General features: G+C 41.3%; 59 protein-coding genes, 2 riboswitches and 1 other annotated feature (1 of these 62 running past the window's edge). Of the genes, 49 read left to right on the forward strand and 10 right to left on the reverse strand.

The window, feature by feature from the left end:
* The first annotated feature begins 371 nt into the window (after positions 1-371).
* Positions 372-1,559: a thiolase family protein gene (locus ACTWQL_RS19700; RefSeq protein WP_443144116.1), complete on the forward strand. Its 1,188-nt coding sequence runs from the start codon at positions 372-374 to the stop codon at positions 1,557-1,559.
* A gap of 262 nt (positions 1,560-1,821) precedes the next feature.
* Here the strand turns inward: ACTWQL_RS19700 and ACTWQL_RS19705 are convergent, their stop codons facing one another.
* Together ACTWQL_RS19705 and mciZ are read right to left on the reverse strand one after the other, a co-directional pair.
* Positions 1,822-2,730 (reverse strand): aldo/keto reductase, encoded by a 909-nt coding sequence (locus tag ACTWQL_RS19705; protein WP_443144117.1) that lies wholly within the window; start codon positions 2,728-2,730, stop codon positions 1,822-1,824.
* Between the two features lie 235 nt (positions 2,731-2,965).
* Positions 2,966-3,097 carry a Z-ring formation inhibitor MciZ gene (gene mciZ / locus ACTWQL_RS19710; RefSeq protein ID WP_221565324.1) on the reverse strand — a complete coding sequence of 44 codons (132 nt, stop codon included), beginning with the start codon at positions 3,095-3,097 and terminating at the stop codon, positions 2,966-2,968.
* Positions 3,098-3,197: 100 nt separating this feature from the next.
* On the opposite strand from mciZ, the gene ACTWQL_RS19715 reads away from it, so the two are divergent.
* From ACTWQL_RS19715 to ACTWQL_RS19825, 23 genes are all read left to right on the forward strand, one after another.
* Entirely contained in the window at positions 3,198-3,740 is a 543-nt protein-coding gene (locus tag ACTWQL_RS19715; RefSeq protein ID WP_443144118.1) for an NUDIX domain-containing protein, read from the forward strand.
* 1 nt (position 3,741) lies between these two features.
* Complete coding sequence (locus ACTWQL_RS19720) at positions 3,742-4,911, forward strand: endonuclease Q family protein (protein WP_443144119.1); 1,170 nt, start codon at positions 3,742-3,744, stop codon at positions 4,909-4,911.
* A gap of 87 nt (positions 4,912-4,998) precedes the next feature.
* On the forward strand, positions 4,999-5,649 hold the full coding sequence (gene spoIIM / locus ACTWQL_RS19725) for a stage II sporulation protein M (protein ID WP_443144120.1): 651 nt from the start codon (positions 4,999-5,001) through the stop codon (positions 5,647-5,649).
* A 113-nt stretch (positions 5,650-5,762) separates the two neighbouring features.
* On the forward strand, positions 5,763-6,239 hold the full coding sequence (fur, locus tag ACTWQL_RS19730) for a ferric iron uptake transcriptional regulator (protein ID WP_443144121.1): 477 nt from the start codon (positions 5,763-5,765) through the stop codon (positions 6,237-6,239).
* 447 nt (positions 6,240-6,686) lie between these two features.
* A complete protein-coding gene (locus ACTWQL_RS19735) occupies positions 6,687-6,920 on the forward strand; it encodes a YqzK family protein (protein ID WP_443144122.1) in 234 nt (77 codons plus the stop codon).
* Positions 6,921-6,933: 13 nt separating this feature from the next.
* Complete coding sequence (gene xerD / locus ACTWQL_RS19740) at positions 6,934-7,824, forward strand: site-specific tyrosine recombinase XerD (protein WP_443144123.1); 891 nt, start codon at positions 6,934-6,936, stop codon at positions 7,822-7,824.
* A gap of 174 nt (positions 7,825-7,998) precedes the next feature.
* Complete coding sequence (gene deoB, locus ACTWQL_RS19745) at positions 7,999-9,183, forward strand: phosphopentomutase (RefSeq protein WP_443144124.1); 1,185 nt, start codon at positions 7,999-8,001, stop codon at positions 9,181-9,183.
* Positions 9,184-9,192: 9 nt separating this feature from the next.
* Positions 9,193-10,011 (forward strand): purine-nucleoside phosphorylase, encoded by an 819-nt coding sequence (locus ACTWQL_RS19750; protein WP_443144125.1) that lies wholly within the window; start codon positions 9,193-9,195, stop codon positions 10,009-10,011.
* Between the two features lie 13 nt (positions 10,012-10,024).
* Complete coding sequence (locus ACTWQL_RS19755) at positions 10,025-10,846, forward strand: purine-nucleoside phosphorylase (RefSeq protein ID WP_443144126.1); 822 nt, start codon at positions 10,025-10,027, stop codon at positions 10,844-10,846.
* A gap of 18 nt (positions 10,847-10,864) precedes the next feature.
* Entirely contained in the window at positions 10,865-12,166 is a 1,302-nt protein-coding gene (locus ACTWQL_RS19760) for a pyrimidine-nucleoside phosphorylase (RefSeq protein WP_443144127.1), read from the forward strand.
* A gap of 309 nt (positions 12,167-12,475) precedes the next feature.
* Positions 12,476-13,648 (forward strand): D-alanyl-D-alanine carboxypeptidase family protein, encoded by a 1,173-nt coding sequence (locus ACTWQL_RS19765; RefSeq protein WP_443144191.1) that lies wholly within the window; start codon positions 12,476-12,478, stop codon positions 13,646-13,648.
* Positions 13,649-13,762: 114 nt separating this feature from the next.
* A complete protein-coding gene (spoIIAA, locus tag ACTWQL_RS19770) occupies positions 13,763-14,113 on the forward strand; it encodes an anti-sigma F factor antagonist (RefSeq protein ID WP_443144128.1) in 351 nt (116 codons plus the stop codon).
* Positions 14,113-14,553, forward strand: coding sequence for an anti-sigma F factor (gene spoIIAB, locus ACTWQL_RS19775; protein ID WP_443144129.1), 441 nt, complete (start codon positions 14,113-14,115; stop codon positions 14,551-14,553). The genes spoIIAA and spoIIAB overlap by 1 nt, the downstream gene beginning before the upstream one ends.
* A 12-nt stretch (positions 14,554-14,565) precedes the next feature.
* Positions 14,566-15,324, forward strand: a complete 759-nt coding sequence (gene sigF, locus ACTWQL_RS19780) for an RNA polymerase sporulation sigma factor SigF (protein ID WP_443144130.1) — start codon at positions 14,566-14,568, stop codon at positions 15,322-15,324.
* A 723-nt stretch (positions 15,325-16,047) separates the two neighbouring features.
* Entirely contained in the window at positions 16,048-16,671 is a 624-nt protein-coding gene (locus tag ACTWQL_RS19785) for a stage V sporulation protein AA (RefSeq protein WP_443144131.1), read from the forward strand.
* Complete coding sequence (locus ACTWQL_RS19790) at positions 16,661-17,083, forward strand: stage V sporulation protein AB (protein WP_443144132.1); 423 nt, start codon at positions 16,661-16,663, stop codon at positions 17,081-17,083. The genes ACTWQL_RS19785 and ACTWQL_RS19790 overlap by 11 nt, the downstream gene beginning before the upstream one ends.
* 32 nt (positions 17,084-17,115) lie before the next feature.
* Positions 17,116-17,580, forward strand: a complete 465-nt coding sequence (gene spoVAC, locus ACTWQL_RS19795) for a stage V sporulation protein AC (protein WP_443144133.1) — start codon at positions 17,116-17,118, stop codon at positions 17,578-17,580.
* A gap of 22 nt (positions 17,581-17,602) precedes the next feature.
* Positions 17,603-18,628, forward strand: a complete 1,026-nt coding sequence (gene spoVAD / locus ACTWQL_RS19800; RefSeq protein ID WP_443144134.1) for a stage V sporulation protein AD — start codon at positions 17,603-17,605, stop codon at positions 18,626-18,628.
* On the forward strand, positions 18,621-18,974 hold the full coding sequence (spoVAE, locus tag ACTWQL_RS19805; protein ID WP_443144135.1) for a stage V sporulation protein AE: 354 nt from the start codon (positions 18,621-18,623) through the stop codon (positions 18,972-18,974). Before spoVAD ends, spoVAE begins: the two co-directional genes overlap by 8 nt.
* A gap of 6 nt (positions 18,975-18,980) precedes the next feature.
* Positions 18,981-19,571 carry a stage V sporulation protein AE gene (locus ACTWQL_RS19810; RefSeq protein WP_443144136.1) on the forward strand — a complete coding sequence of 197 codons (591 nt, stop codon included), beginning with the start codon at positions 18,981-18,983 and terminating at the stop codon, positions 19,569-19,571.
* Entirely contained in the window at positions 19,537-21,012 is a 1,476-nt protein-coding gene (locus ACTWQL_RS19815; RefSeq protein ID WP_443144137.1) for a spore germination protein, read from the forward strand. Before ACTWQL_RS19810 ends, ACTWQL_RS19815 begins: the two co-directional genes overlap by 35 nt.
* A gap of 70 nt (positions 21,013-21,082) precedes the next feature.
* A riboswitch (Lysine riboswitch) is annotated at positions 21,083-21,254 on the forward strand.
* Positions 21,255-21,364: 110 nt separating this feature from the next.
* Complete coding sequence (gene lysA, locus ACTWQL_RS19820) at positions 21,365-22,690, forward strand: diaminopimelate decarboxylase (protein ID WP_443144138.1); 1,326 nt, start codon at positions 21,365-21,367, stop codon at positions 22,688-22,690.
* A 175-nt stretch (positions 22,691-22,865) separates the two neighbouring features.
* Positions 22,866-23,300 (forward strand): peptidylprolyl isomerase, encoded by a 435-nt coding sequence (locus tag ACTWQL_RS19825; protein WP_443144139.1) that lies wholly within the window; start codon positions 22,866-22,868, stop codon positions 23,298-23,300.
* 77 nt (positions 23,301-23,377) lie between these two features.
* Here ACTWQL_RS19825 and ACTWQL_RS19830 read toward each other — a convergent pair whose 3' ends face one another.
* Both ACTWQL_RS19830 and ACTWQL_RS19835 read right to left on the reverse strand, forming a co-directional pair.
* Entirely contained in the window at positions 23,378-23,542 is a 165-nt protein-coding gene (locus ACTWQL_RS19830) for a hypothetical protein (protein ID WP_443144140.1), read from the reverse strand.
* A 361-nt stretch (positions 23,543-23,903) separates the two neighbouring features.
* Positions 23,904-24,047: riboswitch (FMN riboswitch) on the forward strand.
* A gap of 267 nt (positions 24,048-24,314) precedes the next feature.
* Positions 24,315-24,500, reverse strand: coding sequence for a hypothetical protein (locus tag ACTWQL_RS19835; protein WP_443144141.1), 186 nt, complete (start codon positions 24,498-24,500; stop codon positions 24,315-24,317).
* Between the two features lie 307 nt (positions 24,501-24,807).
* Between ACTWQL_RS19835 and ribD the strand changes: the two genes are divergently transcribed.
* The 5 genes from ribD to ACTWQL_RS19860 all read left to right on the forward strand — a co-directional run bounded on the left by ribD (position 24,808) and on the right by ACTWQL_RS19860 (position 29,193).
* Positions 24,808-25,899: a bifunctional diaminohydroxyphosphoribosylaminopyrimidine deaminase/5-amino-6-(5-phosphoribosylamino)uracil reductase RibD gene (gene ribD / locus ACTWQL_RS19840; RefSeq protein ID WP_443144142.1), complete on the forward strand. Its 1,092-nt coding sequence runs from the start codon at positions 24,808-24,810 to the stop codon at positions 25,897-25,899.
* Positions 25,899-26,546: a riboflavin synthase gene (ribE, locus tag ACTWQL_RS19845; protein WP_443144143.1), complete on the forward strand. Its 648-nt coding sequence runs from the start codon at positions 25,899-25,901 to the stop codon at positions 26,544-26,546. The genes ribD and ribE overlap by 1 nt, the downstream gene beginning before the upstream one ends.
* A gap of 23 nt (positions 26,547-26,569) precedes the next feature.
* Positions 26,570-27,763: a bifunctional 3,4-dihydroxy-2-butanone-4-phosphate synthase/GTP cyclohydrolase II gene (locus ACTWQL_RS19850; protein WP_443144144.1), complete on the forward strand. Its 1,194-nt coding sequence runs from the start codon at positions 26,570-26,572 to the stop codon at positions 27,761-27,763.
* 90 nt (positions 27,764-27,853) lie between these two features.
* Entirely contained in the window at positions 27,854-28,321 is a 468-nt protein-coding gene (gene ribH, locus ACTWQL_RS19855) for a 6,7-dimethyl-8-ribityllumazine synthase (protein WP_443144145.1), read from the forward strand.
* A gap of 503 nt (positions 28,322-28,824) precedes the next feature.
* On the forward strand, positions 28,825-29,193 hold the full coding sequence (locus ACTWQL_RS19860; protein ID WP_443144146.1) for a GNAT family N-acetyltransferase: 369 nt from the start codon (positions 28,825-28,827) through the stop codon (positions 29,191-29,193).
* Positions 29,194-29,209: 16 nt separating this feature from the next.
* Here the strand turns inward: ACTWQL_RS19860 and ACTWQL_RS19865 are convergent, their stop codons facing one another.
* On the reverse strand, positions 29,210-29,737 hold the full coding sequence (locus ACTWQL_RS19865) for a DUF309 domain-containing protein (protein WP_443144147.1): 528 nt from the start codon (positions 29,735-29,737) through the stop codon (positions 29,210-29,212).
* 462 nt (positions 29,738-30,199) lie between these two features.
* Between ACTWQL_RS19865 and ACTWQL_RS19870 the strand changes: the two genes are divergently transcribed.
* The 3 genes from ACTWQL_RS19870 to ACTWQL_RS19880 are packed head-to-tail and all read left to right on the forward strand — an operon-like array spanning position 30,200 to position 31,961.
* Entirely contained in the window at positions 30,200-30,958 is a 759-nt protein-coding gene (locus ACTWQL_RS19870; protein ID WP_443144192.1) for a segregation/condensation protein A, read from the forward strand.
* Positions 30,955-31,557: an SMC-Scp complex subunit ScpB gene (scpB, locus tag ACTWQL_RS19875; RefSeq protein WP_443144148.1), complete on the forward strand. Its 603-nt coding sequence runs from the start codon at positions 30,955-30,957 to the stop codon at positions 31,555-31,557. Before ACTWQL_RS19870 ends, scpB begins: the two co-directional genes overlap by 4 nt.
* A 2-nt stretch (positions 31,558-31,559) precedes the next feature.
* Positions 31,560-31,961, forward strand: coding sequence for a hypothetical protein (locus ACTWQL_RS19880; protein ID WP_443144149.1), 402 nt, complete (start codon positions 31,560-31,562; stop codon positions 31,959-31,961).
* Positions 31,962-32,137: 176 nt separating this feature from the next.
* Here ACTWQL_RS19880 and ACTWQL_RS19885 read toward each other — a convergent pair whose 3' ends face one another.
* Positions 32,138-32,236, reverse strand: coding sequence for a YjcZ family sporulation protein (locus ACTWQL_RS19885; RefSeq protein ID WP_221565275.1), 99 nt, complete (start codon positions 32,234-32,236; stop codon positions 32,138-32,140).
* A 147-nt stretch (positions 32,237-32,383) separates the two neighbouring features.
* Here ACTWQL_RS19885 and ACTWQL_RS19890 point away from each other — a divergent pair, with 147 nt between their 5' ends.
* From ACTWQL_RS19890 to ACTWQL_RS19950, 13 genes are all read left to right on the forward strand, one after another.
* Entirely contained in the window at positions 32,384-33,475 is a 1,092-nt protein-coding gene (locus tag ACTWQL_RS19890; RefSeq protein ID WP_443144150.1) for a type III polyketide synthase, read from the forward strand.
* 21 nt (positions 33,476-33,496) lie between these two features.
* Entirely contained in the window at positions 33,497-34,081 is a 585-nt protein-coding gene (locus tag ACTWQL_RS19895; protein ID WP_443144151.1) for an isoprenylcysteine carboxyl methyltransferase family protein, read from the forward strand.
* 90 nt (positions 34,082-34,171) lie between these two features.
* Complete coding sequence (locus ACTWQL_RS19900) at positions 34,172-35,341, forward strand: D-alanyl-D-alanine carboxypeptidase family protein (protein ID WP_443144152.1); 1,170 nt, start codon at positions 34,172-34,174, stop codon at positions 35,339-35,341.
* Complete coding sequence (locus ACTWQL_RS19905; RefSeq protein ID WP_443144153.1) at positions 35,334-35,927, forward strand: nucleoside recognition domain-containing protein; 594 nt, start codon at positions 35,334-35,336, stop codon at positions 35,925-35,927. The genes ACTWQL_RS19900 and ACTWQL_RS19905 overlap by 8 nt, the downstream gene beginning before the upstream one ends.
* A gap of 1 nt (position 35,928) precedes the next feature.
* The gene (locus ACTWQL_RS19910) at positions 35,929-36,462 is read left to right on the forward strand and encodes a spore maturation protein (protein ID WP_443144154.1); all 534 of its coding nucleotides are present in this window, start codon (positions 35,929-35,931) and stop codon (positions 36,460-36,462) included.
* 440 nt (positions 36,463-36,902) lie between these two features.
* Positions 36,903-37,622 carry a pseudouridine synthase gene (locus tag ACTWQL_RS19915; RefSeq protein WP_443144155.1) on the forward strand — a complete coding sequence of 240 codons (720 nt, stop codon included), beginning with the start codon at positions 36,903-36,905 and terminating at the stop codon, positions 37,620-37,622.
* Between the two features lie 82 nt (positions 37,623-37,704).
* Positions 37,705-38,232 (forward strand): thiol-disulfide oxidoreductase ResA, encoded by a 528-nt coding sequence (resA, locus tag ACTWQL_RS19920; protein ID WP_443144156.1) that lies wholly within the window; start codon positions 37,705-37,707, stop codon positions 38,230-38,232.
* 12 nt (positions 38,233-38,244) lie between these two features.
* Complete coding sequence (gene resB, locus ACTWQL_RS19925) at positions 38,245-39,870, forward strand: cytochrome c biogenesis protein ResB (protein WP_443144157.1); 1,626 nt, start codon at positions 38,245-38,247, stop codon at positions 39,868-39,870.
* A 15-nt stretch (positions 39,871-39,885) separates the two neighbouring features.
* Positions 39,886-41,073: a c-type cytochrome biogenesis protein CcsB gene (gene ccsB, locus ACTWQL_RS19930; protein WP_443144158.1), complete on the forward strand. Its 1,188-nt coding sequence runs from the start codon at positions 39,886-39,888 to the stop codon at positions 41,071-41,073.
* Positions 41,074-41,156: 83 nt separating this feature from the next.
* Positions 41,157-41,876 (forward strand): response regulator transcription factor, encoded by a 720-nt coding sequence (locus ACTWQL_RS19935; RefSeq protein WP_443144159.1) that lies wholly within the window; start codon positions 41,157-41,159, stop codon positions 41,874-41,876.
* Entirely contained in the window at positions 41,873-43,672 is a 1,800-nt protein-coding gene (locus ACTWQL_RS19940; protein WP_443144160.1) for an ATP-binding protein, read from the forward strand. Before ACTWQL_RS19935 ends, ACTWQL_RS19940 begins: the two co-directional genes overlap by 4 nt.
* Before the next feature lie 226 nt (positions 43,673-43,898).
* Positions 43,899-44,588 carry a peptidoglycan DD-metalloendopeptidase family protein gene (locus tag ACTWQL_RS19945; RefSeq protein WP_443144161.1) on the forward strand — a complete coding sequence of 230 codons (690 nt, stop codon included), beginning with the start codon at positions 43,899-43,901 and terminating at the stop codon, positions 44,586-44,588.
* Between the two features lie 36 nt (positions 44,589-44,624).
* Positions 44,625-45,437, forward strand: a complete 813-nt coding sequence (locus tag ACTWQL_RS19950) for a histidinol-phosphatase (RefSeq protein WP_443144162.1) — start codon at positions 44,625-44,627, stop codon at positions 45,435-45,437.
* A gap of 199 nt (positions 45,438-45,636) precedes the next feature.
* On the opposite strand, the gene serA is transcribed toward ACTWQL_RS19950, so the two are convergent.
* Positions 45,637-47,211, reverse strand: coding sequence for a phosphoglycerate dehydrogenase (gene serA / locus ACTWQL_RS19955; protein WP_443144163.1), 1,575 nt, complete (start codon positions 47,209-47,211; stop codon positions 45,637-45,639).
* Positions 47,212-47,873: 662 nt separating this feature from the next.
* The gene (locus ACTWQL_RS19960; RefSeq protein ID WP_443144164.1) at positions 47,874-49,127 is read right to left on the reverse strand and encodes an MFS transporter; all 1,254 of its coding nucleotides are present in this window, start codon (positions 49,125-49,127) and stop codon (positions 47,874-47,876) included.
* A gap of 66 nt (positions 49,128-49,193) precedes the next feature.
* Positions 49,194-49,449 (reverse strand) — a binding site (T-box leader).
* 688 nt (positions 49,450-50,137) lie between these two features.
* Here ACTWQL_RS19960 and abc-f point away from each other — a divergent pair.
* Positions 50,138-51,631, forward strand: coding sequence for a ribosomal protection-like ABC-F family protein (gene abc-f / locus ACTWQL_RS19965; RefSeq protein ID WP_443144165.1), 1,494 nt, complete (start codon positions 50,138-50,140; stop codon positions 51,629-51,631).
* Between the two features lie 67 nt (positions 51,632-51,698).
* A complete protein-coding gene (locus tag ACTWQL_RS19970) occupies positions 51,699-52,244 on the forward strand; it encodes a GNAT family N-acetyltransferase (protein ID WP_443144166.1) in 546 nt (181 codons plus the stop codon).
* A 329-nt stretch (positions 52,245-52,573) separates the two neighbouring features.
* On the opposite strand, the gene ACTWQL_RS19975 is transcribed toward ACTWQL_RS19970, so the two are convergent.
* The gene (locus ACTWQL_RS19975) at positions 52,574-53,062 is read right to left on the reverse strand and encodes an inorganic diphosphatase (RefSeq protein ID WP_443144167.1); all 489 of its coding nucleotides are present in this window, start codon (positions 53,060-53,062) and stop codon (positions 52,574-52,576) included.
* Positions 53,063-53,503: 441 nt separating this feature from the next.
* On the opposite strand from ACTWQL_RS19975, the gene ACTWQL_RS19980 reads away from it, so the two are divergent.
* Complete coding sequence (locus tag ACTWQL_RS19980; protein WP_443144168.1) at positions 53,504-55,909, forward strand: immune inhibitor A domain-containing protein; 2,406 nt, start codon at positions 53,504-53,506, stop codon at positions 55,907-55,909.
* A 247-nt stretch (positions 55,910-56,156) separates the two neighbouring features.
* On the opposite strand, the gene ACTWQL_RS19985 is transcribed toward ACTWQL_RS19980, so the two are convergent.
* On the reverse strand, positions 56,157-56,405 hold the full coding sequence (locus ACTWQL_RS19985; protein ID WP_221565253.1) for a ferredoxin: 249 nt from the start codon (positions 56,403-56,405) through the stop codon (positions 56,157-56,159).
* 286 nt (positions 56,406-56,691) lie between these two features.
* Here ACTWQL_RS19985 and ACTWQL_RS19990 point away from each other — a divergent pair, with 286 nt between their 5' ends.
* A protein-coding gene (locus tag ACTWQL_RS19990) for a helix-turn-helix domain-containing protein (protein ID WP_443144169.1) crosses the window boundary here: on the forward strand, positions 56,692-57,671 show its 5' portion. The gene runs 97 nt beyond the window's last position; 980 of the gene's 1,077 nt are visible here — the first part of the coding sequence; it begins with the start codon at positions 56,692-56,694; its stop codon lies off the right edge, out of view.

The raw sequence follows: 57,671 nt of genomic DNA on the forward strand, positions 1-57,671 counted from the left end.
GTAACGCTGCCGAAGCTTTCCTTGTCCTGCGGGATCAGCGTGCCTACTACCTGAATAATCTCCTCGCAAGGCATGCGACGAGGAAGCTCGCTTCGACAGGACTTTCTTGGAGACGCAGGAGCACAAAGGCTTCCTTGAAAAGGAGACTCCTGAGATCGCAAGGCGACGAGTGGGCTCACCGCACGCCCCGCGGAAAGCGAGCATCCTGGAGCGGAAATCAACGACTTTTAAAGAAAACTTGGCGAGACCAAGCATTTTGTAGGTCGAGCCTTAGTTGCCCTTATACTGAAGAAAGTATTTTATACTTTCTTTAAGTGCAAAAGCAACAAAGTTTGCGAAAACAGCCTTTTTATATGAAGGGGGATATCGAGATGGAAGAAGTATATATTCTAGAGGGCGCGCGGACAGCATTCACCTCATTCGGAAAATCATTTGCAAGCATTGGACCTACTGAACTAGGCGTTGCCACTGCAAAGGAAGCGATGGAACGCTCACAGGTATCTCCTGATGAAATCGAACAGGTCATATATGGAAATGTGATTCATAGCAGTACAAACGCACCATATGTAGCTCGTCATATCGCTACAAAATCGGAAATTCCAGTAGAGACGCCGGCTATGCTTGTGAACCGCCTTTGTGGTTCTGGATTGCAATCAGTTATTTCAGGGGTCCATTCTATCCTTTTGAATGAAGGAGAGGTTGCGCTTGTTGGCGGCGTCGATAATATGTCGATGAGTCCGCATGTTTCATTTACAAATCGTTTCGGTCATCCTAAGCTCGGCAATGTCCAATTTGAGGATATGCTCTTATTGACTTTGAGGGATGAAGCGATTGGAAACGGAATGGGCATCACAGCTGAAAACCTTTCTGAACAATACGATATTTCGAGAGAAGAACAGGATGAATTTTCTGTTATTAGTCACCAACGTGCTTCTGAAGCCATTCAATCAGGTCGCTTCCAACGTGAAATTGTTTCAGTTGAGGTGAAAGAATGGAAAGAGGTTAAAACTGTGAAGACCGATGAACATGTCAGATCATCGACGTCTGTAGAAGGATTGTCTAAGCTGAAACCCACTTTCAAAAAGGACGGTACGGTGACGGCCGGAAATTCGAGCGGGATTAACGATGGTGCTGTTTCATTGGTAATCGCAGGAGACTCTTTTGTTAAGAAGAAAAATGTGAAGCCCCTCGCGAAAATCCGTTCATGGGCTGTTTGCGGTGTTGATCCTTCAGTAATGGGGATCGGTCCAGTGCCTGCGATCAATCTTGCCTTGAAACGGGCAGGGCTTTCCAAGGATCAGATCGATTTGTTCGAAATCAATGAAGCTTTTGCCGCCCAATACGTTGCTGTCGAAAAAGAACTGAATCTGGATCGCGATAAAACGAATGTAAATGGCGGAGCAATCGCACTGGGTCATCCAGTCGGTGCGAGCGGATCAAGACTATTGCTATCACTTGCATATGAGCTGCAGCTCCAAAACAAACGATTTGGTGTAGCCAGTCTCTGTATCGGCGGCGGGCAAGGCATAGCGATGGTTATTGAAAACGAGAATACATGATTAAAGGGACTGCCCAAAGAAAAGTGTCAGACACCTCCAACGCAACATTTTGGATCAAATCCACGAACTTTCTCAAAATGTTGTTAAATTCGGAGAGACTCAGACACTTTTGGGACAGTCCCTTAATTTTGCAAAATTGGAGCTTAGTTTTCAAAATTAAGCTCTGGTTTTACAATAATGCCGCTCAAATTCACAAAAATGCGGCCCATATTTACAAATACACCCGTCAGCTTGAATAAATCCACAGTGGAACTTTCATCCTCTAATCACGATGTTTATCATAGAATGTTTGTTTCGTCCATTCCTGGAAAAGTTCAATTTCCTTATGAGTCAATTCGATCTTAGCCGCTTCAGTATTATCATCAACTTGTCCGACTGAACTTGCACCAGGAATTGTTGTCGCCACTGCTGGGTGATGCAGGGGATAGCGAAGCGACAAATGGGAAAGCTTTCTACCATGTGATATATCTTTTATCTTTGTCACGATATCCTTGATTTCAGAAGGTCGATAGTCCATAAATCCTTTATCAGAAGCTTTATCTGTAAAAATCCGCTTACTAAGGTTTCCTTTCGCGAGAGGTCCGCGAGCAATGACAGATACGTTATTAGCCTGGATCCTATTCAACCATTCTTCGGGTCGACGGTCAAGTAAACTATACTGCATCATTATGCTGACGATATTTGAGCGTTCAAGGTATTCTTTAATGACATTCGGACGGATTGAGGAGATTCCATACTCACGGATCAATCCTTCTGTTTTCAAGTCCTCAAAAGCCTCGATGATCTCATCGATTGGATCATCAATCGTTCCGCCGTGAAGCTGATACAAATCGATATAATCTGTGTCTAATCTTTGTAAGGAACGTTTTACCGCAGTTTTTATGTAATCCTTACTCGGTGCCCATTCCCAACCTTCATCTACGTGATCCCAACGGTTACCCACTTTCGTAGCCAGAACGCATTGTTCGCGCTTTCCTTTCAAAGCTTTCCCGACTAATTTTTCGTTTTCACCAAAGTCATAGAGATCTGCCGTATCAATCAACGTTACGCCTTTATCTAGTGCTTTGTGGATGATCTTTGTTGCTTCTTTTTCATCCGATCCTAATGACATACAGCCTAATCCGATTTCTGATACTCGTAATTCTGAAGATCCTAGTTTGTTCAATTGCATGAAAAGCACCTCCTGGTTAGTACATTACCACGAGCGGCAGCCCGAAAACATCTTTCCTGATCTGGAGATTTCTGCTTCAGACTATAATATGGGGGCAAATCTTGGAATTATCGGTGCACGTTGCAAACTTATCGGTGCAGCTCAGAAAAATATCGGTGCGAACTACATAATTATCAATGATTTCATTTTGATCAGACCAAAAAACAACACCCTCAAGAGGTGCTGTTCCTTCAGTTTATTTTTTATGACGGCCTTCGATCCAATCCTGGACGGTGTCGTATTCCTGCATATATTTTTTCAGCAAATACCGTACTTGCCAGGCTTTTCCGACTAATGTAACGCTGTTCGTCTGCAGATAAACCTTCATGGTATAGACTCCCTTCGTCTCTCATCATTAGGAATAGGATAATCGCTTATGATAGACTTTATGTATCAAAAAATAGAATTAGCACAAGGAGTTTTGTGTCATGAAAAAGTTAGAAGAAAAAACGATTGATTCAGAAGTCATATATAGTGGAAAAATCATCGACCTTCATCTTGAACAAGTCGAACTCCCTAATGGAAAGACGAGCCAGAGAGAAGTCGTGAAACATCCTGGTGCAGTAGCGGTGTTAGCTGTAACGCCGGAAAATAAAATCGTTCTCGTACGTCAGTATCGCAAACCTTTGAACCGGGAAATCATCGAGATTCCTGCAGGGAAACTTGAAAAAGGTGAAGATCCAGAAGTTTGTGCACTACGTGAGCTGGAGGAGGAGACAGGTTATCGAAGTACAAAGCTGACATATCTTCAATCCTTCTATACATCTCCTGGTTTTGCGGATGAACTTATTCATATCTATTACACTGATCAGTTGGAACAAGGGAAGGTCCAGTTGGATCAGGACGAGTTTGTCGAGCGGATGGAAGTGACATTGGAAGAAGCAATTGAACTTGTAAAAAGCCAGGACATTTTTGATGCAAAAACGGCGTTTGCCATCCAATACTTGCAATTGAAGGAAGATCGATCTTAAAATGAAACGGATTTTTGCTGATTTCCATATCCATTTAGGAAGCACTTCAGAAGGTAAGCCTGTAAAAATATCAGCCTCGAAAAACTTGACTCTATCAAATGTATTACACACAGCCTTCCAGCATAAAGGAATACAGATGGTCGGGATTATCGATTGTCATGTTCCTGCTGTAATTCGTGAACTAGAAGAGGCCGTTGAAAAGGGTGAGATCTCTGAACATCGTGATGGTGGGCTCATAAAAGACAGAGGCTGCTTGATTCCGGGTTCGGAAATCGAAATCTATGATGAGAACTGTAATGGTCCGATTCACGTATTAGTCTTTTTACCTTATTTAAACTGCATGAAACATTTCAGCAGTTGGTTAGGTGAGAGGATGACGAACCATCATCTATCCTCACAGCGTTTTTATGGAAGCGCGACTGAACTTCAAGAAAAAACTAAGGAATTGGGGGGCTTGTTTATAATCGCCCATGCTTTCACCCCTTTTAAAAGTTTATATGGCAGAGGTGTTGTTAAGAGCATGGAAGAAGTCTTCAAGCCTGAATTGATTGATGCGATAGAACTTGGATTAAGCTGTGATACCCATATGGCAGGACAATTGGGAGAATTGGAGAAGCATACGTTTCTATCGAATTCAGATGCTCATTCGCTAGAAAAGATTGGACGTGAATATCAAGCAATTGACATGGAAGACCTTTCATTTAAAGAACTCTCTTTAGCATTGAAGGGGAAAGAAGGACGAAAGATAGTCGTTAATTACGGCCTCCATCCTCAGCTCGGTAAATACTATCGAACTTGCTGTGCGAAATGCGGAGTCTTGATTAAAGAAGAGGAAACCCTCAAATGCGCTCATTGTGAAAAAGGTCGCATAGTCAAGGGTGTTTCCAATCGGATTAAGGAATTATCGGATACTGCTTCTGCATCTTCTCCTGAAAAAAGACCTCCGTACACCCATCATGTACCTCTTGAATTCATTCCGGGTCTCGGACCAAGAATGCTAGAGAAGTTGAGAAGACAGTTCGGGACAGATATGGAGGTCATCCATTCTGTTTCAGATGAAGAACTCCGTGAAATACTACCAAATCAAGTGGTAGATAAAATCATAGAATCAAGAAATGGCACAATTCCTCTGAAAGAAGGCGGGGGAGGCCATTACGGCAAGCTCAACTAAGGAATTCTATAAATTAATATTACTCGGTCATACTCTATGATTTCCTCTCATAAATTGAAAGTAAGAGAGCATGAGGGAGGAAATATGATGGAGCACAGGGTGACCTATAATATGAGACGTTCATTTTCACAGCATATACAAGAACATTCATCCTTATATACATTTACGGTTGTTTTACTCATGATGGGGATTGTGTTTGGTGCTGTTATTGTCAATAGTTTGAGTTTGATGCAAAAAGAAGATCTATTCCATTATTTGAACCGGTTTTTCGGACAAGTTTCAGAGGGGGAAGTGGCAAGTGCATCTGCTATGTTTACTCAAAGCTTCTTCCATTATATTAAATATATGGGGTTGATTTGGCTGCTGGGGCTTTCAATTATCGGAGTGCCAGTCATCCTTGTTTTATTATTCTTAAAAGGGATGGTTGTCGGGTTTACAGTCGGATTTCTAGTCAATCAGATGGGGTGGCAGGGATTCCTGTTGTCCTTCGTTTCGGTTTTGCCGCAAAACCTGATCCTCATTCCTGCGTTTGTTTTGGTGACGACTGCTGCAGTAGCAATCTCTATGACACTCATCAAAGCCCAATTCTCAAACAGAATGATGACCCCATTGATGCCTTTATTGTTCAGGTATACTGCAACGGTGATCATAATCATGGTTCTAGTTGCAAGCGCGTCCTTTATTGAAGCCTTTTTATCGCCTACATTAATCAAAGCGACAATCGGCATTTTCAATTAATAAAATTATCAGATGATAATCATTATAATATCTAATTTAAAACAATTATAATTTGACACCCCTTTTCCCCATGCTTATAATAAGAATATACATAGAGTGTGGGAGGGGTCGTCTTGGAAAATCGTATCAACCGCATTAAAAAACAGCTCCATTCACAAAGCTATAAACTTACCCCACAACGTGAAGCAACGGTTCGCGTTTTGCTTGAGCGTGAAGAAGATCATTTGAGTGCAGAGGATGTCTATCTGCTCGTTAAAGATAAAGCTCCTGAAATCGGGTTAGCAACGGTTTATCGGACGCTGGAACTACTTACTGAATTGAAAATCGTCGATAAGATCAACTTTGGCGATGGGGTTTCCAGGTATGACCTTCGAAAAGAAGGTGCGGCACACTTCCATCATCATTTAGTATGTATCGAATGTGGAGCAGTGGACGAAATCCAGGAAGATCTACTTGGAGAAGTGGAACAAGTCGTGGAGAAGGATTGGAATTTCAAAGTGAAAGATCACCGATTGACCTTTCACGGAATCTGTCATCGATGCCATGATAAAGCAGACGTTGAAAATGAAAAAGAAGTTACGACCAAATAGAAAATGAACTGAAGGACTGACCCACAATGAAATGAGCGAGGGGGTCAGTTTTCTTTCACACTTAAAGAAAGAATAAAATTACTTTCTTCAGTATTGGCGCAACTAATGCTCAACCTGCGCCAAGGCTTGGCTCTTAGCCAAGTTTTCTTTAGTTAAGGCTGTTTTCTAAATGTTTGTTGCTAATGTAATGTGGTAAAGAAAGATGCTGAAACGTTCTGGCAGTGGAGACACCACCGGGAAAAGCAAGCTAAGCGAGACTTTTCGTTTGCCCGAGGAAAGCGAGTATATTTCCAAAAACAATAATCTATGTGAAAACAGCCTTAGTTGAAGACAAATCCAATAATACAGTCGGAAATCCACGTTTCTTCAGCATGTTTCCAGTTTTGACGTATATTCTACAGGATCGCAGGCATATCCTGTAGGAAGGACAAACTGGGAGGAGAAACGATGATTTCGTTATTTCGTTTAATTTTGAACGCATGTAAAGTATTTCTCGCTTTTGCATGCTGTACGTTACTATTTTATTATGGACTTTTATGGTTGAACGAACAGTACCAGGACTTTCATCGTTACGATGAACCCGAAGGACGAGCAGTAAAGGTCTTCCAATCTTATGATGAAGAGGAAGAAGAGATCTATTGGATTGAACGATTACAATTATTTTATGAAATTGGGGAATAAGGAGCGTTTGCTCATGATTGATGAGGTTCAGGATTATTTGCATTATTTGACTGTAGAACGTGGGCTGTCTGAAAACACTTTACAGTCGTACCAACGGGATTTGAAACAATATACGACCTTCTTAATGAAGGAATTAAAACATAAAGAGTTGAATGAAGTACGCAGGAACGATATCATGGCATATCTCTACCATTTGAAGGATGCTGGACGCGCTTCAACGACGATTGCAAGGACAATCGCTTCCATTCGATCCTTCCATCAGTTTCTCATACGTGAAAGAGTGACGGACCAAGATCCATCTGTACATATTGAAACACCGAAGACTGAACGTAAATTACCAAAAATTTTATCATCACAGGAAGTTGAGAATTTGATGGAAGCACCTGAAAGTAACTCAGCTTTCGGAATTAGAGACCGAGCGATGATTGAATTGCTTTATGCGACCGGAATCCGTGTCTCCGAGCTTATCCAATTGAATCTATCCGATGTCCATTTGACCATGGGTTTTGTAAGGTGTGTTGGAAAAGGTGATAAGGAACGGATCATTCCAGTAGGAAGAATGGCTACAGAAGCACTGACCACATATATTGAGAATGGTCGCGGAAAGCTCTTAAAAAAGAAGACCACTGATGCGTTGTTTTTGAACCATCATGGAAACCGTTTGACGAGGCAAGGCTTTTGGAAGATATTGAAAAAACTGTCACGAGCAGCGAACATACAAAAGGAATTGACACCACATACATTAAGACATTCGTTTGCAACACACTTACTTGAAAATGGGGCAGACCTGCGAGCTGTTCAGGAGTTGCTCGGACATGTGGACATTTCGACGACACAAATTTATACGCACGTTACGAAAACACGCCTGAAAGACATTTATTCTACCTATCATCCAAGAGCATGAGAAATTTCGTGAAAACGATTTAAAAACATGGTACAATCAAAAAAGTACCTTTATAAAAGGGTACTTTAGCTTTTTTAACAGAGGTCAGACTTCTGACCTTTACATGTGGTTGTTTGATAGAACTTACCAATGGAAATGGTATAAAATAGCGAGAAGATTAGGGAGGAGAATAGTATGGCGGACTCAAAATTCAAACGAGTGTTTTTGATCGTCATGGATTCGGTCGGAATCGGTGAAGCGCCGGATGCAGCAAAATTCAATGATTTAGGAGCAGATACATTAGGACATATTGCAGAGAAGATGAATGGTCTCAATATGCCGAACATGGCAAAGCTTGGACTCAGCAACATCAGAGAGATCCCAGGTCTTGAAAAAGCTGAAAAGCCATCTGCTCATTTTGGCAAAATGCAAGAAGCATCCAATGGGAAAGACACAATGACTGGCCATTGGGAAATCATGGGGCTCCACATCGAGCAGCCATTTAAAACCTTCCCGGACGGTTTTCCTAAGGAGTTGCTCGCTGAACTTGAAGAAAAGACCGGCAGAAAGATCATCGGGAACAAACCTGCTTCCGGAACAGAAATTCTGGTTGAGCTTGGGCAGGAACATATGGAAACAGGGGCGTTGATCGTTTATACATCAGCAGATTCAGTTCTTCAGATTGCAGCACATGAAGACATTGTTCCAATTGATGAGTTGTATGATATATGTAAAATTGCACGTGAACTCACGTTAGATGAAAAATATATGGTAGGACGCGTCATTGCACGTCCATTCATTGGTAAACCAGGAGCGTTTGAACGAACTTCAAATCGACATGATTACGCACTTAAACCTTTTGGACGTACAGTCATGAATGAAATGCAGGATGCTGATTATGATGTCATCGCCATCGGCAAAATCTCTGATATATATGATGGTGAAGGGGTTACAGATGCGATCAGAACAACATGCAATATGGATGGAATGGACCAGGTCGTGAAAACAGCAGACCGTGATTTTACGGGAATAAGTTTCTTGAACCTTGTTGATTTTGATGCGAAGTTCGGCCATCGTCGTGATCCGATCGGTTATGGTGAGGCATTGGAAGAATTCGACACCCGACTTCCGGAACTGCTTGAAAAACTAAATGAGGATGATTTGCTTCTGATTACAGCTGACCACGGGAACGATCCTGTCCATCATGGTACGGATCATACAAGAGAATACGTCCCGCTGATTGCTTATCAGGTGGGTATCCAGGTAGGAAAAGAGCTTCCTCTGCGTGAATCATTTGCAGATATCGGAGCTACGATTGCAGATAACTTTAATATTAAAGCGCCTGAATTCGGCAAAAGTTTTTTAAAGGATTTATCATAGGAGGTCGTCATGTCTTTAACGAAATCGATTCAACAATCAGTACAATATATTGAGGAGAGATTGCATGACAAGCCAACCATTGGTTTGATTCTAGGGTCTGGCTTGGGCGTTCTTGCAGATAAAATCGAAAATCCGATTTCGATTCCATATTCTGATATCCCATCTTTTCCTGTCTCGACGGTTGAGGGGCACGCTGGGGAACTCGTCATCGGTACCATTGAAGGGAAAACCGTTGTCGCGATGAAAGGGCGTTTCCACTATTACGAAGGATATCCAATGGAAAAAGTGACTTTTCCGGTAAGGGTCATGAAGGAAATTGGAGTTGAAACATTGCTTGTTACGAATGCTGCAGGAGGAATCAATGAATCTTTTGAAGCCGGAGACTTGATGATCATTACAGATCATATCAATAATATCGGTGATAACCCACTGATCGGTCCGAACGACGCTTCACTAGGAGTCCGTTTTCCTGATATGTCGGATGCTTATTCTGAGCGTTTACAAGATACCGCGAAACAAGTGGCAAATAAATTGAACATCTCTCTTCAAGAAGGTGTCTATATCGCTAATTCAGGGCCATCTTATGAAACTCCTGCAGAAGTGAGGATGCTTCGTATCATGGGAGGAGACGCCGTCGGCATGTCCACGGTTCCAGAAGTGATTACAGCTCGCCATGGCGGAATGGAAGTACTCGGGATTTCTTGCATTTCCAATATGGCTGCAGGTATTCTCGATCAACCTCTTACCCATGATGAGGTCATCGAAACCACTGAAAAAGTGAAAGCAAACTTCATGGATCTCGTACAACAGATCGTCAAAAGTATTTAAGGGGGAATCGCGGATGTCAGAGCTAAACACAAAAATTCAAGATTCTGTAAAGTTTATAACGAGTAAAACAGATGATCAGCCGACAATCGGATTGATTTTAGGATCAGGTCTTGGGGATTTTGCAGATGAAATCGAGAACGCGAAACTGATCGATTACAGTGAAATCCCGCATTTCCCTGTTTCAACAGTAGAAGGGCATGCGGGAAGGTTAGTCATTGGGACGATGAGTGGAAAAAAGGTTGTTGCGATGCAGGGTCGTTTTCATTTTTATGAAGGATACTCGTTACAGGAGGTCACGTTCCCGGTCCGTGTCATGAAAGGACTTGGTGTTGAACAGATCATTGTTACGAATGCATGCGGCGGCATGAATCCGGATTTCCAAGCTGGTGACTTGATGATCATCGAAGATCATTTGAATCTGACTGGATCGAATCCTTTAATTGGACCGAATGATCGTGAACTCGGACCCCGCTTCCCGGATATGAGCACTGCCTATACGCCAGAATTGATCGACCTAGTGGAGAATGTCGCTGAACAAGAAGGTATTTCCTTGCAAAAAGGTATTTATGCATCGATCAGTGGACCGACCTATATGACACGTGCAGAATTGAAGATGCTTCGTACCCTTGGTTCTGATACGGTAGGCATGTCTACAGTACCGGAAGTGATTGTCGCCCGCCAAATGGATATGAAGACGATCGGGATCTCTTGCATCACGGACATGGCGATTGCTGAGGACTTGGAACCACTGACACATGAACAGGTTGTAGAAGTAGCGAACCGTACAAAGCCGAAATTTAAGCAATTGCTGCGTTCAGTGATTGAAAAAGTATAATACAAGGACTGATATAGCATGAGAATGGTAGATTTGATTGAAAAGAAACGGAACGGAAACGAACTGACGCAAGATGAAATCGCCTTCATCATTGAAGGATATACGAACGGAGACATCCCTGATTATCAAATGTCCGCCCTGGCAATGGCTATTTATTTCAATGATATGACTGAAGAAGAACGTGCGAATTTTACAATGGCAATGGTTGACTCAGGCGACAAAATTGATCTTGCAGCCATAGAAGGCATTAAAGTTGATAAACATTCCACTGGAGGCGTCGGGGACACGACGACACTTGTACTTGCACCACTCGTAGCAGCTGTCGGGGTTCCTGTTGCAAAAATGTCAGGACGTGGTCTCGGTCATACAGGCGGTACAATCGATAAGCTTGAAGCTGTACCTGGTTTCCATGTCGAAATCGACAACGACGAATTCATCAAACTTGTAAATAAGAATAAGATCGCAGTCATCGGTCAGAGCGGAAACCTTACACCTGCTGACAAGAAACTTTATGGACTTCGAGATGTAACGGCTACAGTCAATTCGATTCCGTTGATTGCAAGCTCGATCATGAGTAAGAAGATTGCTGCAGGTGCAGATGCGATTGTACTTGATGTGAAAACAGGTGCTGGTGCCTTCATGACAGAAGTTGAAAAGGCAGAAGAACTGGCAAAAGCGATGGTGAAGATCGGAAATAATGTCGGACGTAATACGATGGCGATCATTTCAGATATGAGCCAGCCGCTCGGTTTTGCAATCGGGAATGCGCTTGAAGTTAAAGAGGCAGCAGACACATTACGTGGAGAAGGACCTGAAGATCTTGAAGAACTCTGCTTGACATTAGGTTCGTTCATGGTGATGCTCGCGGAAAAAGCTGAGACGAAGGAAGAAGCTCGTCAAATGCTGATCGACGTCATGAAAAACGGCAAAGCGATTGAGACGTTTAAAACGTTCTTGAAGGCTCAAGGAGGAGACGAATCGGTCATCGACGATCTAAGCAAATTGCCAACAGCAAAGCACGAGATTCCATTTGTTGCTGAAAAAGATGGATATGTTTCAGAAATCATGGCCAATGAGGTCGGAACTGCCGCAATGTTGTTAGGGGCAGGTCGTGCAACCAAAGATTCAGAGATTGATCTTGCAGTTGGAATCGTCCTTCATAAGAAAGTCGGCGATGAAGTGAAGAAAGGCGAGACAATCGCGACATTGCACAGTAATCAAGAAAATGTGGATGAAGTATTGAAGAAATTGAACGGTGCATATACAATTTCCACTGAAAAAGTAACCGCACCACCACTAGTTTATAAAGAGATCATGTAATAACGTTTTGGATAGCTGCTTGTAAGCTGATTATGGCTTATGGGCAGCTTTTTTTTATGGTGGGGAAATAAGGATGGATTTAAGATTTACGTTGAACGAATTTCATGTCGAAAATTTGAGTTGTAGAGATAAATTTAAAGTTCTAGAGATAATTTCAGTTTTCCAGCGATTTACCCCTTACTTGTAGAGATAACTTACATCCTGTCGTAGATTGCTCCGAAAACCCAAAAACGTTTTTCACCCTTCCTAAAGTATAAACTGTTCAAAATTGGAAAAAATAAGAATACTAAGAATGGAGGGATTATGTCTATGAAACGCTTTTTTACATGTATGATTGCGGCAGTGGTAGGGCTATCAGTCCTTTCACCAGCTGCATTTGCTAATGAGGATCATGTTCCAGTCAATACTCTTGCTGAAAAAGCATCCTCTGCAATTTTGATTGAAAGAGATACAGGTACAGTACTATTCGATAAAAATGCTGATGAAAAGCTTCCTCCTGCAAGTATGACGAAGATCATGACAATGATTCTCGTGATGGATGCTTTACATAAAGGCAAAATCAACCTGAAAGACAAAGTTCGAACAAGTGAATATGCAGCATCTATGGGTGGATCGCAAATTTTCCTTGAAGAAGGAGAAATCATGACCGTCGAAGAGATGCTTAAAGGTGTTGCGTTAGCATCAGGAAACGATGCCTCAGTCGCTCTTGGAGAGTTTATCGCTGGGACGAACGACGCTTTCGTAAAAATGATGAATGAAAAAGCAAAGGAACTGGGGTTAAAGAACTCCAACTTTAAAAATGCAACAGGACTTCCGGAAACAGACCATTACAGTACAGCAAGAGACATGGCTTTGATGGCGAAAGAACTTTTGAAATATGAACAGATTACAAATTACACAGGTAAATATGAAGATTACCTGCGTCAAAATACCGATAAAAAATTCTGGCTTGTCAATACGAATAAGCTCGTCAAATTTTACCCTGGCGTGGATGGATTGAAAACCGGCTATACGAACGAGGCTAAATATTGTTTGACTGCTACAGCCAAAAAAGACGATATGCGTGTCATTGCAGTTGTCATGGGGGCTCCGACGACAAAGGAAAGGAACGCCCAGGTGACACAAATGCTCGATTATGCCTTTGCGAATTATGAGACGGAAAGGATTTACGAAAGACACCAGATGATCGATGAAATCCCAATCCAAAAAGGTGTATCGAAGACGATCCAAATGGCGACTTCAGAACCGATCTCCCTTTTGATGAAAAAAGGTGAGAAGAAGATGAAACTCACAACGGAAATCAAAATCAATAAGCAGGTGAAAATGCCGATTGAAAAAGGAGACCGGCTCGGAACGCTCGTTGTCAAAAACAATGGGAAAACCGTTACTGAATCACCTTTGGTCGCATCCGAAAACGTTGCAGCAGCGAATTGGTGGGGACTATTCAAACGTACAGTAGGCAAGTTTTCGCAAACACCGTAAATTTTCTCACATTATCAGATTATGAATCGATTCAACACTAGTTTTGTCAGCGAGAAGGATTCCATTATAAAAATAGCGAAATGACTCACTACCTAGAAGAAGGAGGAGAGGTAAGTGAGTCTTAGTGTAAAACTCGAAGTTAAAGACCGTGTCCTGTGTATCCGATTAGAAGGCGACTTAGACCACCATACAGCAGAACAGTTACGGACAGAAGTTGATCAAACGATCCAAGAAAATCAGATTCATGATATCGTATTGAATTTAGAAGCCTTGTCTTTTATGGATAGTTCAGGATTAGGGGTAATCCTAGGACGATATAAATTGATTAAAAGTCAAGGAGGAGAAATGGTTGTTTGTTCGATCTCCCCTTCTGTAAAAAGACTGTTTGAGATGTCAGGCATGTTCAAGATCATCCGACTTGAAGATAGTGAACAAAAAGCTTTGCACACGCTGGGGGTGGCATAATGAAAAATGTCATGAAAATGGAATTCTCTGCACGTAGTGAAAATGAATCATTTGCAAGGGTCACAGTTGCATCCTTCATCGCACAACTCGATCCTACTGTAGATGAATTGACTGAAATCAAAACGGTTGTTTCAGAAGCCGTTACGAATGCAATCATTCATGGATACGATAACAACGCTGATGGAATGGTTTATATCGAATGCATTTTAGATGATGGTTGTGTTGAATTGATGATCCGTGATGAAGGAGTCGGAATCGATGATCTGGATGAAGCTAGACAGCCATTATTCACAACTAAGCCAGAACTTGAAAGATCCGGGATGGGTTTTACAATCATGGAAAATTTCATGGACCAAATCGAAATTGACACAGAAAAATCTTTCGGCACCACGATCCGTTTGAAGAAGTATCTGACAAATCATAAAGCGCTTTGTAATTAAGGAGCATAGCCTATGGATTTGGATGTCAAACAAGATAAAAAAAACACGTACCTCAATGACAAGGAAATGAAAGAATTGATCCAACGAAGTCAGGAAGGCGATCAGACAGCGAGAGATACCATCGTAGAGAAGAACATGCGGTTGGTCTGGTCTGTTGTACAACGCTTTTTGAACAGAGGGTACGAACCGGATGACCTTTTCCAAATTGGAAGTATCGGTCTGCTTAAATCTGTAGATAAATTCGATCTTAGTTATGACGTAAAATTTTCGACTTATGCAGTCCCGATGATCATCGGAGAGATCCAGCGGTTCATAAGGGATGATGGAACAGTCAAAGTAAGCCGATCCTTAAAAGAACTCGGTAATAAAGTCAGGAAAGTACGGGATGAACTATCGAAAGAGTTTAGCCGCAATCCTACCGTGAATGAAATTGCGACGAAACTTGAGATCAGTCCTGAAGATGTCGTGATGGCACAGGAAGCTGTCCGTGCCCCATCATCGATTCATGAAACCGTTTATGAGAATGATGGAGATCCGATTACATTGCTTGATCAAATTTCAGATCAGGGTGATACGAAGTGGTTTGATCAGATTGCTTTGAAAGAAGCAATCCAGACGCTGAATGAACGTGAGAGATTGATCGTCTATCTCAGATATTATAAGGATCAGACGCAGTCTGAGGTAGCTACAAGGCTTGGAATATCACAAGTTCAAGTTTCCAGGCTAGAAAAGAAAATACTCCGTGAGATGAAAACCCAGATGGACGAATAAGTCGTCTATCCGGGTTTTTGTTTTGTGTGTAACAAACGAAATTAACGCCATATCTGGGGAAAGCCGCCAAGCCGCCATGTTAACGGACATCAGAGCCGTTATTTGTGACAAAACCGCTGTTTCTGAAACTTTAACGGACACCACAGCCGTTATTTGTGAACAAAGCAGCTGATTTCCTATGATATTTTCGAAATAAGGTCCCTGGTGTCCGCTAAGTTTGTAAAATTCCATTATTTTGGGTAAATAAGGTCTCCTGTATCCGTTAACAGGATAGTGCAACTTGCGAGGTCGACACTTTGATTAACATTTTTGTATGCGTCCACCCAGAATCATTTGGTTCGATCCTCCTCGCCAGTTTACAGTGACCTTCGTGCCTAACCCGGTTACTTCCGCTTTTGGTTTGCCTGTGGAAATGGAGTGAATTTCGCAAACATCAACAATATAGAAAAATAAAAAATCGTGTAGATTATCATAGATTGTTGACTATAGTCCGCAACAAAAACTGTAAATTCCTCTTTTATCTACCGCTTTTTTCTCCACATTACCACAATTTCCTTCAAATATACCGTCATTTTTCTTCATTACATCCTTACCTTATTCCTGAATTTATTTAACTGCTCCTATCCAAAAGGTAATTACTGGATAGGTTGGGCATCCAGAATGAGAGTGGTTTGGAAGAAACATACTACATATAAACGAATTGGCATAAAAGGGGGACTTTCTTTGGAAGTTGAAGCGGTTTATTTACGTATGCGGCATAGGCTTCTTGCTTCTCCTGGACAGACAATACGAATTAAAGATCTTGCTCAACTCGTCGGCCCTGAAAATGTCATTCAAGAAATTGGTCATATGACAGTTCATAAAATCACGGTGGAAGATAAAACCATCGTTATCATCGATCTTATGAAAGTTCTAAAGGCCATTAAAGAGCGATTTCCGAGTTTGGATATTCAAACTGTCGGTACACCTCAAACGATTATAGAAGTCCAGTATAAGCAATCGAAAATTACTGGGGTTTATTTTGTGGTCGTTTGGCTCTTGTTATTCATTGGCGCTGCACTTGCGATTATGAATTTCCATGAGGATGTCAGCATGCAGCAGGTTCACCAGAAGATTTACTACCTGGTCACAGGACGGAAGAACGAATATCCGCTTCTTTTACAGGTTCCGTATTCTTTTGGGCTTGGATTAGGGATGGTGCTCTTTTTCAACCATATTTTCAAGAAACGTTTCAATGAAGAACCAAGTCCACTTGAAGTGGAAATGTTCAACTACCAACAGGATTTGGATCAGTACGTCATCATGAATGAGAACAAAGAAAACGAGAAGAAAGCTCATGACAATTAAAATTATTATCGTCATGTTGATAGGTTTAGGAGGAGGCCTCGCAGTAGGAGCAGGTTTCGTTGCAATTTTGACGGTTTTCGGTATCATTCCACGGTTGATGCAAATCACAAAAACATATTCAAAATTAAGAGGCTATGAAATCGGCATCATTGCAGGCGTCTTATTATCAAGTTGGTATGGATTGAGAGATCTCACCATCTCTTCTAGCCATTGGTTTCTGATTCCGATCGGTATTGCAAGCGGAACTTTTATCGGAATGCTGGCTGCTGCATTGACAGAAGTGTTGAATGTACTTCCAATCTTGATGAAACGTGTCGGGTTCAAAGAACAAGTTCTCATACTCCTGATGGCAATTTTGTTCGGAAAAGTAGTAGGTTCACTGTTCCATTGGATCTTCTTCGTACATCTGTGATTTTTTAAAAGGTATAAAAGGAGCTGTAAGACATGGGTAAAAACAAACTTTCACCAGAGCAACAAGCTTATAAAGAAAAAATCAAACCTTTACAACCACAACCTCCGTATATATGGAATTGTATAAAAGCCTTTCTGATCGGGGGGCTAATATGTGCGATTGGACAGGGGATTACGAACTTTTATATCACCTTCTTCAATTTTACGGAGAAGACTGCAGGGAATCCGACAGTTGCAACCCTGATACTTGCTGCAGCATTGCTAACTGGATTCGGGATCTATGATAAGATCGGCCAATTTGCTGGGGCGGGGTCCATTGTTCCAGTCACAGGATTCGCAAACGCAGTAACAAGCGCAGCTCTGGAACATAAAAGTGAGGGAATCGTGCTTGGTGTGGCAACGAACCTTTTCAAGTTGGCAGGAGCTGTAATTGTTTTCGGTGCTGTTGCGGCATATGTGATCGGGATGATCCGTTATTTATTCCAGATGGTATTTTAAGCCCTAGGAGGATAAACAACAAATGAAACTTACAGGTAAACAAACTTGGACATATTCGAAATCGCTATATATCAATGCAACTGGTACTGCTGTTGGTCCAGATGAGGCTGCAGGTCCGTTGAGTGAAACTTATGATATCACGTTTGATGAACTCCATTGTGGCCAAGCAAATTGGGAACTAGCAGAACGTCATTTGATGGAACAAGCGATTGATATCTGCTTGCAAAAATCCGGTAAAACACCACAAGATATGGATTTGTTTCTGTCAGGAGATCTTATCAACCAAACTGTCATTGCCAACTATACAGCACGTAAAAACCAGATCCCTTTCTTAGGAATGTTCGGAGCTTGCTCTACATCGATGGAGACTCTTGCGTTAGCCTCTGCATTGATCGATGGAGATTTTGCCAATACAGTGCTGACAGCGGTTAGCAGTCACAATGCCACTGCGGAAAGACAATTCCGATATCCGACTGAATATGGCGGGCAAAAACCAGATACCGCAACCTATACGGTAACGGGGGCAGGTGCATCGATTGTCAGTACACAACCATCACCGATCAAAGTTACCATGGCTACCATAGGCAGGGTTTTGGATTTAGGTATTACAGATCCCTTCGATATGGGTTCAGCCATGGCCCCTGCTGCTGCGGATACGATTGCTGCACATCTGGAGGATACAGGCCGTAAGCCAAGTGATTATGATTTGATCGTGACCGGTGACCTATCAGCAGTCGGTTCACCGATTTTACTTCAATTGCTACAAGAGAAAAATCATGATTTATCCTCCAACCATCAGGATTGCGGCTTATTGGTGTATCGCCCTGATCAACCCGTATTTGCAGGAGGGAGCGGGTGTGCATGTTCAGCAGTTGTAACGTATGGACACCTACTCAAAGAATTGAAAGAAGGGAAGCTGAAGCGGATTTTTGTTGTAGCCACAGGAGCCTTGATGAATCCGACGATGGTCCAGCAGAAAGAAACGATCCCTACAATTGCCCATGGCGTCGTTCTGGAAGCTGCTGATGGAGGTGGTATGAATGGTTGAGTATTTTATTGCATTCGTAGTAGGTGGGCTCATTTGTGTAGTGGGTCAGCTGTTGATGGATATTTTCAAACTTACACCGGCTCATGTCACCTCCGGCTTTGTTGTAGCAGGTGCTACCCTTGATGGATTCGGACTTTACGACAAATTGATCCAGTTTGCAGGTGCAGGAGCGACAGTTCCTATTACCAGCTTCGGACATTCCCTCCTTCATGGAGCGATGGCAGAAGCGGATGAACATGGGTTTATCGGGATTGCAATGGGTATTTTCCAGTTGACTTCTGCTGGAATTTCATCAGCTATACTGTTCGGTTTCATCGTGGCTGTTCTTTTTAAACCAAAAGGATGATTGGACATGAAAAAACGAGTCATCATGATTACCGATGGAGATTTATACGCTTTAAAAGCGGTGGAGCAAGTTGCCAAAGATATTGGAGGGCGTTGTATTTCCCAGTCCTGGGGAAATCCGACCAGAATAACAGGAGAGGAGCTCGTCACAATGATCCTTTCAACTCCATATGATCCTGTGCTGGTCATGTTTGATGATTGTGGATATCGTGGGGAAGGTCCTGGAGAAACGGCGATGCGTGAAGTAGCGAATCATCCTGACATCGAAGTGCTCGGAGCAATAGCGGTAGCCTCCAAGACCCATCTGGCTGAATGGACACACGTGGATGTAAGCATCGATCGTTTTGGCGAGTTGTCGGCTTACGGTGTAGATAAGAGCGGTTTGCCAGATATGGAATTTGGCCGTTTGGATGGTGACACAGTTTATGTACTTGATGAACTGGATCTCCCGTTCATCGTTGGTATTGGAGATATCGGTAAAATGTATGGCGTCGATACCGCTGAAAGAGGAGCCCCGATAACCAGGCAAGCGGTCCAGCTCATCTTAGAAAGGAGTGCACAGAATGCATCCCAAAAAAGAAGAAACACCGATTCATAAGAAAATTGCAGAGAACGAAGAGTTTCTGAAAAATAGGATGGGGATTGGACAAAGCTTTGACGTCGGTGTTCGCAAAATGAACATCTTGAATAAAGAAGTCCAAATATATTACTGCACAGGTTTGTGTGACAGTGAATTCATCATTATGCTTTTAAAAGAATTATTGGATGCCGATCATGAATACCGTACAAGTTCTAAAGCGAAAGATGTTATCAAAAATCATCTTGCGCATCAACAGGTTTCTACTGCTAAAAACCTTGATGAGGTTATTGACCGTGTCCTATCAGGATTAGTAGCTGTATTAATCGATGGCCACAATGAAGGATTTATCGTCGATGTAAGGAGTTATCCTGGCAGATCACCTGAAGAACCTGATGTAGAAAAAGTCGTCAGGGGTGCCCGTGACGGATATACAGAAAATATTATAGAAAATACAGCATTGACTAGACGCCGTTTAAGGGATGAACGCCTACGGAATGAAATCATGCAAGTGGGAGATCGTTCAAAAACAGATGTTTGTATTTCTTATTTAGAAGATGTGGCTGATCCTGGATTGATCGAGACGATCCGCAAAGAATTAAAAGGCATTCGAATCGACGGTATCCCCATGGCTGATAAGACAGTGGAAGAATTTTTGGTAAAGCAAGGCTGGAATCCCTATCCGCTGGTTCGATATACAGAGCGGCCGGATGTAGCTGCAACTCACCTGTTGGAAGGGCATGTTCTTATATTCGTAGATACGTCTCCTAGTGTGATCATTACCCCTACGACATTCTTCCATCACGTCCAACACGCAGAAGAATATCGCCAAACACCAATGATTGGTGCGTTTCTAAGATGGATACGTTTTGGAGGCATGCTGGCTTCGCTTTTCTTATTGCCGGTTTGGTTATTGTTCGTCCTAAATGAAAATCTACTTCCAGCAAACCTTGATTTCATAGGACCCACCAAAGACTCGAATGTCCCGATCTACCTTCAAATCATTTTTGCAGAACTGGGTATTGATGTCTTAAGGATGGCCGCAATTCATACCCCATCCGCACTTTCGACGGCAATGGGATTGATTGCTGCTGTATTGATCGGGCAAATTGCAATCGATGTCGGACTATTCGTCTCGGAAGTTATCCTGTATGTCGCACTGGCTGCGATCGGTTCGTTCTCAACACCGAGTTATGAATTAAGTGTCGCCAATAAGATTGTGAGGCTGATTTTGATCACACTCGTCTTCCTTTTTGATGTCCCTGGATTCATGATCGGTTGTACTTTGGTATTGCTGTATATGAGCAGTATCAAAAATTTGAACACACCATATTTATGGCCTTTCATTCCTTTCAATCCGCAAGCTCTGATGCAGGTTTTGATCAGAGTGTCTGTCCCATTATCGAAGGTCCGGCCAAGTATTGTGCGTCCACAGCAGAATAAAAAACAATCAGATGCTTGAAATCAGGTGTTGATTCAAACGATCAGTTATGCTAAAGTAGTTTTTAATTTAATAATTGCCTCATTCAACGTAATGGGGTAGAGGCGCAGAGAGAATGAGTAGTTGTTCATAGCCAGGGGGGCGATGACGGACAATAAAAGGTCGATTTGCCGAAGCAAGCTTAATCCCAATTAAGGTTGCTGGGCCGTTGCTGAACAAGTAACGGACTGTCACTACTAAAGTAGTGGAGAGCTATTCCGACTGATGAGGGTACGGGTGAAAACCAGTTTTTATGTACCACTGCATAGGCTGGTTTTTAGTATTTTTATCAGTTAATACGCTCTCTCCAAATAGAGAGAGGAGAATACGATCAATGGCATTTTTAGGAACTGGGAAAATGAATGGACTCGGACATTTGGAAATCGGCGGGGTAGATACGATTGATTTGGCGAAAGAATTCGGAACACCCCTTTATGTATATGATGTTGCGAAAATCAGAGAACAAGCACGGGCTTTTCAATCTGTTTTTAAAAAAAGGAAAGTTGATGCCAAGGTTGCTTATGCAAGTAAAGCCTTCTCGAGTGTTGCAATTGTCCAGGTGATGGATGAGGAAGGTCTATACCTTGATGTCGTATCAGCCGGGGAACTCTACACTGCACTTCAAGCAGGCTTTCCGACTGAAAAGATTCATTTTCACGGGAACAACAAGACTCTTGAAGAACTTCAGATGGCTGTAAAAGAGGGAGTAGGCTGTATTGTTGTCGATAACTTTTATGAATTGGATTTGTTGAAACAGGTAGGGGAAGAGATGAACAAGGTGATTCCTGTCCTTTTGAGGATAACACCTGGAATTGAAGCACACACGCATGATTATATTCTGACTGGGCAGGAAGACTCTAAGTTCGGTTTTGATATTGTAAGTAAACAAGCAGATCAAGCATTGCTTGAATGCCTTGATTCAGATCATTTCGAAGTCCTCGGTGTACATTGTCATATCGGATCACAGATTTTCGAAGCGGATGGTTTCGTGATGGCTGTTCAAAAAGTGTTCGATCAGCTTTCAGAATGGAAAAGATCGAATAATTTTGTAGCGGAAGTCGTCAATCTAGGTGGAGGATTCGGGATCGCCCATACATCAGATGAAACCTCGATTTCGATTGAAAATGTACTTAACATTTTAGTGGATGAAGTTAAGAAACAAGTTCAGGAACATGATCTCCATATGCCGGAAATTTGGATCGAGCCTGGACGTTCGTTGGTTGGTGAGGCAGGCACGACTTTATATACAATCGGCTCGGAAAAAAGAATTCCTGGTATCCGAAATTATGTCGCTGTTGATGGAGGAATGACGGATAACCTCCGACCAGCACTTTATCAAGCAAAATACGAAGCGGTCGTTGCAAACCGCCTGGAGCAAAAGAACATGCAGACAGTCTCGATTGCAGGTAAATGCTGTGAGTCGGGAGACATGTTGATCCATAACATCGAACTTCCGAAAACCTCTCAGGGAGATATTTTAGCGATGTTCTGTACAGGAGCATATGGTTATGCAATGGCGAACAACTACAATCGATTACCAAGACCTGCAGTCGTATTCGTGGAAAATGAAGAAGCGCAGCTGGTCGTTGAAAGAGAGTCTTATCAGGATCTGATCCAACACGACAGACCACTTAAAAAAACACTCGTATCAAGCACATAAGGACTGTCCTAAAAGAAAAGTGTCAGACACCTCCAACACACCATTTTATGTGATTTTCCTCAAAATGGTGTTGAATTCGGAGAGACTCAGGCACTTTTAGGATACCGCTCTTTATCTTTACTTCTCTAAATAAAAAACATACAATGGAACTACTTGTTGCAGAGGAGGAATTTAAATGAAAAAAGGAAGTATTGAATTTGAAAATGGCGAAAAAGTCTTGATTGATTTTTTTCCTGAGGAAGCACCTAATACAGTAGCGAATTTCGAAAAACTTGCGAATGAAGGATACTATAATGGATTGACTTTCCACCGTGTCATTCCTGGTTTCGTCTCTCAAGGAGGCTGCCCGCACGGAACAGGCACTGGCGGTCCAGGATACACGATCGATTGTGAGACGGAAGGAAACCCACATAAACATAAGCCTGGTGCTTTATCGATGGCACATGCAGGGAAAAACACAGGAGGAAGCCAATTCTTCATCGTTCACGAAAACCAGCCGCATTTAGACGGTGTACATACTGTTTTCGGTCAGGTGACAGAAGGGCTGGATTCAGTGTTACGCACACAAAATGGTGATGTAATGAAAGAAGTTAAAGTTTGGGAAGAGTAAAAATAGAGTGAAAAGATCGACTCCTTGTGGGTCGATCTTTTTTATAGGCTGTTTTCTTAAAGATTGTTGCTTTGGGGTCATTTTGGTAATGAACCACCTTGTGCAAGTTGATTGGAGAGCAAGGTGCGAGACTCCTCGAAAATGAAAATCGCATTTTCTTCGTGCGATGTAACGCTGCCGAAGCTTTCCTTGTCCTGCGGGATTAGCGTGCCTACTACCTGAATAATCTCCTCGCAAGGCATGCGACGAGGAAGCTCGCTTCGACAGGACTTTCTTGTAGACGCAGGAGCACAAATGCTTCCTTGAAAAGTAGACTCCTGAGGCCGCTAGGCGACGAGTGGGCTCACCGCCCCCCTCGGAAAGCGAGCATCGTGGAGCGGAAATCAACGACTTTTAAAGAAAACTTGGCGAGACCAAGCCTTTTGTAGGTCGAGCCTTAGTTGCACTTAAAGAAAGTATTTTATACTTTCTTTAAGTGCAAGAGCAACAAAGTTTGCGAAAATAGCCTTTTAATGCATTGTATAATTTCTTCGTCTTGTTCAAATATCACCTTTTTCTTGCTTAACCGAAAAATTAAGAGTAACATGTAAGTACAATCAAAAACATTTCCTTCGGGGTAGGGTGAAATTCCCAACCGGCGGTGATAAAGCAATTTCGCTTTTCAGTCCGTGACCCGTTGCTTACAGTAACGGTGGATTCGGTGCAAGTCCGAAGCCGACAGTATAGTCTGGATGGGAGAAGGAATTTATAGTGGAAAGTAGATGAGATACTCAAAGCAACCTGAATTCGTCGGGAAGCCTGGGTTTAATTTGTCATTCGATATTTCCTGATATCGCTGACAATATGCGGATTCTTTGAACCGAACGATCCATCTGCTTCTATTCCTACTCGTTTTATCTGAACAATCGTTCAGTGTAAAGAAAAGCGAGGTTTATTTCTCATGCGCACAAACCCCGAACATGCTTAATTGCATCTTTGGGGTTTTTCTTTTTTCTAATTAATGAAGGCTCTTTTCTAAAAGGTTGTTGCTTTTGAGTCATTTTTAAAAGACTCACCTTGTGCAAGTTGATTGGAGAGCCAGGTGCGAGACTCCTCGAAAATGAAAACTGCATTTTCTTCGTGCGATATAACGCTGCCGAAGCTTTCCTTGTCCTGCGGGATCAGCGTGCCTACTACCTGAATAATCTCCTCGCAAGGCATGCGACGAGGAAGCTCGCTTCGACAGGACTTTCTTGTAGACGCAGGAGCACAAATGCTTCCTTGATAAGGAGACTCCTGAGGTCGCAAGGCAACGAGTGGGCCATGCGGAGAGCGAGCATCCTGGAGCGGAAATCAACGACTTTTAAAGAAAACTTGGCGAGACCAAGCCTTTTGTAGGTCGAGCCTTAGTTGCCCTTATACTGAAGAAAGTATTTTATACTTTCTTTAAGTGCAAGAGCAACAAAATTTGCGAAAACAGCCTTAATAAAAAAATCATCCCATCGGCAATGTAGAAAGAGGAGATTCTATGGAACACGCCAGTTATATGAATTTGGCTATTGATATGGCCAAAAAAACAGCCGGCCAGACTGCTCCCAATCCCAAAGTGGGTGCTGTGGTCGTCAACAACGGAGAGATGGTCGGATTAGGTGCACATTTGAAAGCAGGAGAAGGGCATGCAGAAGTTCACGCGTTACAAATGGCTGGTGATAAAGCGAAAGGTGCCATAATGTATGTAACACTGGAGCCTTGCAGCCATCACGGGAAGACTCCGCCCTGCGCTGATCTTCTTATAGAACGAGGAATAAAAACCATTTATGTAGCGACGACAGACCCGAATCCTTTAGTAGCCGGAAGAGGCATACAACGCCTGAGGGATGCTGGGCTTGAGGTCCATGTAGGCTTGAATGAACAGCGTGCAATTGAATTGAATCCGTTCTTCAACCATTATATGACGACTAATCTGCCATTCGTTACATTGAAATCGGCATCTAGTATCGATGGGAAAATTGCGACCAAAACGGGCCATAGTAAATGGATCACTGGAGCAGAGGCGAGGCTGGATGTGCATCGATATCGGCATGAACACGATGCGATCCTTGTTGGCGTCAATACAATCATAAAGGATGACCCATCTCTGACAACGAGACTTCCTTCAGGGGGAAAGAATCCGATCCGTATTATTCTGGATACTCATCTTCGTATCCCTGCCCAATCCAAGGTTTTGAACGATTGGGAAGCACCAACTTGGATTGTGACTGGCGGTCAAGTTTCTGAAACAGAAATTCAATCGATGCAAACTGATAACATCCGAATTTTAAAGATGAATGAAGAGAAAATAACAATACAAGCGGTACTGGAACGTCTCGCAGAGGAAAAAATCACTTCTCTTTTTGTAGAAGGTGGTGGAACGGTCCATGCAAGTTTCATTAAAGAAAAGGCGTTTCAAAAAGTCGTAACCTATCTCGCACCAATGCTGATCGGAGGATCATCAAGTCCATCGATCATAGGCGGGGAAGGTATTGAACGGATATCAGATGCTATGGAACTTGAAATGGTATCATATGAAAAAATCGGGAAAGACCTCAAAATCGTGTCGATTCCGAAGGAGAGATCTTAATGTTTACAGGAATTATCGAAGAGATTGGAAAAATACAATCAGTCAAAGAATCTGCGGATGGTTATGTCCTTCGTATCGAAGCTGAAAAAGTCCTTCAAGATGTTCATCTGGGTGACAGTATTTCAGTAAACGGAATATGCTTGACGGTCGCTACTTATGAACCAACTTCTTTTACTGTCGATGTGATGCCGGAAACGTTACGGCATACCAACTTGAATTCATTAGGTTCAGGTGATGGAGTGAACCTGGAGCGGGCTATGGCCGCAGGCGGGAGATTCGGGGGGCATTTTGTATCTGGACATATCGATGGAGTCGGAGAAATCGTCAAAAAGACACGGAAACAAAATGCGATCTATTATGAAATTAAAGCGCAAGAAGAACTTCAACCTTATTTTATGAACAAGGGTTCCGTGGCAGTCGACGGTACAAGCCTCACGATCTTCGGTGTGACAGATACCACGTTTACCCTTTCCCTTATTCCCCATACGGTGGAAGAATCGGTATTGGGAAAGAAAAATACAGGTGATCTCGTAAATATCGAATGTGATATGCTCGTAAAATATATGGATAACTTGTTGCAAAGAAGGACAAACGAAAGAAAATCAGGTAGTCTGACTGAAGAATTTTTGACAGAACATGGATTCTGATCAATATAGGATGGTGATGGCGAATGTTCGATCCAATAGAAGAAGCGATTTACGAATTGATGCAAGGGAAAGTTGTCATCGTTTGTGATGACGAAGACCGAGAGAATGAGGGCGACTTCATTGCACTTGCAGATCGGGTGACACCAGAAATTGTGAATTTCATGGTGACACATGGGCGAGGACTGGTTTGTACACCGATTACAGAAGAACTGGCTCACAAATTGGACCTCAATCCAATGGTGAATCAAAATACGGATCCCCACGGGACAGCTTTCACAGTTAGTATTGACCATAAATCGGCTACGACGGGGATTTCAGCACAAGAACGTGCAGCAACAATGAAAGCATTGTTAGATCCGAATGCAGTACCTGCTGATTTCAAGCGCCCAGGGCATGTCTTTCCTTTAATTGCAAAACAGGGCGGAGTGTTAAGAAGAGCAGGGCATACAGAAGCTGCGATCGATCTTGCTCGCCTTTCAGGTGCCGAACCTGCTGGTGTCATTTGCGAAATCATGAATGAAGACGGGACGATGGCACGCGTGCCCCAGCTTCGAAAAATTGCAGATGACTATGATTTGAAAATGATTACGATCAAAGATCTGATCCAGTATCGTAACCGTAAAGATAAGCTTGTGAAGAAAGAAATCGAGATCAAAATGCCTACAGAATTTGGCGAATTCCGAGCAATCGGTTATTCGAACATTCTTGATCAAAAAGAACACGTTGCACTCGTAAAAGGTGAAATCCTTCCAGATGAACCGACACTGGTCCGGGTCCATTCGGAGTGTCTGACGGGTGATGTATTCGGATCTTTTCGCTGTGACTGTGGACCGCAGCTACACGCAGCACTCGCTCAGATTGAAGAGGAGGGGAGCGGTGTTCTGCTCTACATGCGACAAGAAGGCAGAGGGATCGGACTGCTGAATAAAATGAAAGCTTATAAGCTTCAAGAAGAAGGATTGGACACAGTCGAAGCCAATGAAAAACTAGGTTTCGCTCCTGATCTTCGGGATTACGGAATTGGTGCTCAAATTCTAAGGGATCTTGGAATAACGAAAATGAAACTTTTAACCAACAATCCTCGTAAAATCAAGGGATTAAGTGGATATGGATTAGAGGTCGTCGATCGAGTTCCGATCCAGATGCCGCACCGAGATGAAAACGAGAGGTATTTAAGAACAAAGCATAGTAAATTAGGTCATATGCTTCACTTTTAAGAGATAGGGATGGTTAACCTAACTTACCTAACTAAAGGCTAGTACAATAGGTCGCCATCTCATTCAATAACTAACCAGGAGGCTCTAATAATGGGAACAACATTCGAAGGAAATTTAATTGGAACAGGATTGAAAGTAGGAATTGTAGTAGGTCGATTCAATGAATTCATTACAGGTAAGCTGCTGTCCGGTGCCGAGGACGCTTTGAAGCGCCATGGTATCAGTGAACAAGACATCGATGTGGCTTGGGTCCCTGGTGCATTCGAAATTCCATTGATCGCAAAAAAGATGGTAGAGTCCGGCAAATATGATGCGGTTATCACCCTTGGAACTGTAATCCGAGGTTCTACACCACACTTTGATTATGTATGTAATGAAGTAGCAAAAGGTGTTTCAAGCCTTTCGTTGAACACAGGGACACCTGTGATCTTCGGTGTTCTGACGACTGATTCAATTGAGCAAGCAGTAGAACGTGCAGGTACGAAAGCAGGCAATAAAGGCTGGGAAGCAGCTGTATCAGCTATTGAAATGGGGAATCTGTGCCGTTCTTTCAATTAGGCCGTTTTATAAAAGATTGTTGCTATTGGAATTGTTAAGGAATGTGCTGAATGCTAATGACAGTGGAAATATGCGAGACTCCTGCGGGTCAGTAAGCCAAGCGAGTCTATGCAAAAACAGCCTTCAATAAATTAAAAAAACTTTTAACTGTGTATTGATTAAATCATTCCAGGTATGGAAAAAGCTTAATATACTCGCTTATTTGATCATAATGAAGAGCAAAATTAGCAAAGTCATCAAATTTCGTCTATAATATAGATGACTTTGGACATCATGAACTTTTCTAATAGGCTTTGTTGAAACCTGATGTGATTTCAAAAGCTTTTGGAAACAGGGTCGGGATCGACACTCAGGCAAGGTCTGCTATGAAAAGAGGCTGAGAAAGATGACGAACCAGAAGAATAAAAAGCAAGAACGTATTCTGATCATTGTATGTATCATCGTTGCTTTCCTCTTGATGTTGTCACTTGTTGGGAAGTTAATTCGATAATGAGGGAGAATTTATGCTAATTCGTTATAAACGAAACTATGAAAAAATTGCAATGGGTCTTCTGTCATTCATGCCGAATCAGAAAGACGTCAAAAAGCTGCAACAAACAGTCAAGCAATATGAAATTGAATCTGATCATCAACTGTTTCTGTGGAAAGAAGGAGAAGACATCATCGGAATCATCGGGTTGAAAACGGAGGATGGTACAGCTGAACTGCAACATGTCAGTGTCAATCCTTCACATCGCCATCAAGGCATCGGAAAAAAGATGGTTGATGCACTGAAAAGAATATTGAAAGATAACTATCAGTTGACTGCAAATGAAGAAACAAGTTCCTTCTTTGAGAAGTGTGAAGAAGAAGTCAAACTTGAGAACGACTAGAAAGAAACGGAAAGGATTACCCTTCCCGTTTCTTTTTTCTGAGATTTTTCTGTGCTAATCGTTCATCGATGACTTCCTGGCGATCACGGAGTGTATGTTTATGGAGAAGGAATTCATTCTTCAAATCACTTGGCAGGCCATATGTGCAACCGATATTCTTACATTCAGCCTCACATAAAGTGATCAATCTCTTGTCTTTAATAGGTAAGTTGAAGCTTTCATAAGGTTGTTTATTTTCAATATCTTTGACCCTTTTGGAGAGTTGTTCCTGTAATTGGTTAGCATCTAAGCCAAGTGCTTCGATTTCGTTCTGTTCTGTCTCAATGATCAGTAAAGCACTTCTCATCATTCGTAAAGCACCTGAATAATTTTGTCTGCGTTGGTGGTAGAGGGATACGGCTATTTGAATAAGTCCGACCCAGTGTTTTTTCGGATCGTGATTTGGAATTGATTTCCAATGTTCTTCTAAAATTTCATGACATTCAAAATAATCACGGAGTCCATGAAAATGGACTAAAAAATCTACATATGGCTTTGGATACATGGAAAGATACCTCCAAATTAAAGTAGTTCAAGTCTATCATACATGACAATCTGACGAAAAAGCACTGCAGAAAGCCGATTGTTAATTGTAAAGATTTGTTGAACGTAGACATTGCCTGTAAAACCAAATTGTGGCTGCCCCTGCTGTATGCTATAATATCGTCATATTTCATACTTATAAAGCAAATGTTTTGGCTCTTTTCTAAAAGATTGTTGCTTTTGAGTCATTTTTAAAAACTCACCTTGTGCAAGTTGATTGGTGAGCAAGGTGCGAGACTCCCTTCGGCGGGACAGGTGAGACCATTCAATGTCGCAAGGCGACTCCCCGCGGAAAGCGAGCATCCTGGAGCGGAAATCAACGACTTTCAAGAGCAACAAAGTTTACGAAAACAGCCTATGTTTATAACAGTGCTTTATATAAAGTATGAACCCTATATACTAGAATGTGAGAATGGTGAATTTCATGACCCAATACAACGTACGATTGGATGCATTTGAAGGACCGCTTGATTTATTACTTCATTTGATCAACCGTTACGAGATCGATATTTATGATATTCCGGTCGCTAAGATTACGGAACAATACTTAGAATACATACATACGATGCAAGAGCTCCAACTGGATATCGCTAGTGAATATCTTGTTATGGCTGCTACTCTAATTGCAATCAAGAGTAAAACATTACTCCCAAAATATGAAGAAGATGAGTTCGATCAACAGCTCGAAATGGAGATGGACGAGGATCCGAGGGATGAGCTGGTCCGCCGACTCATTGAATATCGTAAATTTAAAGAAGCGTCATCCTATCTACGAGAACACGAGAGTAAGAGGAGCCTGACATTTTCAAAGCCGCCAAGCAATCTTGATCATTTTGAAGCAAAACAAGAACCGGTCAATCCTGTTTCCAATATGACGATCTATGATTTAGTTGGTGCGTTCCAATCTTTATTTGATAAAAAGAAGACGAAGAATGCTCCCAAAACGAAAATTGATCGTCAGGAAATCCCGATTGACAAACGGATGTCAGAAATCGTAACTGAACTTCGTTTTCGAAAAGGGGTTCAGACGTTCCAAAATCTCTTTCCATATCCGAGTAAAGACCATATGGTAGTAACTTTCCTGGCGGTTCTTGAATTAATGAAAACACGGCAGATCCGTTGTGAACAAGATGAGAATTTTAATGAAATTTCAATTCACTTGATGGAGGAGGATATTAGTTGACGACAAGAAATGAGCAAAAAGCTGTGATTGAAGGTCTGCTTTTTGTCGTCGGTGATGAGGGGTTAGATGGGAAACAAGCTACTGATATTCTTCAAATCGAGCTTTCTGAAGCAGAAGAACTCATTAAGGAAATGATTGAAGATTACCAGGCTGACGACCGAGGAATTGAAATTGTCGAAATTGCAGGTGCCTATCAATTTACGACAAAAGCGAAACATATTTCTTATTATGAAAGGTTTGTTGAATCGCCTACCACCAGTTCGTTATCCCAGGCGGCTCTTGAAACTCTTGCCATCGTCGCATACAAACAACCGATCACACGTGCTGAAATCGAGGATATTCGTGGTGTGAAAACTGAAAAGCCGCTTCAGACACTTTCAGCCAAACATCTGGTTAAGGAAGTCGGAAGGGCAGAAGGAACAGGTCGTGCGATTCTATACGGAACGACAAAAGAGTTTCTTGAATACTTTGGATTGAAGTCGAAAGAGGACTTGCCGGAATTACCAGAACAATTTGAGGATGGTTCCATCGAAGACGAAGCAGATTTGTTCTTTGAAAATTTTGAATCTGTGATGGAATCTAATGATAAGGAGGATTAACCGTGATTATTACTTCCATAAGTGGAGAAGAACTTGAAAAGTCGAAATCGAATTCTCCAGAGGAGTTTTTCAACCGCTCTGAAGTGACCTTCCGGGATGGCAAAACTGAAAAAACATTAGCTGTTTTGTATGTAAGATACTTCGATGAGAAAATTTCGGATTTATCGAGTTTTGAAACGGAAGAGCTCTTTGAAATTGACGGTCGGATTATCCATTTACGGGAAATCGTTGCATTGTTGGCACTTCAAACAAATCAAGCTTATGCAAAACGCCACCGGGTCTACATAAATGATGAACAGCAATTTGCAACACTATTCAATGGCGTCGATGAAGGATCTTTACAAGAAATGGTGAATAAGATTCTGAACGAAGGTGGTTACGAATTAACTGAACAAAATGTGTAATGCGAGTTTAATTTGGAGTTAGAAAAAGGCTGACCTTGGCATCAAAATGATTGCGCTGGTCAGCCTTCTTTATACTTGAGAAAGTATAAAATACTTTCTTCAGTATAAGAGTAACTAAAGCTCAGCCTGCGCCAAAGGCCTGGCTTTGCTAAGTTTTCTTTATCCGATGTATAGTTTTAGCCGTGATATCCTGAATAGACGGTTATACCGATAATCACTAATAGCACGAACAAAACAACGAGCAAGATGAACCCCTTACCAAATCCATCTGACATTCCGATGTCCCCCTATCCCTAATAAGCCATTCACCCATACTATATGCATTCGTCTAGTAGGCGTACTAGACGATTGTACCGGTTTCACATATTTTGTTATGATAAGTACAAACTGATAAAAATGCACTTTAAGGAAGTGTCAGGCAAATGCCATATATCCTATCAGTCGGTACCTGTGATCCGGAGCATACCTTGGGACAAGACCATACAGTCGAATTTGCGAGAGAGCTGTTCAGTGATCATTTTTCCCATATTGATCGCTTATTACGTGTGTTCGAAAATGGACAGATTGAAACAAGGAACTTTGTCAATGATGTTCAATGGTATAAGGAAAACCATACGTTACAATCGAAAAATGACATCTATATTGAAAAATCAGTTGAGTATGGTGTCAAAGCGATAAAAGATTGCCTTGCCAATAATACATACATGGATAAGCAGATCCCTTACAACGAAATAGACGCCATATTCTTTGTTTCGACCACTGGATTTTCAACGCCGAGCATTGAAGCGAGGATTATGAATGAACTTCCATTTTCCCCTCACACGAAACGGATCCCGATCTGGGGTTTAGGGTGTGCAGGTGGCGCTTCAGGACTTGCTCGGGCGCATGATTATTGCCTTGCCTATCCACAAGCGAAAGTCCTGCTTGTTTGTGTAGAATTGTGCAGTTTGACGTTCCAAAAAAAAGATTATTCAAAAAGCAATTTGATCGGGACATCGCTTTTTGCAGATGGTGTAGGAGCAGTATTGATGGTAGGAGATGAAGTGAAAGAGCATGAATTAACTGTTGGAAAAACCATCCCCAAAACGTTAGCAAGCCAATCCACTTTGATGCCGGATTCAGAAGATGTAATGGGATGGGATATTAAAGATGAAGGGCTCTATGTCATCTTTTCTAAGGACATCCCCCATATCGTAGATAGTTGGTTTTATCCTACCATCCATCAATTTCTCATCGATCAGGATCTTGAGATGGATGAGATCAAGCATTTCATCGCTCACCCTGGTGGTATAAAAGTGTTGAACGCCTATATGAGTTCGTTGGACATTCCTGCTTCCATGTTTCATGATTCATTGGAAATATTGAAGCGGTACGGAAACATGTCCTCTGTGACCGTGATCTATGTATTGAATCGGTTCATGCAAAAAGATATTCCATCCGGAGAAAAAGGTCTTGTTATGGCTCTAGGGCCTGGTTTCAGTTCTGAAGTTGTCCTAATAGAATGGGTAGAATGAGTTTTATAAGGGGGATGGACCATGATCTTCTTTTTATTATTTTCTTTCATCATTGCACAGCGTCTAGTTGAATTGAAGGTGGCTCGACGAAACGAAAAAAAGATGAAGGCGAGAGGTGCAAAGGAATTTGCCCCAGAGCATTATAAATGGATTGTCATTCTTCATACGGCTTTCTTATTATCATTAGTCCTAGAATCGTATGTTAAAGGATTTGTGACCTCACCTTTTTTTCCTGTATTGTTCTTATTGTTTATCGTGTTGCAAGGATTGAGAGTCTGGACGATCCGTTCACTCGGTATGTTCTGGAATACGAAGATTATTATCCTTCCAAATGCAAATGTCGTAAAAAAAGGTCCATTCCGTTTCTTGCGACATCCAAATTATGTTGTTGTTTCATTTGAGTTGCTGGTCATTCCGCTAATGTTCAATGCATTTTGGACTACAGTTCTATTCACGATATTGAATGCTTTACTTTTACTGTTGGTCCGGATTCCAGCAGAAGAAGCTGCCTTATCCCAGCAATCAGACTACGATCATCAATTCAGTGCTACCCCGCGTTTTATACCTCAAGAAGAACGAAAGCACTCGAAGTCCCCACCTAAGTAGACAATAACTTTATTATGTGGAGTTAATTTTTTTCATATCCCGTCTTTTGGAGCATAAACTTGTACAAAACTGGCTAAGGGACGGGATGTTATGATTGTTGCAATAATTAGAGCTGGAATCCTCATTGGATTAGCCTTTATGATATTTTTTTCAACTATACCGATACATCAGCTCGTATATGCGGAAGGACCAGGTGTATATGCTCAAGGTGCCATACTGATGGAGCAGGAATCTGGTCGTGTTTTATATGGAAAAAATGAACACCAGAAAATGAGGATTGCAAGCATTACGAAAATCATGACCGCCATATTAGCGGTTGAGTCAGGGAAAATGGATGAGATGGCTACGGTAAGTGAGCGGCCGCTCCAGGCAGAAGGCTCTTCCATCTATTTAAAAAAAGGTGAGAAGATCCTCTTGGAAGATCTCGTGTATGGGTTGATGCTGCGTTCAGGTAATGATTCTGCAGTAGCAATAGCAGAACATGTTGGTGGCAGCTTGGAAGGGTTCGTCTATATGATGAACGAAAAAGCTGCGGAAATCGGTATGAAAAATACGTATTTCTCCAATCCTCATGGACTCGATGATCATGAGAATCATTACTCTACCGCCTATGACATGGCATTATTGACTCGGTATGCGATGGAAAATGAAACATATCGGAAAATCTCTTCAACAAAGACGCACAGAGCCCCTCAAGAGGGGGAGGAATGGGATCGTATTTTCAAGAATAAAAACAAACTGTTACGGATGTATGAATATTCTACTGGCGGGAAAACAGGCTATACAAAACGTGCGAAAAGAACACTTGTATCAACAGCAAAAAAGGATGACCTTGAACTGATCGCGGTCACTTTGAATGATGGCAACGATTGGAACGACCACATGAACCTTTTTGATTGGGCTTTCAATACATATGATCTTGTCTCCATTGTAGAAAAAGGTCCAATTAGTGGTCTGGAAAACGATGCTTATAAGAATAAAGTGGAAGCAGCGAGAACATTTTATTATCCTTTGACCGAAGATGAGCGTGATCTTCTTAAAAATGATATCACCCTTATCAAACCACCTGAAAATGGCAAATGGGGAAAGAATCCTCCGAGCCCAGTTGGAAAGCTTACGATTTATCTTGATGGTTCTGACATTGGAGAACTCCCTTTATTCCTCAAAGGTACGTATAGGGAACTGGAGGAGGAAACCTTTTGGGGAACGATCAAGAAGGTCGTAACGAAGTTTTTTATCATAACGGTGCCGTATGGTTAACCTGATCTGGGTGTTCATGTTTGTCTTCGGAATCATTTATGCAGCAATCAATGGGACGATGGAGGAAGTCAATAAGGTATTGTTCAAAAGTGCTCAGGAAGCTGTCACCATCAGTTTAGGGTTGATCAGCATCCTTGTCTTTTGGTTGGGGCTTATGAACATCGCAAAAAAAGCGGGATTGCTTGAAAAGCTTTCTGGGTTGTTCAAACCGGTTGCCAAAAGGCTCTTTCCGGATATACCGCCGGATCATCCTGCGATGGGCTACATTTTATCAAATATGGTCGCCAACCTTTTTGGGCTCGGTAACGCGGCTACACCTATGGGAATAAAAGCGATGGAACAGATGAAGAAATTGAATGCCGATCGTAATGATGCAAGTCGTTCGATGATTACGTTCCTCGCGATTAACACCTCAAGCCTTACCATCATTCCAACAACAGTTATAGCGATCCGGATGAATTATAATTCCTTGTCGCCGACCGATATCGTAGGGACTACGCTTATTGCGACTGCTTGTTCGACAATCGCAGCCATCATGATCGACCGTTATTTTTACCATAGGCGGCAAAGAAGGAGGAGGTCTTGAAATGGGGCTTGTGTCGACAATATCCATTTGGATCCTTCCCTGTCTGATCGGATTTGTCCTTATATACGCAACTTTCAAAAGAGTTTCGACATACGAAGAATTCGTTGAAGGCGGGAAGGAAGGGTTTTCAATTGCAGTTTCAATCATCCCCTATCTGGTCGGGATGCTCGTAGCCATCACCGTATTCCGAGCCTCAGGTGCATTAGCGTTTATGATTGATTCTATCAAGCCGTTTCTCACAGCAATCGGAGTCCCATCGGAAATCGTTCCCCTGGCGTTGATCAGGCCGATTTCTGGGACAGGGGCACTAGCCATGACGACGGATTTGATTTCAACGTACGGACCTGATTCGTTCATTGGGCGATTGGCTTCTACAATGCAAGGCAGTACAGACACCACTCTTTATATCCTTACTGTCTATTTTGGAGCTGTTGGCATCAAAAGGATGGGAGATGCGTTGAAAGTCGGGCTGCTTGCGGACCTTGTCGGTATCATCTGTGCAATCATCGTCGTGACACTCGTTTTTGGCAGTTGATTTTTTACTCCACCAGCAAATTGGTGGAGTTTTTTGATTGCATGGCTAATGGATGTTGAGTAGGCAGGAAAATACTTTGAGCGAATTTCGTGACACTCCTTCGTGAAAAGCGATCTAGGCGGAACCAGGCAGCCATGTTTTCAGTTAAAGGACACCACAGTTATTTGCGAACAAAGCAGCTGATTTTCTATGATATTTGCAAAATAAGGTCTCTGGTGTCCCCTAAGTTTGTAAATTCCGATTATATTGGTCGAATAAGCATTCCGTTATTGGGTATGTGCAACCTGTTTTCAGCTTGGGGAGAGTGAGGAGGATTCGCAGATATCAACAATATAAGATGTGGATCTATCATCCCGTACAATTTGTAAATAAAGTGAACTGCTCTTTCAAAACTTGAGAATTCAAATGTCGAAGAGTATGATTGAGATTGAGGTGAAAGTATGGAACGATTACAAAAGGTCATAGCACAAGCTGGTGTTACTTCTCGACGGAAAGCCGAGAAATTAATCCTGGATGGACAAGTGAAAGTGAATGGTAGCGTTGTAACAGAATTAGGGACGAAAGTGTCACCTTCTGACGAAATTGAAGTGAATGGGGTACCAATCGATAAAGAAGAACCTGTCTACTTTTTGTTTTATAAACCGAGTGGTGTCATTTCAAGCGTGAAAGATGAAAAAGGCCGGAAAGTCGTAACGGACTATTTTCCTGATATTGAACAAAGGATCTTTCCTGTAGGTCGTCTTGATTATGACACTTCCGGTTTGCTTATACTGACTAACGACGGAGATTTCGCAAATACACTTATGCATCCGAAGTATCATGTGGAAAAAAGATATGTCGCCAAGGTGAAGGGGATCCCTTCCAAGCTGGAGATCCGTCAGCTTTCAAAAGGAATCATGCTTGATGATGGCAAGACAGCACCGGCGAAAGTCAAAATGAAAAGCCTTGATAAAAAGAAACAGACAGCAATAATCGAACTGACAATCCATGAAGGGCGCAACCGCCAAGTAAGAAGGATGTTCGAAGCACTCGGTTATCCTGTCCAAAAACTGAAACGTGAAGGCTACGGGAATCTGGATCTCAGAGGACTAAACCCTGGGGACTCCAGAACGATGACACCGCATGAAGTCAAGCAATTACGGAATCTAGCTGTCACATAAACGTCAAATAAAACCCATGAATACTGGACAAATAAACGTTATAGTAGGAAGGGTAGAAGATTAGATTGGAGCGATCGCCATTATGAAAAAACGACAACGGTTAATCATGCGTTCAGTCATATTGGTTGTTATTGCCCTTGCCCTGGGATATACACTCTATAACACCGTTTTCAATGACAAAAAGGAACCTGTCCAAGCTGGAGATACAGCACCGAATTTTGTCCTGAAAGATTTAAAAGGTAATGAAGTAGAGTTGGAAGATTATAAAGGGAAGGGCGTTTTCTTGAATTTCTGGGGTACATATTGTCCACCATGCGAGAAAGAAATGCCTGCCATCCAACGGCAGTATGACAAATATAAAGATCAGGGTGTAGTTGTCCTGGCAGTTGATATCGCAGAGCCGAAGTTTACGGTGGAAAAGTTCGCGAACAGATTGAATCTGACGTTTCCGATTCTTTTGGATCAGCAACGTGAAGTTGTAGATGAATATGGGGTTGGAAACTTACCTGCCACCTATTTGATCAGTCCGGAAGGTAAAGTGATCGATAAAATCACGGGTGAGCTGAACGATACTCTGGTACGCAACTACATGGAAAAAATCAAGCCATAATGGGGTGTTCAAATGGAAAAGATTAAGTGCGATTGCGGCCATCTGAATCCCTACGGAACGATCATTTGTGAAGCTTGTGGTAAGCCGATTCAAGAAGAATCACCAGATAAGCTCTTGAACATGAGATACGAAGGGACAGCACGACGTTCGCAAACCTACAATACGAATGCTGTCGATAAAATATGGAATTTCTTCTCGAGTGTAAAAGTTGGGGTATGGCTGATCGTCATCACCCTGATTGCTTCTGCTGTCGGGACGATTTTCCCGCAACAGATGTATATCCCGCCTGCTGAGGCAGTAAATCCTGCAGCATATTATGAAAAGGAATATGGATTTCTAGGAGAACTCTATTATGTATTAGGGTTCCATAACCTATACAGTTCTTGGTGGTTCGTCCTTTTGCTAGGTTTGATCGGTGTATCCATTACGGTCGCAAGTATTGACCGTGGGATTCCGCTTTTTCGTTCACTTCGAAACCAGCGGGTCACAAAACACGATAACTTCCTTAAAAAACAAAGGATGTTCGCTGTAACAAAGCGACCAGAAGACGAAGAACAATTCATGGAAGAAGTCCTATTCAGATTGAAAGAAAAACGCTATCGTGTCCGGAGAGAGGGTAATAGTATCCTGGCCGAAAAAGGGCGTTTTTCCAGATGGGGTCCATATGTGAATCATATCGGATTGATTATCTTCTTATTAGGAGCTATGCTCAGAATCGTACCTGGTATGTATTTGGATGAAGATATGTGGATTCGCGAAGGTGAGACGAAAGCGATCAAAGGTACGGATCAAGAATATTATTTGAAACACGATAAATTCACATATGAAGTCTATGATAACAAAGAAGAAAGATTCTCTGATGCTTTGAATCGAGTACAGCAGCCAGTACCGAAAAACTATCAGAGTGATGTTGTCCTTTATAAAGCCAGTGAAAAACTACCGGGTGCAAAGCCTGATCTTTCTAAGGTCAAAGACTATGCGATTCAAGTCAATAAACCGCTTGATTTTGATGGGTATTCACTCTACCAAGTGGACTATCGACAAGAAATGAGTGCAATGCATTTCCAATTACAAGAATCTGAAACAGATGAGAAGATCGGTTCATTTTCAGTCGATTTACAGGAACCAAAAGACGAGTATGATCTCGGCAATGGGAATCGTGTAGAGTTACAAGGCTATTATCCTGATTTTTATTTTGATTCAGAGACGAAAAAACCATCAACGAAAACGAATACACCGAACAATCCAGCGTTCATTTTCAAAATGTTCACACCTGAAAAACCAGACGGCGAAGTTGCCTTCATCGCGATCCGTCAGAACCTTGATCCTTCTGGTGAGAATCAATATAAGATTGCTTTTGACGGTGTCGACACAGAGTTCATCACAGGGTTGACCGTGAAGAAGGATTATACACTTCCTATCATTTTGATCGGTGGAATCATCTTCATGCTCGGGGTAGTCCAAGGTTTATATTGGAATCATCGCCGTGTATGGCTGAAAGTGAAGGATGAAGAGATTTGGATGGCAGCTCATACGAATAAAAACTGGCACGGGATAAAACGTGAACTTGATGATATCACTTCGAAACTTGAGATGGATAAGCTAAACGATCAACAAGAACAGCAGGAAAAAGCATAGAAAGGAGGAACTCAAATGGCACAATTAAGCAGTACCTTATTATATATTGCATTTTTCATTTATTTTGTCGCTACCATTTTCTTTGTCGTTTCAATGACCGTCAAGCAAAGTGAAGGGACGAAAGCAAATAAATGGGGAAAATGGGGCTACACCTTGTCTATTATCGGATTTGCAAGTCAGCTCGGTTATTTCATCACCCGGTGGATTGCTGCCGGTCATGCACCTGTAAGTAACTTATTCGAATTCACTACATTTTTCGGAATGATGATGGTCTTTGGTTTCATAATCATTTATGCGATTTATCATTTGAATGTGCTTGGCGTATTCGCTATGCCGATTGCATTACTTGTAATCGCCTATGCTAGTATGTTCCCAAGAGAAATTGAACCATTGATTCCTGCTCTTCAAAGTAACTGGTTGAAAATCCATGTGACGACAGCCGCTCTAGGGGAAGGAATTTTAGCGATCAGTTTTGTAGCAGGATTGATCTACCTGGTCGCTACGATCGACCAAAGCAAGGGATCGAAAAAAACAGGGTGGTTGGAATTTGTACTGTACACCCTGCTTAGTACGCTGGGTTACATTCTGGTCTCTATCGGTTTTGGCGCTGCCGAGTATCATGTAACTTTCGAATGGGTAAATGAGAGCGAACAGCAGGCTGAACTTGTTTATAATATGCCAGCAATCGCTGGTCCGCATGATGGTGAGAAACTGACAGAGGGAGCATTTGGACCGCTTTTCGAAGCACCTGCATGGATGGAAGGCGTCGATGCACCGAAGAAATTGAATACATTCATCTGGGCATTGTTCTCCGGATTTATTCTTTACGTATTACTTAGATTGGCATTGAGGAAACGATTGGGAGCATCCTTGAAACCCTTACTGAAAAACATCAATACAGATCTGGTTGATGAAATAAGTTATCGTGCAATTGCAATCGGATTCCCTGTGTTTACATTGGGTGCCTTGATTTTTGCTATGATATGGGCTCAGGCAGCTTGGACAAGGTTCTGGGGCTGGGATCCGAAGGAAGTATGGGCTTTGATTACTTTTCTTTTTTACGCTGCTTATCTCCATTTAAGACTTACAAGGGACTGGCATGGTGAAAAATCAGCATGGTTATGTGTGCTCGGTTTTGTGATCATCATGTTCAACTTGATAGCAGTAAATATCGTAATCGTAGGCTTGCATTCCTATGCTTAACAGAAAACCTTCACGTTTCGTGGAGGTTTTCTTAGCAGTTGGAAAGAATATGTGGTATGTAAGAAGTAGGAGGTATGTGAATTATGGAAAAAGAACAAAGAGTGCTTGTAGTTGATGATGAAGAACGGATCCGTAAACTGCTCCGTATGTATCTTGAACGGGAAAACTTCGCGGTTGTCGAAGCGGAAGATGGAGAAACAGCTTTGCAAGAAGCTAGTGAAGCAGAATTTGATATCATCTTGCTTGATCTGATGCTTCCAGAGATGGATGGAATTGAAGTTTGTGAAAAGCTGCGAAAGGAAAAAGCGACACCAATCATTATGCTGACTGCTAAAGGTGAGGAATCAAACCGTGTTCAAGGATTCGAAGCAGGTGCAGATGATTATGTAGTCAAACCATTTAGTCCAAGGGAAGTTGTGCTACGTGTGAAAGCGCTGTTAAGACGCTCAACTGCCACGAAATATTTACATACAGATACAGTGAGCAAAGATGTCATCGTATTCCCGCATCTGACGATTGATAACGATGCGCATCGTGTGACGGCTGATGGAAAAGAAATCAGCCTTACGCCGAAAGAGTATGAGCTGCTCTTGTATCTCGCGAAGACACCAGACAAGGTATATGCCAGAGAACAGTTGTTGAAAGATGTCTGGAATTATGAATTCTTCGGTGACTTGCGTACAGTTGATACACATGTGAAGCGTCTACGTGAAAAGTTGAACCGGGTTTCACCTGATGCAGCTTCAATGATTTCTACTGTCTGGGGTGTTGGTTATAAATTCGAGGTAGAAGAAGAAGAATGATCTGGCGGAGTGTCGTAGGAAAGCTTTGGGGGACGATCCTACTACTCGTGTCTGTCGTCCTTTTCATTTTAACAGTTCTGTTAATGCAGTTTTTTGAGAATTTCATCGTCGACAATGCAAAAATGCAGTTGTCTCAGCTCGAAGACTCACTCGTGGAAATCATTCAAAGCGATCAGTCGTTTGATGAATCGAAAGATACGATTTCAAAACTAGTTGATGCGCATTCGAGTAATATCGTGATTCTAAGTGATCGTACACAGTTTTCCCATTCTTCCGATCAGACGCAATTATCTACGCTCCCTTATTCACTCTTCCGGGAGGACTCTAAATTATCTAAAGTTCTGAAGGATGGCGAAACAGTGATCGTTCAAGGCGACTTTCCAGTACGGAACGGGGCTCAGACGGAACAAAACGAGTTATTGATTGTCGGTAAGCCTGTCGAGCTTTCTGAAAATGAACATGGTGCAGTTTTCATTTACCAATCCCTTGAACTGATTCAGGAAACCAATCAGCAAGCAAAGCAAATCATATTCTTATCTGCGGGAATCGCAATCATACTTACAACGATCTTTGCCTTTTTCTTATCCACACGGATCACTTCCCCCCTCAGACGTATGAGGGAAGCAGCATTAGAAGTAGCACAAGGGAAGTTCGATACGAAAGTGCCAATTCTGACACATGATGAGATTGGTGAACTCGCCCTGTCATTCAATAGAATGGGCAGGAATTTGAAGAACAACATCAATGCATTAAGCCAAGAAAAAGAACAATTATCAAGTATTTTGAGCAGCATGGCTGATGGTGTCATCACCTTCGATCGGAAAGGGAAGATCCTTGTTACCAATCCGCCTGCTGAACGGTTCATCCAGGCCTGGTATTATGAACAAGGAATGAAGGAGCGGAAAGGTGAGGAAGTACCTGAACAGATCAATGATTTATTCCGCAGTGTCGTAAATCTTGAACGCGAACAGATAACGGAAATCGAGCTACAAGGCAGAAGTTGGGTCGTATTGATGACGCCGTTATACAATCAATCCAATGTTCGTGGTGCTGTAGCGGTTTTCCGGGACATGACAGAAGAACGTCAGCATGATAAATTGCGGAAAGACTTCATCGCTAATGTCTCCCACGAGCTTAGAACGCCGATTTCGATGCTTCAAGGTTATAGTGAAGCAATCATTGATGATATTGCTGGTACTGAGCAAGAAAAGAAGGATATCGCACAAATCATCTATGATGAGTCGTTGCGTATGGGGCGTTTGGTTAATGAGCTTCTGGATCTTGCAAGAATGGAAGCAGGTCATGTATCTCTTGAAGTGATGGAAATCGATACTGGAGAATTCTTCAATAGGGTCGTAAATAAATTCCAGGGACTCGCAAGGGAAAGGGAGATTACCGCTAAGTTGAACCTGCCTGATGAGAAAAGCATCATTGAGGCCGATGCAGATCGTTTGGAACAGGTGATGACGAATTTGATAGACAACGCCTTAAGGCATACGAAAGAAGGCGGGGAAGTATCTGTTGTTGTTACGCACCTTTCGGATGGAATTAACGTCGAGGTTAAAGATACTGGATCAGGTATTCCGAAAGAGGATCTGCCATTTGTGTTCGAACGATTTTATAAGGCAGATAAAGCTCGTACAAGGGGCCGTTCTGGGACAGGTCTAGGACTTGCAATCGTAAAGAATATCGTTGATGCCCATGGTGGAAAAATATCCGTTCACAGTAAGATGGGCGAAGGGACGACATTTTCATTTTTCATTCCTCGAAAATTCGAGAATGAGAGTGTAACCTGACGATAAATCTTGTTCCATGAGTAACAGAGAACAGGAAAGAGCCACTCCGGTGGTAATAGCGAGCGGAGGTACCAAAGAAAAGAAGCAGATTTCACAAAAGTTCAAACAATTACAATCGCATTAAATGCTACGGATTAAGTTATAAAAAACCACTTTCCTCCATACGATATTATCGTGTCTTGGCTTGTCCAAGACTCAGTATAATAGACTGTGGAGGTTTTTTTTTATGAAAAAAGTACTATTATTGTCCGCGGGGGCATTTTTTGTTTTGTTTCTTATCATGAATTCTGATAATGTATCAGCTAAGAGTTCCACAATTGAGGTGAAAATTGATGAAATCTGGGAATGGCCTGTCGATGGTGTTTTGACAGACCATTTTGGTACCCGACAAGGGACTCATTTCGGCATAGATATAGCTGCTGACGAAGGAACAGACATACGAGTAGTGGAAGATGGGACAGTAGGAAGATCCTATTATTCAGATTCCTATGGAAATGTCATTTTCGTCAAACACTCGAATGGTTTGGAAACCGTTTATGCCCATATGAGTGAACGTTTTGTAGAAGAAGGTGAAAAGGTACAGAAGGGTTCTGTCATCGGTTTGATTGGCAATACTGGCAAATCGAGAGGGGATCATTTGCATTTTGAAGTGCATAAAGATGAATGGAATGTACATAAAACAAATGCAGTTGATCCACTTGCATTTCTTGGAGATCGCCAATTGGCTATCAATGTTGATGCACCGCATCTCGATGATACAGAGAAACTCACGATTACCATCGCTGAGGGCGACACACTCTGGGCACTTTCACAAAAGTATGACATTTCGGTAATGGATTTGATGAAATGGAATAACCTTGATTCTGATTTGCTCGTCGTTGGACAAACATTAGTAATTAAGAAACAGATGACATAATAATTGCAATATACTAGCGAGAGGGGAACGAAGAAAATGAGGACAGATTATCATAACCATTTAGAAAAAGGGACATTGACTCTTGATTATCTCTCTAAATTCACTGAAAAAGCGAAAAAGGAAGGGATTGATCACTTCGGTATCTCGGAACATGCCTATCACTTTTATCAGACTGCTGATATTTTATCTAATCCCTGGGTTGATGAGAGACGTTATTATGACATGGAGGATTATGTAGATCTGTTCCATCAGGCATGGAACAAGGATATAGACGTGAAAATGTCGATAGAAATGGATTACACCCCTGGTAAACACGAAGAAATGAAGCGATTTATCGATCAATACGATTTTGATTATGTCATCGGCTCGATTCACTGGATAGATGATTTCGGAATTGACCTCTCTGAGTATAAGGAAGAATGGGATCGAAGGGACGTATTCGATGTTTACCGGCGATACTTTGATCAGGTTGTCACTTTGGCTGAATCCAACATGTTTGATATCCTGGGACATATCGATCTCGTGAAGATCTTCAATTATGTACCTGAGGACAATAATTTCCTCCTAGAACAATATGAACGTGCGACAGATGCATTGAAAGAGTCAAAGACTTGCATCGAGATCAGTACAGCCGGTCTGCGTAAACCAGTAAAACAAATGTATCCACATGAGGATCTATTGAAGATGTGTCAGCGAAAAGGAATCCCAATCGTGTTGTCTTCCGATGCCCATTACCCTGAACATGTCGGATTTGCCTACGATCGTGCCATCCAATTTGCAAAAGAAACAGGCTATACACATTTGATGACATTTGAAAAAGGAGAGCGAAAAGAAGTTCCGTTGAAGTAGGAGCTCTTACGTGATTGTAGTTGTTTCGGTGTTGAGTTGGCGAGATATTGTTTCGTCGGCGTTGTTCTGTAGCGGTAGGAAAAATTTTCCTGATTGTAGATGCAATTCGGCTGTAAGCAGCACGATTTCCTCCGTTACAAGCCTAATTTGATCATAGATAAAGGGGTTGGCTCTATGTAAGAGTCGACCCCATTTATTTTTACTCCAACGACATCGCCAGGAGAGTGGTGATGCCAGTATTTTCTTCCAGATCTTTTATCGTTTCGTTGTTGAGTGGTTCATCAAAAGTCAGTACCATGGCTGCGCCGCCACTGACTTCTTTACGCCCAACCTGCATCGTAGCGATATTCATCTGATGTCTTCCAAGTACTTCTCCAACTTTACCGATCACCCCAGGCTGGTCATTATGTGTGATGAACAAGAGATGTCCTTTCGGAGTGAAATCGATATCGAATCCATTCAAATTGACAACTCTTCCACCAAGGCCAGGCAGCAAGGTCCCTTGAATGGATACCATCTGATTTTCACCTACAACTTTCACATCGATCAGGCTGGAATAGCCGAAGGTTTCTGAAGCTTTCGTTTCTCCGTAAGTGATTCCCCTTTGTTTAGCAATCAGATTGGCATTGATAATATTGACAGGTTGATCGACTCTTGAATTGAGGAAACCTGACAGCACGCTTCTTGTGATTGACAAGGTTTCATGATCTGTAAGTTCACCTGAATAGGTTAATTGGACTTCTTTAATCGGGGTTTTAATGCATTGTGACAAAAATGTTCCTAGACGATTTCCCAATTCGATGAATGGGTGGATGAAATCATGGACATCACGGGAAACGGCAGGATAATTCAATGCATTCCGGGCTGGATTTCCCTGTAATACGTTACATACATCCTCGCTGACTTGTTGGGCAACGTTGAATTGTGCTTCTGTGGTTGAAGCAGCAATATGAGGGGTTGCCACTACATTTGGATGTAAAAGCAAGGATTCATTGGCACATGGCTCTTCTGAAAAAACATCGAGTGCCGCTCCAGCAATGTGCCCTTCTTCTAATCCTTTAACGAGAGCTTCCTCATCAATGATTCCGCCACGTGCACAATTAAGGATATACACCCCTTTTTTCATTGTTTTAATCGATTCTTCATTGATAAGGTTTTTCGTATCTTTATTTAAAGGAGTATGGACAGTGATAATGTCAGCATTCTCAAGCAGCTGATCCAATGTAACGAGCTCGACTTGGAGCTTCTTAGCCCGCTCTTTTGTTAAGAAAGGATCGAATACATTTATATCCATACCGAAGGAAAGTGCTCTTTTAGCGAGTTCCGAACCGATTTTTCCCATACCGATGATACCGAGGGTTTTTCCATGGACTTCATGACCTGTAAAAGCAGAACGCTTCCATTCAAGATTTCGTAATGATCGGTTCGCCTGGGGGATGTTACGCATTAAAGATAGCATCATCGCAAAGGTATGTTCAGCAGTCGAGATCGTGTTGCCATTTGGTGCGTTTACGACGACGATCCCTTGTTCTGTCGCTGCGTCTAAGTCGATGTTGTCAATACCGACTCCAGCTCGTGCGATGATTTTGAGGTTTGACATTTCGTTGATGAGTTCCCGTGTGATTTTTGTAGCACTTCGCACAAGTATCGCGTCAATTTCCTTTCTCGAGGTTACTTCATCGATGTTCTTTTCAATAAGATTCATACCTGGCGTATTTACAAGCGGTTCCAACCCCGCTTTGCTAATTGGATCACTTATTACGATTTGAAACAAATTCTTCACCCCATCTTCTATTATTAATTTCTGATTGTCCTATGGTTCACAATGTATGTCAACTGAAAATTTGTACAATTATAAAGTCTAGTAAATGGGTTAATGCGAGGGATAGGAGTTGGTTGCGCTTACATTGACATTTAAAAGTCATCTGTGAATTCGAGTTTCCTCATGGTGAAGGGTATTCTCAGAAGACATAAAAAAGACCCGTGGTATAACTAACGGGTTGTGTTTTGGAGTACACATAGTACAATTCACACATGAAATCACATGCGTTTTTCTTGGAGTTATAAGGATTTAATTGAAAAAAGACCTCTAACTTCACACACCAATTCAAATTGGATAAGAAATAATTTATGTAGGGTGTGTGATTCCTCTGCGATTTGCTCTGTGATTTTAGGTAAGAATAACAAGGGAAGCTAGAAAAATATGTTAAAATATTGATATGGAACAATGATGACTGTTATTCAAGAAAAGGGGCAGTTATAAGGAATAAGAGGTCCCTATATTTAATCCACATAAGGTCCATTTAACGGAATAACTGCTTGTGAAAATAACAGAGGGTTGATTTTAAGTTACAGTTTCCCATTTTGACACTGAGAAATTGGGATTTTATTGTGAGCATCCTTACATTAAATCTACATTTCCTAATGCTGCTATTTTTAATCAGTGTCAGAAGTTTGTAACTGATGGTTCTCAGAATAATACTCTGCTTTCGAGGGTTGTGTATTAAAGATAAATAATATAATCGTTACTGTAATCATAATTATGCTTCCTAATACAACGACGAAGCGAATAGATATCAATTCGGCCATAATTCCAAAAATTATAGTACCAATAATGATGAAAAAAGCTTCGATGAAACCATAAACACTACCAACCCGTCCCATTACGCTGACAGGAACATTATTTTGATAAAATGTGTAAAATCCTGTGTTCATAAAAGCCATCGAAAATGATAAGATAAAAAAACCAATTGCTGCGGATAAAAAATTACCTGAAAAGGCATAGATCATATAACCGATTGAAATCATTAAGGATCCAAGACCAATCAGCCAGGAAGTAGCTATCTTTTTAACAATTATTATATTTACTAAGGAGCCGACAATTATTCCAACACCCGCAATACTCACCAGGAATCCATAATTTCTCTCTGATAATGAAAGCACTTCTGTAGAAAATGCTGCTTCCAGTGAATCTATAGCAGTTGCTAAAACCATCACCGCACTGAATAGTAAGTAAATGACCATAATGTACACGTGTTTACGACTAAAATCAACAACTAATTGCCAATCAACTTTCAATACCTTCAAGCTTATTTTTTCATCTTTCGTTTCAATAAAATCATCTTTTTCAATATTGGGCATGAATAATGTGATTAGTGATGATACAAATACAGCTATTGCATTAATGTATATCGCAAAATTGGGGGTGCCAATCATAAACATCATTCCTGCAATAGCAGGCCCGATAACAAATGCTCCAGAATCAATTAAGCTTCGGAGAGAATTAAATCGTTTTCTTTGATGATGGGGAACTAACTTCGTGATATAAGTCATTGACGTAGGCTCATACATGGAACTAGCTATACTTATTAAGAACACAATACCGTATATTGCCCAAAGTGACGATAGTGAAGGCAGTAAGGCAATAAACACTGCTTGGAATATAGCAAGCCACACCATAAGATGCTTTTTATTTAATCGGTCAATTAGACTACCTGACCAAAAGTTAGTAAACAATGTGGATGAAGCTCGAAGTATATATAGACCCGAGACAGCAATTACGCCCATCATATCAAGAACGATTAAATTTAATGCTATAAAATACACCCATTCCCCTATACTCGAAAAACCAATAATGGACAATAAAATGGAAGGGTATTTCCACGACCTTATAAACTTTTTTATACGCATTTTTATTTCCACTCCTTTGTGAATCTAAACTTGGACAATAAAAAAACTCACCCCCAAGACCTTTGTCTTGAGGACGAGTTATTGCGCGCCGTGGTGCCACCCCAGTTTGGTAATATGTCACCATATTACCCTCATTAGGTACGGTATGAAGCTCATACATATACCCTAGCTCTATAACAGGAGCTCCTGTCACACTATCACCTACATGGATCCAATGTGCTGCTCTGAGGCTTGCTTCCAACCATTAATTCTTACTCCTTTTCACCAACTGGAGCTCTCTTTGAAGAATAGCCGATTATACTCTTCTCTTCATAGCATTTATTTGAATATAGCCTTTTAATGTTAGGTAATCATACCAAATCCTTAAGTGGAAAGTAAAGAACTTTTTAATAACTATTGGAAATGGACTTAACCCGAACGGATCTGCCCATTCAGAAACATCGATTGGACTATGCCGCAAACGGGCGCAATTCTAGAATTGTGGAGTGCGTCCATTATTCCGTTATAGGCGGCGAGAGTTGAAGATCTATAGGCGATCTCCAGTTTTCTCTCTTTCAAGAACTGGACAGTTTTCTGGAATAAGCGCTTCCTAAAATTCAATCCACTAAATAGGCTGGATTGACAAAGAACACTAAAAGGAAATTTAGATATTTATATTAAATTTTCATAATGAAGATTGTGAAGAAATGTACTTAATATAAGAGGTCAGGTTAGTTAAATGAAGATATGGTTAATTTTAGGTTGATATTTATACGAATCCATCATATAATTAATTTTAACTTTGGATGAAAGGTAAGGTGCCGTATAAAATGAAGCAGTAATCCTAATTTTTAGATAATAATTTGAAAAACCAAATTTTATCTAGATAGGATTAGTCTGTTCATTTTTAGGTGCTTTTTTATAATAGATGATTCACACCCTTATGTAATAGATTTCAAATTGAAGGGATGTGTTTATTTCTGTTTCCTAAAAATAACTAATCCTCTCTAGAATACTAGGGAGGTTTTTTTATGCTATTGTTAGCAGCGAATAAAATTGAAAAAAGTTATGGTGACCGACTAATTATTAAGAGTGATCATCTAAAAATATATTACGGAGAGCGTATTGGAATCGTTGGAAAGAATGGTGAAGGAAAATCAACTTTATTAAAAATGATAGTTAATGAACTGGAACCTGATCAAGGAACTGTCCAATTGTTTTGTCAAATTGCATATATTCCACAGCTTGAAACTCCAGAAAAAAATGGGATTTCTAGTGAAATGGAAAGTAATTGGAAAGTCCCTAAGGTAGGATGTTATTCGTTAAGTGGTGGAGAAGAGACGAGAAAGAAAATAGCAGCTGCAATTTCTTCTAATGCTCAATTACTCATTGCTGATGAACCAACCAGTCATTTGGATGGTCAAGGTGTAGAAAAATTCGAAAAAGATATGAAAGATTTTAATGGAGCTGTTGTAATCATTTCTCATAATCGGGAGCTATTAAATCAGATTTGTACGTCGATTTGGGAAATAGACAGTGGGAATATTCACTGTTTTAACGGAAACTATCATGATTATGTTGAGCAAAAGAAACATTTGAAAAATAGGCAATGGTTTGAGTACGAAAACTATACTAAAGAAAAACAACGTTTAGAACAGGCTGCTACTGAAAAAGGCAAAAAATCCAAATCATTAAAAAAAGCACCAAGTAGAATGGGAAATTCAGAAGCGAGACTTCATAAAAGAAAAGTAGGTCAAAAGAAAGCAAAATTAGATAAAGGGGTTAAGGCTATTCAATCTAGAATTGACCAACTTGAGATAAAGAAAAAACCGAAAAGTGAAGAGACTATCGCGTTTGATATGAATCACTTTAAGAAAATTCACAGTAAAACAGCCATTTCATTTCAACAGGTAAGTGCTAAATTGGGAGACAAAATGTTATTTCGTGAATTAAACGGTTCAATTATACCTGGTTCAAAAGTTGGTGTAATAGGAAACAATGGAGTAGGAAAATCAACATTATTAAACTTGATTGTAAGTGGGCATGAGGGGGTTTCTATCGCCAAAACAGCTGAATTAGGTTTTTTTCACCAACAGTTAGAGAATCTAGATGAAAACAAGTCGATATTAGAAAATGTCAAAGAATCGAGTCTTCACACTGAACAATTTATTCGAACAGTTTTATCAAGATTACAATTCAAACGAGAATTTGTTCATAAAAAAGTTAAAATGTTAAGTGGAGGAGAAAGATTTAAAACAGCATTAGCAAAAGTATTCCTAGGAAATTACAATGTTTTATTACTCGATGAACCAACAAATTATTTAGACCTCTCCACAAAAGAAGCTCTGCAAATGGTGATAAAAGATTTTCCTGGGACAATTATTTTTGTTAGTCACGACCGATATTTTGTTAGAGAAATGGCATCTCATATCATTTCTATTGAAAACAGCAAAGCTATTTTAAGAGATATTAATCACTCGGTTGAAACTAACGGTCTGTCCACAATCTGGCGCGTAATCGAATAAGTGAGTCCTTCTGAATAGGGCATTTTGTTGAAAGATTTCGAAAAAGATGGAAGGTGGGATTACACTCATGATAACAGGAACGAAAGTCGAACTACGACCTGTGTCGCTAGAAGATTTTAAAAGAACTTACGAATGGATCAACGATGAGGAAACTTCAAAATGGGGTGTGGGATCTGGCTTATTTCGTCATAGTCACATTCCACTAGAAAAGCTCGAAGATGATTATGAAAATATAAAAAAGATCGATAAACGTGAAGCAGGGGTATTTTCCATTTATACTCGCGGGGAAAATCCCGAGCATATTGGTTCTATTAATTACAGTGAACTAGACATTGTCTCTCGGCGTTGTACGGTAGGTATAGGAATTGGGAAAGACTACTGGGGCAGTGGCTATGGATCGGATGCTATGAAAGCGCTTATCCACTATTTGTTTCAAACGATGAATTTGAACCGTATACAACTCTATACTTGGAGCGGAAATGTACGTGCTATTCGCTCCTATGAAAAAAACGGTTTTGTTGTTGAAGGGCGAATGCGTAACGATGAATATATAGACGGAAAGTATTATGATACCGTTGTGATGGGATTATTAAAAGAAGAATATCAATCTTAATATGGTCAACGGTTCCTGTATCCAAAGGGCCGTGAGGAAATTCCCAATAAATTGATTTCGAACTGTGGACCAGAAAAACAAGAATCGTTGTCATACCCCTTATTCCGTTGAAGGGCGCAATTCTAAAGTATTGGATTACGCTCGTTATTCTATTATAGAGGGTTTTAATGGAACATGCCCTTTGGTTATATAACGTAAGAAAGAGCTCAAATCTGAGCTCTTTTTTGTGAATTCATATGTGTATTTGTCTGTGAAATACGCGTGATCCGCCTTACACCTCAAAACGGAACCCGTTAAGGTATAACAACAAGTCTTTTATAATACATTTATTATTTTTGTTCTTGATAACGCTTCAGGCATTCTTCAACTAATTCAGCAGCCATTTCTGGTCCTTCCCATGATCCGATTTCTGTTTTCTTTCCTTGAAGATCCTTATAACGTTCAAAGAAATGCGAGATTTCCTTTAATGTGTGTTCAGAAACATCTTCAAGTGATTGAACATGGTCAAAGCGCGGATCCTCCACTGGCACAGCAAGAAGCTTTGAATCTTCTTCACCGCTGTCAATCATGTTCAGGTATCCGATTACGCGGGATTCGATTACACAGCCTGGGAAAGTAGGGTTCGTTACTAATACGAGGATATCTAACGGATCTCCATCCAGAGCAAGCGTGTTTTCAAGATATCCGTACTCAGCCGGGTAAAACATTGGGGAGAAAAGGACACGATCCAGCTTGAATACACCATTTTCTTTATCGTATTCATATTTGTTTTGACTTCCAGTCGGAATTTCAATAAATGCGTCGACAACTTTTGCCATCCTATAGAACCTCCTTAGAATATGTACAACTCTACAATAACCTATTATAGCAATTAAGATTCCATTTGAAAACTGACGAAATTTGAAAAATGAGTACAAAGGTTTATGTAATACAAAAGTAGTAGATGTAAATAGGCTATTGGAATGGCTAATAGGTACAATCATAGGTTTCTTGTCTTCATAAAATGGTATTACCTGGTATTAATTATTTTCCTTTTTATTCAAATCCATATTGACAATTTGCTAAATAGGAAATATAGACTAATCCGGTCGAATCCGTGAGAAATACGCTGAAAGGGTTGTAAATAACTTTGTAGAAATGTAAAAAAGAAGGATTTTATAGAATATTTTGTTATAAAAAACTGCTTAATCATGAGCGGAACTTAGGGCGAAGGAGGTAGACATTGGATCGCTCAAAAACCATCTTAGGAGGTTAGGGAATTGAAAAATTGGAAAAGAACTTTAGGTGTTTCAGCTTTGACCGCTGGGTTAGTATTGGGATCGATTACGCCATTCGCGTCTGCTGCGAATGATGCTAACCCACTTCAACCTGACTTGGGGCAACCAGGTCCTATTGATATGGGAATTATAAACGATGAAAGATTAATAGAGTCATTGATTGAAAGAGGAGAAATCTCTAGAGGTCTAAGTGCTGCTGGGAAAGAAAGAGCGCTAAAAAACTACTTAGAAAAGAGAACAAGTGGACAAGCCAATGAACATATGCACAAAGGATCGCTTGGTGAACATAAAGGTGAAAAACTGAAAGATACTCGGGATAAACTTAGTAAAGGTAAAGCGTTCAGGAAACATCGAAATGATGGAAGAAGAAATGGGTTTAAATTGCCATCAATCAAAAAAGAGAATTGGAATGGCGATGTGAGAACGGATAATGTCCTCGTTATTGCGATTGATTTCTCTGATTATAAAACTGGAGATATAACTTCTGAAGAAACAGATATGTATTATGATGAATATCCGATGAGCCATTACCAGGACATGATTTTTGGTGATGATGGATACGAAGGTCCGAACGGTGAAAACTTAATCTCCATGAAGCAGTATTATGAGCAGCAATCAGGTGGAAGCTACTCTGTTAATGGTAACGTCGCTGGCTGGTATACCGCAGACCACCCAGCTGAGTATTATGGTGGCAATGTCCCTACTCCAGATGGGAATGATGCTAGACCCCGTTCTTTAGTCGCTGAAGCATTGACAAAAGCTGCTGCGGATCCAAGTGTCGATCTTTCCCAATATGACCAAGAGGATCGTTATGACTTGGATGGAGACGGCAACTACCGTGAAGCAGACGGCATCATTGATCACCTCATGGTCATTCACGCTGGTGTTGGTGAAGAAGCTGGAGGTGGTTCATTAGGTGGTGACGCTATCTGGTCCCATCGTTGGAACTTAGGTGGTGTATTCTCGATTCCTGGATCTCCTGAACCAGAAACGGATTATTGGGGAGAAGGCACCATGTATGCCTATGATTATACGATCGAACCTGAAGATGGAGCTACTGGGGTGTTTGCTCATGAATATGGACATGACCTCGAGCTTCCGGATGAATATGATACCCAGTACTCAGGGGAAGGTGAGCCTGTTGCATACTGGTCAATCATGAGTAGCGGTAGCTGGGCTGGAGAAATTCCTGGTACAGAACCGACTGGATTCAGTGCCTGGTCGAAAGAGTTTTTACAAGGATATGTCGGTGGGAACTGGCTGACAGGTGAATCTATCGATGCTAGCGACTCCTCTTACCTGGGCGATTTCGTACTGTTGGACCAGGCGAATGATAAAGGTACATGGAACGATGCAGTCCGTGTAGACCTTCCAGATAAGGTGACGGTCGTTAATGAACCGTCCAGTGGGCAATTTGAGTACTGGAGCGGAAAAGGAAATGACCTTGATAACTCAATGGTCACCTCACTAGATTTGACGAATGCGACAAATGCAGAACTCACCTTCAAGACTTGGTATGAGATTGAACAAGACTGGGATTATGCATCCATCCAGGTAAAGGAAGAAGGATCCGAGGTGTGGGTTGCGATTCCAGGAAATCTGACCACAACTGAAGATCCACATGAACAAAACCCTGGCCACGGGATTACAGGCCATTCTGATGGATGGGTTGACGGTGTATTCGACCTATCAGCATATGCTGGTCAAAACATCGAATTGAAATTCAATTATTGGACAGATGTTGCAGCGATTGAAAAAGGATTTTATGTAGACGATATTGCAATCAACGTTGACGGGTCTCAACTATTGTTTGATGATGCGGAAGCAGATCCTGCCTTTACTTTGGAAGGGTTTCAAAAGGATGAAGGGAAATTCTCTTCTGAACATTACTACCTGCTTGAATGGAGAAATCATCAAGGGGTAGACCTTGGTCTGAAGCATATCGCACGCGGTGAATCGTTGATGGAATATGATGAAGGACTTATCGTATGGTATGTGGATAACTCTTTATCTGACAACTGGACAGGCTTACACCCAGGTGAAGGATTCCTGGGTGTAGTCGATGCTCACCAAAACACAGTAAAGTGGAGCGATGGTTCAGTTGCAGCAACAAGATATCAAATCAATGATGCAGCATTCGGCATCAATAAGACGAATAAAGATTTCTTGGATTACAGAAACACGTTAGGTATTACATTAACTTCACCAAAATTAAATGGAGATCGTACATTGGACGACTCTGATAACTATTTGAATCCAGGACTTCCTGATGCGGGACGAAATATTCCTGAATATGGGTTGAATTTCGTAGTCCTTGCTCAAGCAAAAGACAAATCAACTGCACTCGTTGGAATTTATAAAGAACGAGACCGTTGGTGGAGAAATTAATCATAAACAATGTAATGAAGGAGCAACCTCACTAGAGTTGCTCCTTTTTTATGTAAGCTCTATGTTTACACATAGTGACTGGTCGCTGAGCTAGATATTACTTCCCTGTATTAACCCACATCACCGAGCTTATCACTTGCCCGGGAGGGATAGAAAGTCTTAATTGACAATGATTATCAATTATCATATGATTTTGATGGTATGAAAAAACGCCTTCCAAATCGGAAGACGTCGTTTTATCCATTTATTATTCGAATTTAGTTGCATCTCCATCGAAAGGTTCATCCGCAATTTTGATTGAATCAGTCGGGCAACCTTCGAAGGCGTCCTGCATATCTTCATGAAGAATATCTGGAATTTCTACAATTCCCTCATTATCATCTAAGGTAACAAAGGCAATACCTTCATCATCATAGTCATAAATGTCAGGTGCAGCAGCTCCACAAGCTCCGCATGCGATACAAGTTTCTTTGTCAACAATCGTGTACTTTGGCATATCGAAATTACCCTCCTAGAAATTTATGAACCTGTTCTTTCATTACCTATCTTATTATCAATTCAAAAAACAGTTCATATTCTCCAAATGAATCCATTTTTTCTATCCTTGTTACTATTGTAAAACTGTTAGGTAGAGATTTCAACAATTAAATTCATTGAGAATCCTTTTCAAATAAGGCTTTGTAAGTGTTTTGCAACTACATAAGCCAATTTTCCCAAAACGAGCAAAATTTAAACTCTCTTTGATACAATAGAGTGTACAAGATTGGAAGGTGAGAGTGAACGTGAACTATATAGATTCCATCATTTTATTGGGTATTGAACGACTGGACGGAGAAAGAACGATTTCTGGACTGTATCATTTACTCAATGGAAAAAAATCATCACAAACTGTACAAGATGGCAGGCTGTTCCAACTTTCTCACTTGTTTGGAATTTTAAAAGGATACAGTTTCAGGGATTTCAAAATGAAAATGACTGATTTACATAACGACGGATTGATTGAAGTTTATGATGGAAATTATGCACATATGACAAATTTGGGGAAAATGCAGCTTCGAAGCCAATTGGAACAACATCCTATACCGGAATCGTTGGATTGTTGGCGCTATGGGGATCTTAGTAATGTCTTCTGGCGTCGTATTACATTATTTATCCAAACCCTCTCACACATACTGAAAGGAAATCATCATTTCTATCCGATTCAAAATCATCCTGACACGTTGCAATGGGTCAAGCGTACATTTCCGAGGGATGAAGGGACACGATCAAAGATTGCCTTTCTGCTGTTTCAAGAACTCAAATCGCTTCTGCAACCATTGGGTGATAGGAAGGCTGAAAATGTTGTTTTAAGACTGTCAAGAACAGGAAGGATCGGACAGACCACTAACCAGGTGGCAGAAAGATTGCATCTTGATCCAATGGAATGCCATGTCCATTTCCAAGCATCTTTACATCACATGATGAAAAAAATCGTTGAAGATCGAACTGCATTTCCTGTTTTATCTACCTTCATAGCTGATATGGAACAGCGATTTTCACTGACCGAATCTACACGTAAAACGTATCGACTGATCAAAAACGGTCTCAGTTTAGAAGAAATAGCATCCATCAGAAATTTGAAGCCTAGTACGATTGAGGATCATATCGTCGAACTTGCAATTCATATTCCAGAAATGGATATTGATAGATACATACCAGAAAAGGATCAGAAGCGGATCGTAGAGGCCTCTGGATTCTTAGGAACGAAGAAACTGAAGGCTAT

Source organism: Pseudalkalibacillus sp. R45, from assembly GCF_052246725.1.
Taxonomy (GTDB): domain Bacteria; phylum Bacillota; class Bacilli; order Bacillales; family Fictibacillaceae; genus Pseudalkalibacillus.

What these genes read in the sequence shown, in the direction of transcription:
- ACTWQL_RS19700 (WP_443144116.1), top strand. Translation starts at nt 372, where the DNA reads ATGGAAGAAGTATATATTCTAGAGGGCGCGCGGACAGCATTCACCTCA.
- ACTWQL_RS19705 (WP_443144117.1), bottom strand. Translation starts at nt 2,730, where the DNA reads ATGCAATTGAACAAACTAGGATCTTCAGAATTACGAGTATCAGAAATC.
- mciZ (WP_221565324.1), bottom strand. Translation starts at nt 3,097, where the DNA reads ATGAAGGTTTATCTGCAGACGAACAGCGTTACATTAGTCGGAAAAGCC.
- ACTWQL_RS19715 (WP_443144118.1), top strand. Translation starts at nt 3,198, where the DNA reads ATGAAAAAGTTAGAAGAAAAAACGATTGATTCAGAAGTCATATATAGT.
- ACTWQL_RS19720 (WP_443144119.1), top strand. Translation starts at nt 3,742, where the DNA reads ATGAAACGGATTTTTGCTGATTTCCATATCCATTTAGGAAGCACTTCA.
- spoIIM (WP_443144120.1), top strand. Translation starts at nt 4,999, where the DNA reads ATGGAGCACAGGGTGACCTATAATATGAGACGTTCATTTTCACAGCAT.
- ACTWQL_RS19735 (WP_443144122.1), top strand. Translation starts at nt 6,687, where the DNA reads ATGATTTCGTTATTTCGTTTAATTTTGAACGCATGTAAAGTATTTCTC.
- xerD (WP_443144123.1), top strand. Translation starts at nt 6,934, where the DNA reads ATGATTGATGAGGTTCAGGATTATTTGCATTATTTGACTGTAGAACGT.
- deoB (WP_443144124.1), top strand. Translation starts at nt 7,999, where the DNA reads ATGGCGGACTCAAAATTCAAACGAGTGTTTTTGATCGTCATGGATTCG.
- ACTWQL_RS19750 (WP_443144125.1), top strand. Translation starts at nt 9,193, where the DNA reads ATGTCTTTAACGAAATCGATTCAACAATCAGTACAATATATTGAGGAG.
- ACTWQL_RS19755 (WP_443144126.1), top strand. Translation starts at nt 10,025, where the DNA reads ATGTCAGAGCTAAACACAAAAATTCAAGATTCTGTAAAGTTTATAACG.
- ACTWQL_RS19760 (WP_443144127.1), top strand. Translation starts at nt 10,865, where the DNA reads ATGAGAATGGTAGATTTGATTGAAAAGAAACGGAACGGAAACGAACTG.
- ACTWQL_RS19765 (WP_443144191.1), top strand. Translation starts at nt 12,476, where the DNA reads ATGAAACGCTTTTTTACATGTATGATTGCGGCAGTGGTAGGGCTATCA.
- spoIIAB (WP_443144129.1), top strand. Translation starts at nt 14,113, where the DNA reads ATGAAAAATGTCATGAAAATGGAATTCTCTGCACGTAGTGAAAATGAA.
- sigF (WP_443144130.1), top strand. Translation starts at nt 14,566, where the DNA reads ATGGATTTGGATGTCAAACAAGATAAAAAAAACACGTACCTCAATGAC.
- ACTWQL_RS19790 (WP_443144132.1), top strand. Translation starts at nt 16,661, where the DNA reads ATGACAATTAAAATTATTATCGTCATGTTGATAGGTTTAGGAGGAGGC.
- spoVAC (WP_443144133.1), top strand. Translation starts at nt 17,116, where the DNA reads ATGGGTAAAAACAAACTTTCACCAGAGCAACAAGCTTATAAAGAAAAA.
- spoVAD (WP_443144134.1), top strand. Translation starts at nt 17,603, where the DNA reads ATGAAACTTACAGGTAAACAAACTTGGACATATTCGAAATCGCTATAT.
- spoVAE (WP_443144135.1), top strand. Translation starts at nt 18,621, where the DNA reads ATGGTTGAGTATTTTATTGCATTCGTAGTAGGTGGGCTCATTTGTGTA.
- ACTWQL_RS19810 (WP_443144136.1), top strand. Translation starts at nt 18,981, where the DNA reads ATGAAAAAACGAGTCATCATGATTACCGATGGAGATTTATACGCTTTA.
- ACTWQL_RS19815 (WP_443144137.1), top strand. Translation starts at nt 19,537, where the DNA reads ATGCATCCCAAAAAAGAAGAAACACCGATTCATAAGAAAATTGCAGAG.
- lysA (WP_443144138.1), top strand. Translation starts at nt 21,365, where the DNA reads ATGGCATTTTTAGGAACTGGGAAAATGAATGGACTCGGACATTTGGAA.
- ACTWQL_RS19825 (WP_443144139.1), top strand. Translation starts at nt 22,866, where the DNA reads ATGAAAAAAGGAAGTATTGAATTTGAAAATGGCGAAAAAGTCTTGATT.
- ACTWQL_RS19830 (WP_443144140.1), bottom strand. Translation starts at nt 23,542, where the DNA reads ATGCCTTGCGAGGAGATTATTCAGGTAGTAGGCACGCTAATCCCGCAG.
- ACTWQL_RS19835 (WP_443144141.1), bottom strand. Translation starts at nt 24,500, where the DNA reads ATGCCTTGCGAGGAGATTATTCAGGTAGTAGGCACGCTGATCCCGCAG.
- ribD (WP_443144142.1), top strand. Translation starts at nt 24,808, where the DNA reads ATGGAACACGCCAGTTATATGAATTTGGCTATTGATATGGCCAAAAAA.
- ribE (WP_443144143.1), top strand. Translation starts at nt 25,899, where the DNA reads ATGTTTACAGGAATTATCGAAGAGATTGGAAAAATACAATCAGTCAAA.
- ACTWQL_RS19850 (WP_443144144.1), top strand. Translation starts at nt 26,570, where the DNA reads ATGTTCGATCCAATAGAAGAAGCGATTTACGAATTGATGCAAGGGAAA.
- ribH (WP_443144145.1), top strand. Translation starts at nt 27,854, where the DNA reads ATGGGAACAACATTCGAAGGAAATTTAATTGGAACAGGATTGAAAGTA.
- ACTWQL_RS19860 (WP_443144146.1), top strand. Translation starts at nt 28,825, where the DNA reads ATGCTAATTCGTTATAAACGAAACTATGAAAAAATTGCAATGGGTCTT.
- ACTWQL_RS19865 (WP_443144147.1), bottom strand. Translation starts at nt 29,737, where the DNA reads ATGTATCCAAAGCCATATGTAGATTTTTTAGTCCATTTTCATGGACTC.
- ACTWQL_RS19870 (WP_443144192.1), top strand. Translation starts at nt 30,200, where the DNA reads ATGACCCAATACAACGTACGATTGGATGCATTTGAAGGACCGCTTGAT.
- ACTWQL_RS19885 (WP_221565275.1), bottom strand. Translation starts at nt 32,236, where the DNA reads ATGTCAGATGGATTTGGTAAGGGGTTCATCTTGCTCGTTGTTTTGTTC.
- ACTWQL_RS19890 (WP_443144150.1), top strand. Translation starts at nt 32,384, where the DNA reads ATGCCATATATCCTATCAGTCGGTACCTGTGATCCGGAGCATACCTTG.
- ACTWQL_RS19895 (WP_443144151.1), top strand. Translation starts at nt 33,497, where the DNA reads ATGATCTTCTTTTTATTATTTTCTTTCATCATTGCACAGCGTCTAGTT.
- ACTWQL_RS19900 (WP_443144152.1), top strand. Translation starts at nt 34,172, where the DNA reads ATGATTGTTGCAATAATTAGAGCTGGAATCCTCATTGGATTAGCCTTT.
- ACTWQL_RS19905 (WP_443144153.1), top strand. Translation starts at nt 35,334, where the DNA reads ATGGTTAACCTGATCTGGGTGTTCATGTTTGTCTTCGGAATCATTTAT.
- ACTWQL_RS19910 (WP_443144154.1), top strand. Translation starts at nt 35,929, where the DNA reads ATGGGGCTTGTGTCGACAATATCCATTTGGATCCTTCCCTGTCTGATC.
- ACTWQL_RS19915 (WP_443144155.1), top strand. Translation starts at nt 36,903, where the DNA reads ATGGAACGATTACAAAAGGTCATAGCACAAGCTGGTGTTACTTCTCGA.
- resA (WP_443144156.1), top strand. Translation starts at nt 37,705, where the DNA reads ATGAAAAAACGACAACGGTTAATCATGCGTTCAGTCATATTGGTTGTT.
- resB (WP_443144157.1), top strand. Translation starts at nt 38,245, where the DNA reads ATGGAAAAGATTAAGTGCGATTGCGGCCATCTGAATCCCTACGGAACG.
- ccsB (WP_443144158.1), top strand. Translation starts at nt 39,886, where the DNA reads ATGGCACAATTAAGCAGTACCTTATTATATATTGCATTTTTCATTTAT.
- ACTWQL_RS19935 (WP_443144159.1), top strand. Translation starts at nt 41,157, where the DNA reads ATGGAAAAAGAACAAAGAGTGCTTGTAGTTGATGATGAAGAACGGATC.
- ACTWQL_RS19940 (WP_443144160.1), top strand. Translation starts at nt 41,873, where the DNA reads ATGATCTGGCGGAGTGTCGTAGGAAAGCTTTGGGGGACGATCCTACTA.
- ACTWQL_RS19945 (WP_443144161.1), top strand. Translation starts at nt 43,899, where the DNA reads ATGAAAAAAGTACTATTATTGTCCGCGGGGGCATTTTTTGTTTTGTTT.
- ACTWQL_RS19950 (WP_443144162.1), top strand. Translation starts at nt 44,625, where the DNA reads ATGAGGACAGATTATCATAACCATTTAGAAAAAGGGACATTGACTCTT.
- ACTWQL_RS19960 (WP_443144164.1), bottom strand. Translation starts at nt 49,127, where the DNA reads ATGCGTATAAAAAAGTTTATAAGGTCGTGGAAATACCCTTCCATTTTA.
- abc-f (WP_443144165.1), top strand. Translation starts at nt 50,138, where the DNA reads ATGCTATTGTTAGCAGCGAATAAAATTGAAAAAAGTTATGGTGACCGA.
- ACTWQL_RS19970 (WP_443144166.1), top strand. Translation starts at nt 51,699, where the DNA reads ATGATAACAGGAACGAAAGTCGAACTACGACCTGTGTCGCTAGAAGAT.
- ACTWQL_RS19975 (WP_443144167.1), bottom strand. Translation starts at nt 53,062, where the DNA reads ATGGCAAAAGTTGTCGACGCATTTATTGAAATTCCGACTGGAAGTCAA.
- ACTWQL_RS19985 (WP_221565253.1), bottom strand. Translation starts at nt 56,405, where the DNA reads ATGCCAAAGTACACGATTGTTGACAAAGAAACTTGTATCGCATGCGGA.